The sequence below is a fragment of the Malikia spinosa genome, from assembly GCF_002980625.1.
Lineage (GTDB): Bacteria > Pseudomonadota > Gammaproteobacteria > Burkholderiales > Burkholderiaceae_C > Malikia > Malikia spinosa.
This window is the reverse complement of record NZ_PVLR01000017.1, coordinates 1-54,428: the sequence shown is the minus strand read 5'-3', so window position 1 is coordinate 54,428 and position 54,428 is coordinate 1. Positions and strand designations below refer to the sequence as shown.

General features: G+C 62.3%; 50 protein-coding genes, 3 tRNA genes and 2 pseudogenes. 15 read left to right on the top strand and 40 right to left on the bottom strand.

Translation table 11 applies throughout. The features are described from left to right. Positions 1–329: 329 nt before the first annotated feature. Positions 330–632, bottom strand: a complete 303-nt coding sequence (rpsT, locus tag C6P61_RS07320; protein WP_105729280.1) for a 30S ribosomal protein S20 — start codon at positions 630–632, stop codon at positions 330–332. 193 nt (positions 633–825) lie between these two features. Here rpsT and C6P61_RS07315 point away from each other — a divergent pair, with 193 nt between their 5' ends. Next, complete coding sequence (locus C6P61_RS07315) at positions 826–2,286, top strand: DEAD/DEAH box helicase (protein WP_105729271.1); 1,461 nt, start codon at positions 826–828, stop codon at positions 2,284–2,286. A 68-nt stretch (positions 2,287–2,354) separates the two neighbouring features. On the opposite strand, the gene C6P61_RS07310 is transcribed toward C6P61_RS07315, so the two are convergent. Continuing rightward, positions 2,355–3,200 carry a symmetrical bis(5'-nucleosyl)-tetraphosphatase gene (locus tag C6P61_RS07310; protein WP_105729270.1) on the bottom strand — a complete coding sequence of 282 codons (846 nt, stop codon included), beginning with the start codon at positions 3,198–3,200 and terminating at the stop codon, positions 2,355–2,357. Positions 3,201–3,209: 9 nt separating this feature from the next. Between C6P61_RS07310 and C6P61_RS07305 the strand changes: the two genes are divergently transcribed. Together C6P61_RS07305 and C6P61_RS07300 are read left to right on the top strand one after the other, a co-directional pair. Then, on the top strand, positions 3,210–4,514 hold the full coding sequence (locus C6P61_RS07305) for a hemolysin family protein (protein ID WP_105729269.1): 1,305 nt from the start codon (positions 3,210–3,212) through the stop codon (positions 4,512–4,514). A 42-nt stretch (positions 4,515–4,556) separates the two neighbouring features. After that, complete coding sequence (locus C6P61_RS07300) at positions 4,557–5,918, top strand: DUF3422 family protein (RefSeq protein ID WP_244908820.1); 1,362 nt, start codon at positions 4,557–4,559, stop codon at positions 5,916–5,918. Between the two features lie 76 nt (positions 5,919–5,994). Here C6P61_RS07300 and ftsY read toward each other — a convergent pair whose 3' ends face one another. Next, positions 5,995–7,077, bottom strand: coding sequence for a signal recognition particle-docking protein FtsY (gene ftsY, locus C6P61_RS07295; protein WP_105729267.1), 1,083 nt, complete (start codon positions 7,075–7,077; stop codon positions 5,995–5,997). 29 nt (positions 7,078–7,106) lie between these two features. Here ftsY and rsmD point away from each other — a divergent pair, with 29 nt between their 5' ends. The 3 genes from rsmD to C6P61_RS07280 all read left to right on the top strand — a co-directional run bounded on the left by rsmD (position 7,107) and on the right by C6P61_RS07280 (position 8,640). Then, a complete protein-coding gene (gene rsmD, locus C6P61_RS07290; protein ID WP_244908818.1) occupies positions 7,107–7,718 on the top strand; it encodes a 16S rRNA (guanine(966)-N(2))-methyltransferase RsmD in 612 nt (203 codons plus the stop codon). A 129-nt stretch (positions 7,719–7,847) separates the two neighbouring features. Continuing rightward, complete coding sequence (gene coaD, locus C6P61_RS07285; RefSeq protein WP_105729265.1) at positions 7,848–8,363, top strand: pantetheine-phosphate adenylyltransferase; 516 nt, start codon at positions 7,848–7,850, stop codon at positions 8,361–8,363. A 13-nt stretch (positions 8,364–8,376) separates the two neighbouring features. Then, positions 8,377–8,640, top strand: coding sequence for a YfhL family 4Fe-4S dicluster ferredoxin (locus C6P61_RS07280; protein WP_105729264.1), 264 nt, complete (start codon positions 8,377–8,379; stop codon positions 8,638–8,640). Between the two features lie 556 nt (positions 8,641–9,196). On the opposite strand, the gene pth is transcribed toward C6P61_RS07280, so the two are convergent. From pth to C6P61_RS07245, 7 genes are all read right to left on the bottom strand, one after another. Beyond that, positions 9,197–9,829 (bottom strand): aminoacyl-tRNA hydrolase, encoded by a 633-nt coding sequence (gene pth / locus C6P61_RS07275; RefSeq protein WP_105729263.1) that lies wholly within the window; start codon positions 9,827–9,829, stop codon positions 9,197–9,199. A 99-nt stretch (positions 9,830–9,928) separates the two neighbouring features. Then, on the bottom strand, positions 9,929–10,549 hold the full coding sequence (locus C6P61_RS07270; RefSeq protein ID WP_105729262.1) for a 50S ribosomal protein L25/general stress protein Ctc: 621 nt from the start codon (positions 10,547–10,549) through the stop codon (positions 9,929–9,931). Between the two features lie 90 nt (positions 10,550–10,639). Continuing rightward, positions 10,640–11,617 (bottom strand): ribose-phosphate pyrophosphokinase, encoded by a 978-nt coding sequence (locus C6P61_RS07265; protein ID WP_105729261.1) that lies wholly within the window; start codon positions 11,615–11,617, stop codon positions 10,640–10,642. An 81-nt stretch (positions 11,618–11,698) separates the two neighbouring features. Beyond that, positions 11,699–11,775: transfer RNA gene (locus tag C6P61_RS07260), tRNA-Gln, on the bottom strand. Positions 11,776–11,858: 83 nt separating this feature from the next. After that, positions 11,859–12,716: a 4-(cytidine 5'-diphospho)-2-C-methyl-D-erythritol kinase gene (ispE, locus tag C6P61_RS07255; protein ID WP_105729279.1), complete on the bottom strand. Its 858-nt coding sequence runs from the start codon at positions 12,714–12,716 to the stop codon at positions 11,859–11,861. A gap of 24 nt (positions 12,717–12,740) precedes the next feature. Continuing rightward, positions 12,741–13,271, bottom strand: coding sequence for an outer membrane lipoprotein LolB (locus C6P61_RS07250; RefSeq protein ID WP_244908816.1), 531 nt, complete (start codon positions 13,269–13,271; stop codon positions 12,741–12,743). Then, on the bottom strand, positions 13,268–15,034 hold the full coding sequence (locus tag C6P61_RS07245; protein ID WP_170067337.1) for a tetratricopeptide repeat protein: 1,767 nt from the start codon (positions 15,032–15,034) through the stop codon (positions 13,268–13,270). Before C6P61_RS07245 ends, C6P61_RS07250 begins: the two co-directional genes overlap by 4 nt. 121 nt (positions 15,035–15,155) lie before the next feature. Here C6P61_RS07245 and mutM point away from each other — a divergent pair, with 121 nt between their 5' ends. After that, positions 15,156–15,971: a bifunctional DNA-formamidopyrimidine glycosylase/DNA-(apurinic or apyrimidinic site) lyase gene (mutM, locus tag C6P61_RS07240; RefSeq protein WP_105729259.1), complete on the top strand. Its 816-nt coding sequence runs from the start codon at positions 15,156–15,158 to the stop codon at positions 15,969–15,971. Between the two features lie 17 nt (positions 15,972–15,988). Continuing rightward, a complete protein-coding gene (gene mutY, locus C6P61_RS07235) occupies positions 15,989–17,083 on the top strand; it encodes an A/G-specific adenine glycosylase (RefSeq protein WP_105729258.1) in 1,095 nt (364 codons plus the stop codon). Positions 17,084–17,125: 42 nt separating this feature from the next. Here mutY and rapZ read toward each other — a convergent pair whose 3' ends face one another. From rapZ to C6P61_RS07220, 3 genes are read right to left on the bottom strand one after another with little or no spacing between them, the layout of a single operon-like run. Further along, positions 17,126–18,016 (bottom strand): RNase adapter RapZ, encoded by an 891-nt coding sequence (gene rapZ / locus C6P61_RS07230; protein WP_244908815.1) that lies wholly within the window; start codon positions 18,014–18,016, stop codon positions 17,126–17,128. Next, positions 18,013–19,662, bottom strand: a complete 1,650-nt coding sequence (recN, locus tag C6P61_RS07225; RefSeq protein WP_105729256.1) for a DNA repair protein RecN — start codon at positions 19,660–19,662, stop codon at positions 18,013–18,015. The genes rapZ and recN overlap by 4 nt, the downstream gene beginning before the upstream one ends. Then, complete coding sequence (locus C6P61_RS07220; protein WP_105729255.1) at positions 19,659–20,582, bottom strand: NAD kinase; 924 nt, start codon at positions 20,580–20,582, stop codon at positions 19,659–19,661. Before C6P61_RS07220 ends, recN begins: the two co-directional genes overlap by 4 nt. Positions 20,583–20,620: 38 nt before the next feature. On the opposite strand from C6P61_RS07220, the gene hrcA reads away from it, so the two are divergent. Both hrcA and C6P61_RS07210 read left to right on the top strand, forming a co-directional pair. Then, positions 20,621–21,637 carry a heat-inducible transcriptional repressor HrcA gene (hrcA, locus tag C6P61_RS07215; RefSeq protein ID WP_105729277.1) on the top strand — a complete coding sequence of 339 codons (1,017 nt, stop codon included), beginning with the start codon at positions 20,621–20,623 and terminating at the stop codon, positions 21,635–21,637. Positions 21,638–21,661: 24 nt separating this feature from the next. Further along, positions 21,662–21,738, top strand: a tRNA-Ile gene (locus C6P61_RS07210). A 658-nt stretch (positions 21,739–22,396) separates the two neighbouring features. Here C6P61_RS07210 and C6P61_RS17625 read toward each other — a convergent pair. From C6P61_RS17625 to C6P61_RS07110, 22 genes and pseudogenes are all read right to left on the bottom strand, one after another. After that, positions 22,397–22,819, bottom strand: a complete 423-nt coding sequence (locus tag C6P61_RS17625) for a hypothetical protein (RefSeq protein WP_146114988.1) — start codon at positions 22,817–22,819, stop codon at positions 22,397–22,399. After that, complete coding sequence (locus tag C6P61_RS07200; protein WP_146114987.1) at positions 22,816–23,232, bottom strand: hypothetical protein; 417 nt, start codon at positions 23,230–23,232, stop codon at positions 22,816–22,818. Before C6P61_RS07200 ends, C6P61_RS17625 begins: the two co-directional genes overlap by 4 nt. A 1,015-nt stretch (positions 23,233–24,247) precedes the next feature. Further along, positions 24,248–24,883: a DUF4145 domain-containing protein gene (locus tag C6P61_RS07195; RefSeq protein ID WP_105729252.1), complete on the bottom strand. Its 636-nt coding sequence runs from the start codon at positions 24,881–24,883 to the stop codon at positions 24,248–24,250. Positions 24,884–25,508: 625 nt separating this feature from the next. Next, positions 25,509–25,892: a hypothetical protein gene (locus C6P61_RS17620; RefSeq protein WP_146114986.1), complete on the bottom strand. Its 384-nt coding sequence runs from the start codon at positions 25,890–25,892 to the stop codon at positions 25,509–25,511. Between the two features lie 89 nt (positions 25,893–25,981). Beyond that, a pseudogene (locus C6P61_RS18340) lies at positions 25,982–26,989 on the bottom strand (DUF3387 domain-containing protein); the annotation flags it as partial. 66 nt (positions 26,990–27,055) lie between these two features. Beyond that, positions 27,056–29,203: pseudogene (locus C6P61_RS07190) on the bottom strand (type I restriction endonuclease subunit R); the annotation flags it as partial. Further along, positions 29,200–29,895: a hypothetical protein gene (locus C6P61_RS17615; protein ID WP_146114985.1), complete on the bottom strand. Its 696-nt coding sequence runs from the start codon at positions 29,893–29,895 to the stop codon at positions 29,200–29,202. The gene C6P61_RS17615 and the pseudogene C6P61_RS07190, both read right to left, overlap by 4 nt. Continuing rightward, positions 29,892–30,935 carry a restriction endonuclease gene (locus C6P61_RS07180; RefSeq protein ID WP_105729249.1) on the bottom strand — a complete coding sequence of 348 codons (1,044 nt, stop codon included), beginning with the start codon at positions 30,933–30,935 and terminating at the stop codon, positions 29,892–29,894. The genes C6P61_RS17615 and C6P61_RS07180 overlap by 4 nt, the downstream gene beginning before the upstream one ends. A gap of 22 nt (positions 30,936–30,957) precedes the next feature. Next, positions 30,958–31,158, bottom strand: a complete 201-nt coding sequence (locus tag C6P61_RS17610; RefSeq protein WP_146114984.1) for a hypothetical protein — start codon at positions 31,156–31,158, stop codon at positions 30,958–30,960. A 145-nt stretch (positions 31,159–31,303) separates the two neighbouring features. After that, positions 31,304–32,380, bottom strand: coding sequence for a Fic family protein (locus C6P61_RS07175; protein ID WP_105729248.1), 1,077 nt, complete (start codon positions 32,378–32,380; stop codon positions 31,304–31,306). Next, positions 32,370–33,713 carry a restriction endonuclease subunit S gene (locus C6P61_RS07170; protein WP_105729247.1) on the bottom strand — a complete coding sequence of 448 codons (1,344 nt, stop codon included), beginning with the start codon at positions 33,711–33,713 and terminating at the stop codon, positions 32,370–32,372. Before C6P61_RS07170 ends, C6P61_RS07175 begins: the two co-directional genes overlap by 11 nt. After that, the gene (locus C6P61_RS07165) at positions 33,710–34,153 is read right to left on the bottom strand and encodes a nucleotidyltransferase family protein (protein ID WP_105729246.1); all 444 of its coding nucleotides are present in this window, start codon (positions 34,151–34,153) and stop codon (positions 33,710–33,712) included. Before C6P61_RS07165 ends, C6P61_RS07170 begins: the two co-directional genes overlap by 4 nt. Continuing rightward, complete coding sequence (locus C6P61_RS07160) at positions 34,140–34,571, bottom strand: nucleotidyltransferase substrate binding protein (RefSeq protein ID WP_105729245.1); 432 nt, start codon at positions 34,569–34,571, stop codon at positions 34,140–34,142. Before C6P61_RS07160 ends, C6P61_RS07165 begins: the two co-directional genes overlap by 14 nt. A gap of 15 nt (positions 34,572–34,586) precedes the next feature. After that, positions 34,587–36,149 (bottom strand): class I SAM-dependent DNA methyltransferase, encoded by a 1,563-nt coding sequence (locus tag C6P61_RS07155; RefSeq protein WP_105729244.1) that lies wholly within the window; start codon positions 36,147–36,149, stop codon positions 34,587–34,589. A 236-nt stretch (positions 36,150–36,385) separates the two neighbouring features. Then, the gene (locus C6P61_RS07150) at positions 36,386–38,134 is read right to left on the bottom strand and encodes an SNIPE associated domain-containing protein (protein ID WP_105729243.1); all 1,749 of its coding nucleotides are present in this window, start codon (positions 38,132–38,134) and stop codon (positions 36,386–36,388) included. 432 nt (positions 38,135–38,566) lie between these two features. After that, a complete protein-coding gene (locus C6P61_RS17915; RefSeq protein ID WP_170067336.1) occupies positions 38,567–38,938 on the bottom strand; it encodes a BrnA antitoxin family protein in 372 nt (123 codons plus the stop codon). Between the two features lie 515 nt (positions 38,939–39,453). Beyond that, entirely contained in the window at positions 39,454–41,136 is a 1,683-nt protein-coding gene (locus C6P61_RS17605) for a hypothetical protein (protein ID WP_146114983.1), read from the bottom strand. Positions 41,137–41,191: 55 nt separating this feature from the next. After that, a complete protein-coding gene (locus C6P61_RS07130) occupies positions 41,192–41,434 on the bottom strand; it encodes a hypothetical protein (protein ID WP_105729275.1) in 243 nt (80 codons plus the stop codon). Between the two features lie 147 nt (positions 41,435–41,581). Continuing rightward, the gene (locus tag C6P61_RS07125) at positions 41,582–42,478 is read right to left on the bottom strand and encodes a hypothetical protein (RefSeq protein WP_105729240.1); all 897 of its coding nucleotides are present in this window, start codon (positions 42,476–42,478) and stop codon (positions 41,582–41,584) included. Between the two features lie 74 nt (positions 42,479–42,552). After that, a complete protein-coding gene (locus C6P61_RS07120) occupies positions 42,553–43,092 on the bottom strand; it encodes a helix-turn-helix domain-containing protein (RefSeq protein WP_105729239.1) in 540 nt (179 codons plus the stop codon). 418 nt (positions 43,093–43,510) lie between these two features. Continuing rightward, complete coding sequence (locus C6P61_RS07115; protein ID WP_105729238.1) at positions 43,511–43,795, bottom strand: helix-turn-helix domain-containing protein; 285 nt, start codon at positions 43,793–43,795, stop codon at positions 43,511–43,513. Positions 43,796–43,839: 44 nt separating this feature from the next. Next, the gene (locus C6P61_RS07110) at positions 43,840–45,222 is read right to left on the bottom strand and encodes a tyrosine-type recombinase/integrase (protein WP_105729237.1); all 1,383 of its coding nucleotides are present in this window, start codon (positions 45,220–45,222) and stop codon (positions 43,840–43,842) included. Between the two features lie 105 nt (positions 45,223–45,327). Here C6P61_RS07110 and C6P61_RS17910 point away from each other — a divergent pair. Together C6P61_RS17910 and C6P61_RS07105 are read left to right on the top strand one after the other, a co-directional pair. After that, positions 45,328–45,437 (top strand) — tRNA-Met (locus tag C6P61_RS17910). A gap of 323 nt (positions 45,438–45,760) precedes the next feature. Next, a complete protein-coding gene (locus tag C6P61_RS07105; protein WP_105729274.1) occupies positions 45,761–46,222 on the top strand; it encodes a pilin in 462 nt (153 codons plus the stop codon). A gap of 333 nt (positions 46,223–46,555) precedes the next feature. On the opposite strand, the gene miaB is transcribed toward C6P61_RS07105, so the two are convergent. The 3 genes from miaB to C6P61_RS07090 form a co-directional block, all read right to left on the bottom strand. Further along, on the bottom strand, positions 46,556–47,905 hold the full coding sequence (gene miaB / locus C6P61_RS07100) for a tRNA (N6-isopentenyl adenosine(37)-C2)-methylthiotransferase MiaB (RefSeq protein ID WP_105729236.1): 1,350 nt from the start codon (positions 47,903–47,905) through the stop codon (positions 46,556–46,558). 115 nt (positions 47,906–48,020) lie between these two features. Further along, on the bottom strand, positions 48,021–48,425 hold the full coding sequence (locus C6P61_RS07095; RefSeq protein WP_105729235.1) for a hypothetical protein: 405 nt from the start codon (positions 48,423–48,425) through the stop codon (positions 48,021–48,023). A gap of 73 nt (positions 48,426–48,498) precedes the next feature. Then, positions 48,499–50,016 carry a CYTH and CHAD domain-containing protein gene (locus C6P61_RS07090; protein WP_170067335.1) on the bottom strand — a complete coding sequence of 506 codons (1,518 nt, stop codon included), beginning with the start codon at positions 50,014–50,016 and terminating at the stop codon, positions 48,499–48,501. 134 nt (positions 50,017–50,150) lie between these two features. Between C6P61_RS07090 and argB the strand changes: the two genes are divergently transcribed. Further along, positions 50,151–51,053 carry an acetylglutamate kinase gene (argB, locus tag C6P61_RS07085; RefSeq protein ID WP_105729233.1) on the top strand — a complete coding sequence of 301 codons (903 nt, stop codon included), beginning with the start codon at positions 50,151–50,153 and terminating at the stop codon, positions 51,051–51,053. Between the two features lie 122 nt (positions 51,054–51,175). On the opposite strand, the gene C6P61_RS07080 is transcribed toward argB, so the two are convergent. Both C6P61_RS07080 and C6P61_RS07075 read right to left on the bottom strand, forming a co-directional pair. Next, positions 51,176–51,379 (bottom strand): zinc-finger domain-containing protein, encoded by a 204-nt coding sequence (locus C6P61_RS07080; protein WP_105729232.1) that lies wholly within the window; start codon positions 51,377–51,379, stop codon positions 51,176–51,178. 14 nt (positions 51,380–51,393) lie between these two features. Beyond that, positions 51,394–52,329 (bottom strand): branched-chain amino acid transaminase, encoded by a 936-nt coding sequence (locus C6P61_RS07075; RefSeq protein ID WP_105729273.1) that lies wholly within the window; start codon positions 52,327–52,329, stop codon positions 51,394–51,396. 121 nt (positions 52,330–52,450) lie between these two features. Between C6P61_RS07075 and C6P61_RS07070 the strand changes: the two genes are divergently transcribed. Continuing rightward, the gene (locus C6P61_RS07070) at positions 52,451–53,182 is read left to right on the top strand and encodes an endonuclease/exonuclease/phosphatase family protein (RefSeq protein ID WP_342352610.1); all 732 of its coding nucleotides are present in this window, start codon (positions 52,451–52,453) and stop codon (positions 53,180–53,182) included. Between the two features lie 22 nt (positions 53,183–53,204). Then, entirely contained in the window at positions 53,205–54,410 is a 1,206-nt protein-coding gene (gene clsB, locus C6P61_RS07065) for a cardiolipin synthase ClsB (RefSeq protein WP_244908814.1), read from the top strand. Positions 54,411–54,428 lie beyond the last annotated feature (18 nt).

Below are 54,428 nucleotides of genomic sequence, written 5' to 3'. Positions count from 1 at the left end.
CAGCCCCTGCTCGTAGGGATTCAATCGGGTCACGGTGTCTCCTGATGGCCTGCATCACCTCGGGCGGGTGACTTGCTGAAATGAATCTATTTTCATGATTGAAAACATTCCTTGCGGCAGGCTGACAACGGTACTGCATGAAAACCCTAGCTTGACGGGCGGCAGCGGGAGCGTTCCGGCGCGATCCCGTCGTCAGAGCGGGCGCGACAACGAAAAAAGCCGCTCCCGTTTCCGGTAGCGGCTTTTCGCTGGGTTGACTGTTCTACTGGCAGCGCACCCGGGGCAAACGCGGTTCTATCCTGGGATGGAACCGGGCGATTGTTGCCTGATTAGGCGGCGGCCAGGGCCAGTGCCTTGACCTTGGCGGACAGGCGGCTCTTGTCGCGAGCAGCCTTGTTCTTGTGGAAGATGCCCTTGTCGGCGATGGTGTCGACCACGGCTTGCATCTTGGCAAACAGCTCGGTGGCCTTGCTCTTGTCGCCGGTCAGGACAGCCTTCTCGACGTTCTTGACAGCGGTACGGTACTTGGAACGCAGCGAGGTGTTGGCAGCGTTCAGTTTGATGTCCTGGCGGACGCGCTTGCGACCGGATGCCAGGCGGGGGTTCTTTTTCTTCGGCTTGGTTGCCATGATTGTGTTCCTTTGAGTTTGTGGATGTTGCCAGCAGAACCCAAGATTGTAGCGCGCGCACTGCGAACCTGCAAAGGACAACCGTCGTCGTTTCGGTCCCAAATGTGGTTTCGATGCTGCGTCGCGGCGCTGTGAGCAGCGAAGAATCGCTTTTTTGTCCCTCGTTTCTTCCCGAGGTGAGACAATAGAGGTTCAGATGACACAAGCTTTCTCAGAACTTTCGCTGGCAGAACCGCTGGCACGCGCCATCGCCGAGATGGGTTTCTCGGCCATGACTCCCATTCAGGCGCAAGCCATTCCGGTCGTGCTGCAAGGCCGCGACGTGATGGGAGCAGCGCAGACCGGCACCGGCAAGACGGCCGCCTTCTCGCTGCCACTGTTGCAACGCATGCTCAAGCATGAGAACGCCTCGACCTCGCCTGCCCGGCACCCGGTGCGTGCGCTGGTGCTGCTGCCCACGCGTGAGCTGGCCGACCAGGTCGCGCAGCAGATCGCGCTCTATGCCAAGCACACCCAGCTGCGCAGCACGGTGGTGTTCGGCGGCATGGACATGAAGCCGCAGACCGCCGAGCTCAAGAAGGGCGTCGAGATCCTGGTCGCGACGCCGGGCCGTCTGCTCGACCATATCGAGGCCAAGAACTGCGTGCTGAACCAGGTCGAGTACGTGGTGCTCGACGAGGCCGACCGCATGCTCGACATCGGCTTCCTGCCCGACCTGCAGCGCATCCTGAGCTACCTGCCCAAGCAGCGCACCACGCTGCTGTTCAGCGCCACTTTCTCGTCCGAGATCAAGCGGCTGGCCGGCAGCTATCTGCAGGACCCGGTCACGATCGAGGTCGCGCGCTCCAACGCCACCGCCTCGACCATCGAGCAGCGCTTCTACCGCGTTGATGAGGATGACAAGCGCCAGGCCTTGAAGCAGCTGCTGCTCGAGAAGGGGGTCAAGCAGGCCTTCGTCTTCCTCAACAGCAAGCTCGGCTGTGCCCGCATGGCGCGCGCGCTCGAGCGCGACGGCCTCAATGCCGTGGCGCTGCATGGCGACAAGAGCCAGGACGAGCGCCTGAAAGCGCTCGACGCCTTCAAGAAGGGCGAAGTCGACCTGCTGATCTGCACCGACGTGGCCGCGCGCGGTCTCGACATCAAGGATGTGCCGGCGGTGTTCAACCTCGACATCCCGTTCAATGCCGAGGACTATGTCCACCGCATCGGCCGTACCGGCCGCGCTGGCGCCTCGGGCATCGCGATCTCCTTTGTCACCGGTCGCGACGTCAAGCAGCTGGCCGAGATCGAGAAGCTGATCGGCAAGAAGACCGAGGTCGAGTCGCTGCTGCTCGGGTCCGATCAAAGCCGCTTCGGCGGTGCTCCGTCGGGGCGCCAGAACGACGGCCAGCGCCTCTGGAGCGATCCGCAGGCGCGCGCCGAAGTGCGCAGCGAGCGCCCGACCCGGATTCGTGCGCCGCGCGCCTCGTCCGATCCCTTCTTCGACCAGCCCTACCAGCCGCCAGCGACCGATGCCCGTCCGGCCTGGGAAGGCAATGCCCAGCCGGCTTCGGCGCGCGGACTGTCGCCCTACATCAAGTCGCGCAAGAAGGTCGCCGCGCTGTTCCGCCCGATGGCGCCAGCCGCGGTCGAATCCAGCACCGAGGCCGCCAGCTGATCCTGGCGCAATGACCCCCGGCCTTCCGGGGCTGTCACTCCTGTTGGCACAGGACCTTCACTGACCTTTCAGACGCCGGGTTTGCGCGCCTGCGGGCAGTTCACCTGCACGATTTCAGCCACCCGCGCCGGGCCTTCGGGCTGCGGCAGCAGTCGCGCAGCACTCAGGCAGCCGCCCCACAGGCAGCCGGTATCGAGCGCGAGCAGCTTGTCACGCTGCACCAGTCCCAGCGTCGACCAGTGGCCGAAGGCGACCGGCGTCTCCGCGCTGCGCCGCCCCGGCACGTCGAACCAGGGCAGGTAGCCCGCCGGCGCCGATCCGGCGCCGTCCTTGCTTTCGAAATCCATCCGGCCCTCGGCATCGCAAAAGCGCAGCCGCGTCATCGCGTTGACCACCACGCGCCATCGCTCGTCGCCGGCCAGGTCGTCGCTCCAGCGGTCGGGCTGGTTGCCGTACATGCGCTGCAGCCAGTCCTGGCCTTCGCTGCCCGACAGCATGGCCGAGAACTCGCCCGCCAGCGTCAAGGCCTGCGTTGCGGTCCATTGCGGCAGCAGGCCGGCATGCACCAGCAGCCAGCCCTCGACCTGCAGCGCCAGCGGCCGCGAGCGCACCCAGTGCAGCAGCTGCGCCCGGTCGGGGGCGGCCAGGATGCCCTCGAGCGTGTCGCTGCGGTGTGCCCGGCGCACGCCTTCGGCAACCGCCAGCAGATGCAGGTCATGGTTGCCGAGCAGGCATTGTGCCGAGGTGCCATAGCCCATCAGCCGCCGCAGCACCGCCAGCGACTGCGGCCCCCGGTTGACCAGGTCGCCGAGCAGGTAGAGCGTATCGCGGCTCGGGGAGAAATCCAGCGTCTGCAGCAGGCGCTGCAGCGGCTCGTCGCAGCCTTGCAGGTCGCCGATCAGGTAAAGTGACATCCACAAATTATGAATGTCCTGCTGATTATTTTTCTGACGCTGCTCAACGGCGCCTTCGCGATGTCCGAGATGTCGCTGGCCGCCAGCCGCAAGGCCCGCCTGGCCGCGATGGCCGAGAGCGGCGACAAGGGGGCCAAGACCGCGCTCCAGCTGCTCGACAACCCGACCGAGTTCCTGTCTTCGGTCCAGGTCGGCATCACTTCGATCGGCATGCTCAACGGCATCGTCGGCGAGGCTGCCTTCAGCAGCGCGCTGGCCGCCAAGCTGGCGCTGCTCGGCCTGCCGCAGTCGAGCGCCGAGATCAGCGCGACCGCGATCGTGGTGGTCGTGATCACCTTCGTCACCATCGTCTTCGGCGAGCTGGTGCCCAAGCGCATCGGCCAGATGCATCCGGAGGCGGTCGCGCGCTTCATCTCGCGCCCGATGGCTGGCGTCGCCAAGGTGGCCAAGCCCTTCGTGATGCTGCTGTCGGCCACCACCCGTGGCGTGCTCAAGCTGTTGCGCTTCGAGAACACGGCAGTCCAGCATGTGACCGAGGAAGAGATCAACGCCAGTCTGGAGGAGGGCGTGGGCGCCGGCATCATCGAGGAGCATGAGCACCAGATGGTGCGCAACGTGTTCCTGCTCGACGATCGCCAGCTCGGCAGCATCATGGTGCCCCGGTCCGACATCGTCTGGCTCGACCATGCCGACACGCTCGAGCAGGCGCTGGCCAAGGCCTGGCGCGGCGGGCATTCCTGGTATCCGGTCTGCCGCGGCAGCCTCGACGACGTGATCGGCGTGATCCATCTGCCGCACCTGATGGCACTGGCCGACGATGGCAACGCCGAGGGCTGGCAGCGCAATGCCAGCTCGCCGGTCTTCGTGCCCGAGACGCTCAGCGGCATGGAGCTGCTCGAGCAGTTCCGCTCGCGCGCCACCCGGCTCGTGTTCGTGGTCGACGAGTACGGCGTGGTCCAGGGCCTGCTGACGCCGCTCGACATGCTCGAGGCCATCACCGGCGAACTCTCGCCCGAGGTGCCGCACGAGGCCTGGGCGACCCAGCGCGAGGACGGCAGCTGGCTGGTCGACGGCGCGATGCCCGCGCATGAACTCAAGGCCCGGCTCGACATCGCCGAACTGCCCGACGAGGACCGCGAGCGCTACAACACCGTCGCCGGCCTGATGCAGGCGGTCTCGGGCGAGCTGCTGGGCGTCGGCGAGTCGGTCGAGGTCGCCGGCTGGCGCTTCGAGGTGCTGCAGGTCGAGGGCCGGCGCATCGAGCAGGTCCTGTTACAGCGCCTGCCCGCAGCGTCAGACCGGCATTCGGCATGAGTCTTGCTGCCTGAGGCAGTCACCCGCTGCCCCCGCCACTCCATGAACGACACTCAAGCCCCCTCCATGGTCGAAGATCAGCCAGTCCCGGTGTGCAGCGCCAGCCTGCTGCCGCCCGACGACCCGCAGCGCATTGCACTGCACAACGAGGTCCATGCGCGGCCGGCGGCCCGCATCCGCCTGCCGGCGCTGGTCACGCTGGTCGCAGTCCTCAACGACGGTGTGTCACGCGAGGACGAACGGGCTCACCTGTGTCACCTGCCGGGACAGCAGGCCCTGTCCCTGGCCGAGCTGCAGGACAATTTTCTGCGCCTGCGGCTCGATGGCTATACCGTCAAATGGGAGCGGCATACCGAGTTCACGCGCTATTCGATCGTCCAGCCGCTGCCGGCCGGGGCCGGCCTGGGCAACAGCATGCCGGCGCTGCTCGACCATCTGGTCACGCCGCCTGGCTGGCTGGGGCAGATTCCGGGTCGCACGGTGGCGGCGATCCAACTGGTCATGCTGAGCGCCGACCTGGCGGCGGGTCCGGTCCTGATGGAGCAGGCCAAGCAATGGCTGCGCCGGCGCACCGTGGTCGGCTCGCAGCTGGGCAGTTCGCAGGCCTGGGCCATCACCGACCTGCAGCTCAATGCGGACGGTTTCGAGCGCATGCTGGTGCTCGCGCCCCCGGGCACCAGCGAGGCGGCTGCCGGGCGCATCGCCATGCGGCTGCTCGAAGTCGAAACCTATCGGCTGATGGCCTTGCGCGGATTGCCGGTGGCCAAGAGCCTGGCGCCGGTCCTGTTCGCGGCCGAGGCTGAGCTGGCCGACCTGACCGCACAGCTCGAGACCAGTTCCGTCTCCGAGCAGGATTTGCTGGACCGGCTGATCGGTCTGGCGGCACGGGTCGAGCGTGCGACCGCCGCCCATTCCTTCCGCTTCTCGGCCACCCAGGCCTATGCCGATCTGGTCAGCCAGCGCATCGAGGAGCTGCGCGAGCTGTCCTTGCCGAGCACCCAGACCCTGGGCGCCTTCATGCGCCGACGTCTGGCGCCGGCGATGGCCACGGTGGCCTCGACCGCGCAGCGGCTGACTTCGCTGTCGGAGCGGATCGCGCGCACCAGCGCGCTGCTGCGGACCCGGGTCGACATCGCGACCGAAGGCCAGAACCAGCAATTACTGGCCAAGCTGACCCATGGCCAGGAGCTGCAACTGCGCTTGCAAAGCACGGTCGAAGGCCTGTCGATCGCGGCGATTTCCTACTATGTCGTCAGCCTGCTGCTGTACGGCGCCAAGGCGCTCAAGGGCCTGGGCCTGCCGGTGCAGCCCGAGCTGGCGGCTGGCGCGCTGGTCCCGGTCGTGCTGTGGGGCGTCTGGCGCACGACGCGCCGCATCCACGAGAAGCTGCACGCCGGCCACTGAGGCCGGTTACCGCAGTTGGCCGGCCTGGCAGGCCCGATACCAACAGCCCCGGGCAGGCCGGAGGCCAGCGCGGCAATCAGCTCAGCAGTGCCTGGGCGAATTCCTGCGCGCTGAAAGTCTGCAGGTCCTCGAGCTTTTCGCCGACGCCGATGAAATAGACCGGGATCTCGCGCCCAGCTTCCTTGGCCCACATCGCGATGGCCGCCAGCACGCCGCCCTTGGCCGTGCCGTCGAGCTTGGTCACGATCAGGCCGGTCAGCTGCAGCGCGGCATCGAAGGCCTTGACCTGGGTCAGCGCGTTCTGGCCGGTGTTGCCGTCGATCACCAGCAGCACCTCGTGCGGTGCGCTGGCATCGGCCTTCTGCACCACGCGCTTGATCTTTTTGAGCTCCTCCATCAGGTGCAGCTGGGTCGGCAGCCGGCCGGCGGTGTCGACGATCACGACATCGCGCCCGCGCGCCCGTCCCGCCTGCACCGCGTCGAAGCTGACCGCGGCCGGGTCGCCACCTTCCTGGCTCACGATCTCGACCAGGTTCCGGTCGGCCCAGACGCCCAGCTGCTCGCGTGCGGCGGCGCGGAAGGTGTCGGCAGCGGCCAGCAGCACGCTGGCGCCCTCGTTGGCCAGATGCTTGGTCAGCTTGCCGATGGTGGTGGTCTTGCCGGCGCCGTTGACGCCAGCGACCATCATGACGGTCGGCCCTTCCTGGCTACCGATCGCCAGCGGCTTTTCCAGCGGCTGCAGCAGATCCGTGATCGCCTGGGCCAGCAGGCCCTTGACCTGGGCCGGGTCGGTGACCTTGGCTACCTTGACGCGGCGCTTGAGGTCGTCGAGCAGGTATTGCGTGCCCTGGGTGCCGGTGTCGGCCATCAGCAGCGCAGTCTCGAGCTCCTCGTAGAGCTCGTCGTCGATCCTGGTGCCGGTGAAGACGGTCGACAGGCTCGATCCGGTCTTGCGCAGGCCCTGCTTGAGGCGTTCGAGCCAGCCCTGACGGCCAGATTCGGCGGTCGGCTTGTCCACCGGCACCAGTGTGGCAGGGGCAGGCGTAGCAGGCAGCTTGGCGCCGGCTGGCGCCTTGGCGGCTGGGGTTGCGGGCGCGGCCGGCGCTGGCGCCGCCTCGGGCTTGGCGGAAGAGAATTTTTTCTTGAGGAAGCTGAACATGGCGCGTGTTTCTAGAATCCATGCATTCTATGAAACCTGCATCACACCGTCCTGTTATTGTCCCGGCCGCGCCGGGTTTCGTTCGCATCATCGGCGGGCTGTGGAAACGCAGCAAGCTCGCGGTGCCGGCCCGGCCCGGTCTGCGCCCGACGCCCGACCGCGTGCGCGAGACGCTCTTCAACTGGTTGGGTCAGGACCTGACCGGGCTGCGATGCCTCGACGCCTTCGCCGGCAGCGGCGCGCTGGGCTTCGAGGCCGCCTCGCGTGGTGCCGTCCAGGTGCTGCTGTGCGAGCAGGACCCTGGCCTGGCAGCCGGCCTGCGCGCCAATGCCGAACGCCTGAAGGCGACCCAGATCAAGGTCCAGCGCGGCGACGCGATCGCGACCCTGAAGGGCGCGTCGCGCAGCAGTTGGGACCTCGTCTTCCTCGATCCGCCGTTTGGCGACAATGGCAACGAGGCCCTGTTCGCCCAGGCGCTGCAGGCCGCCGTGCCGCTGCTGTCGCCGCCGGGCTGCGTCTACCTCGAGGCGCCGCGCGCCTGGGGCGAAGAAGAACTGCTGGCGCTGGGTCTGCGTTGCAGCCGCCACGGCAAGGCCGGCCAGGTCCACTACCATCTGCTGGAGCTGGCGCCCTCGGTTTGAGCTGACGTTGCCGGCATAAGCCGGATCTGAAGGCGGTGGCGGCATTGCCGCGCTGGTGCCATGGCGCTGGCGCAGGGCTTTTCTGCGCCTGCCAGTCCGGCTCGGGCCTGAAGGCGGATAATTCCATCCATGACGACATCCCTTCCCTGTGACGCCCAGATCCGCCGCGTCGCGGTCTACAGCGGCACTTTCGATCCGGTCACGCTCGGTCACGAGGACGTGATCCGGCGCGCCGCCGGCCTGTTCGACGAGCTTGTCGTCGCGGTCGCGGTCGCGCATCACAAGAAGACCCTGTTCACGCTCGAGCAGCGCATCGCGCAAGTGACCGAGGTCTTTGCCGACCTGCCTGCCTTGCGCGTGCTGCCGTTCGATGGCCTGATGGTGGATTTCTGCCGCCAGCAGGGTGCTTGCGCGGTGGTGCGCGGCATCCGTAACGTGGCCGATTTCGACTACGAAGCGCAGATGGCGGCGATGAACCAGAAGATGGCGCCCGAGGTCGAGACGGTGTTCCTGTTGCCGCAGCCGCAGTTGCAGTGTATCTCGAGCACGCTGGTGCGCGAGATCGCCAAGCTTGGCGGCGATGTGTCGCAGATGGTCAGCCCGGCGGTGGGCGAGCATCTGCGCGTGGCCACTCTGGCTATCTGAAGGGGAGAGCGCCATGGCACTGATGATCACTGACGAATGCATCAACTGCGACGTCTGCGAGCCCGAATGCCCGAACCAGGCCATTTCGATGGGCCCGGACTTCTATGTCATCGATCCGGCCAAGTGCACCGAATGCGTCGGCCATTTCGACGAGCCGCAATGCGTCCAGGTCTGCCCGGTCGAGTGCATTCCGGTCCACCCGCAGCATGTCGAGACCCGCGAGCAGCTGCAGGCCAAGTACGAGCAGCTGCAAAAGCCGGGTTCCGCGGCGGCCTGATTGCCATTGGGCTGGCTCAGCGGGGCAGCTCTTGGTTGGGCAGTCTTTGTTGGAGCCGGACTTGCTGTGGCGGGTCTTGGGCGGGGGTAAGGCCGCCGACCTCATCTGTCCGCTGCGCGTCCAGCAAATCGGTCGTCAGCCTCACCCCCGCCCCAGACCATGGGTCGGTCGTGAGCTTTGCTCCCGCCCGAAACCTTAAACCGGTCGTGAGTTTCACCTGCACATCAGACCATGAGTCGGTCGGAAGCTTGGCCCTTGCTTAGGGCCAGGAATCGTCAGCAAGATTCCATCGCTGCCGTGAATTGGTCTGCGGCGCATGGAGCTGACTTTTGCTGTCTTTGACTTTCCTGTAGCCGACTCAGCCACGCTCGAGCCCGGTGGGTGGGCGTGCGCATGGCCGATTTTTGGCCGCGCAGCGGACGGTATGAGGCCAGGCGCATGCCCGCCCGCCGGGCCGGCCAATCAGCTCCATGAGCCTGATCAGCTCAACCAGCCGAATCAAGCTTCACCAGAAAGCCTCCGCCCGATACGAGCCGAGACTCCGCTGACGGTCCGCTTATTCGGCAACAGCCGGTGGCGTATCCGCCTTGGGTGGCCTGGGCGGCTTCGGACGCGGCGGCTTGCTGGTGTGGATGGCTGCCGTCGCCTTGTCCATGCGGCCGGCCAGCAGGTCGGGCAGGGCGCGCACCGCGCGCTGGATCGACTGCTCGAGTGCATCGCGCTGGTCCGGTGCCGGCTTCTTGAGCACCCAGTTCGCGACTTCGGACTTCACGCCCGGGTGACCGACGCCGATGCGCAGCCGCCAGTAGTCGCTGCTGCCGAGCTGGGCGTGGATGTCGCGCAGGCCGTTGTGGCCAGCATGACCGCCGCCCTTCTTGAGCTTGAGCTCGCCGGGTTCCAGGTCGAGCTCGTCATGCGCGACCAGGATTTCCTCCGGTGCGATCTTGAAGAAGCGCGCCAGTGCCGCGACCGACTGGCCCGAGCGGTTCATGAAAGTCATGGGCTCGAGCAACCAGATTGGCTGGCCTTCGAAACTGCCACGCCCGGCAACGCCGAAATAGCTGCGTTCCGGGTTCAGCTTGACCTTGAGTTCGCGTGCGACCGCCTCCAGCCACCAGAAACCGGCGTTGTGACGGGTATCCTCGTATTCCGGGCCCGGGTTGCCCAGGCCGACCAGCAGTTTGAACATGGCAGCAGCTTAGCGCCCGCAGGGCGCGATCAGTGAACAATGGATGTGAAAAAGGCCCGCCGAAGCGGGCCTTTGCCTGACAAGCAGGGCAGAGAAGAATTACTTCTTCTTCTTCTTCTTGTCGGTCGAGGCAGCGGCCACCGGAGCAGCGATGATCTCTTCCTTCGGCTCGACCAGGCTTGCGACGCCCGGGTTCGGCTTGCCGTGGATGACCAGCTTGGCGCCAGCCGGCAGGACCAGGTCGTTCGTGTGGATGGACTGGCCCTTGACGGCGTTGCCCAGATCGACAGTGATGAACTCGGGGATCTGCATGGCCAGGCAGTCGATCACGACTTCGGTCAGCGCGTGGTTGACCAGGCACTTGTCCTGCTTGACAGCCGGCGAATGCTCGGCGTTGATGAAGTGCAGCGGCACCTTCTTGCGCACGCGGGTGGTCTCGTCGACACGTTGGAAGTCAACGTGCAGGACCAGCGGCTTGAAGGGGTGGTACTGCACATTGCGCAGCACGACCTTTTCGGTGTTGCCGTTCAGTTCCATGTCCAGCAGTGCCGAGTGGAAGGATTCCTTCTTCAGGGCGAACCACAGGCTGTTGTGATCGAGTTCAACGACGGCCGGGGCAGTAGTGCCACCGAAGACGATGGCGGGGGTGCGGCCGGTGTTACGCAGGCGGCGGCTCGCACCCGTGCCCTGCTTGGCGCGCTCAAAAGCGGTGAATTGCATGATATCTACCTTAAAGAGGGACCATCCGCGACCAGCGGTCCCCAACAGAAAAAGCGCCCACTTGCGTGGACGCTGCTTTTTGTCGTCGAATCAGTTCGATTCGGCGAACAAATCCATCACCGAGTCGCCGTTGGCAATGCGCTGGATGACTTCAGCCATCAGCGGTGCCACGGAAACCTGGCGGATCTTGGTACAGGCTTGTGCCGCCTGGCTCAAGGGAATGGTGTTGGTCACGACCACCTCGTCAAGGGCGCTGCCCTTGGCGATGCGCTCGATGGCCGGGCCCGAGAAGACCGGGTGGGTGCAGTAGGCGTAGACGCTCTTGGCGCCGCGCTCCTTGAGCACCTCGGCGGCCTTGACCAGCGTGCCGGCGGTGTCGATCATGTCATCCATGATCACGCAGTTGCGGCCTTCGATGTCACCGATCACGTGCATGACTTCCGACACGTTGGCCTTCGGGCGACGCTTGTCGATGATGGCCATGTCGCAGCCGAGCTGCTTGGCCAGTGCACGGGCGCGCACCACGCCGCCGACGTCGGGCGACACGACCAGCAGGTCCTCGTACTTCTTGGAGCGCAGGTCACCCAGCAGCACCGGCGAAGCGTAGACGTTGTCGACCGGAATGTCGAAGAAGCCCTGGATCTGGTCAGCGTGCAGGTCCATCGTCATCACGCGGTGCACACCGACGGCCTGCAGCATGTTGGCCACGACCTTGGCCGTGATCGGCACCCGGCTCGAGCGCGGGCGACGGTCCTGGCGTGCGTAGCCGAAGTAGGGGATGACAACCGAGATGCGCTCGGCCGAGGCGCGCTTGAGCGCGTCGACCATGATGATGAGCTCCATCAGGTTGTCGTTGGTCGGGGCGCAGGTGGACTGCACCACGAACACCTCGCGGGCACGCACGTTCTGGTTGATTTCGACCGTGACTTCGCCGTCGGAGAAACGACCCACGGCAGCCTGGCCCAGGCTGGTACCGAGCTGCTGAGCGATCTCAGCGGCCAGTGCCGGGTTGGCATTACCCGTGAAAATCATGAAATCCGGCGATTGCACTGGCGTGGTGATTTGCATGGAGAACCCGGCAAAATGTTGGTCTTCAGAAACACAATGCGGCCCTTTAAGGCCGCGTTGTGTGTTTGCTAACAATAAATTTGGCAGGGGAGGAAGGACTCGAACCCTCGCATGTCGGAATCAAAATCCGATGCCTTGACCAACTTGGCGACTCCCCTACACGGGTTTGCAGTTTGCACTACATACCGAATGCAGTTGTGTTTGTCATCTGCTCTTCACAAACAACGAAAGAGATTGTACTCTACTTTCGCCACTGTTTGAGAGGATGTTCAAACAAATTCTTGCAGCTTCTTGCTATCCAGTTTGCTGGCAATGTCGTAATATCTACAACACTTGCTTGACTTGCTGGTGCAAACAGCGCGCTGCCTGAGCCCGTCATTCTACCAGATAAATTCTGGTTTTTTAACCAATCCAGTCCGATTTTGATGTCGGGGCAGAGATCGGTTGCGACCGGCTGCAGGTCGTTGTGTCCATGACTGAAAACACAAGCGCTTGCAACGAAGTCTTCGATTGTAGAACAGGAACTGTCGCGTTTCAACGCCGGACTCTGAAAAATTTTTGGCGTCGAGGCGCCGGTCGGCGGCTTGAGCACCAGGAACTCGGCGGCTGGCAGCGCTATCGGGGTCAACTGCTCACCCACACCCTCGACCCAGGCGTTGTCCCCGCCCAGGAAGAAGGGCACGTCGGCGCCCAACTGCAGCCCGATCTGCATCAGTTGCTCGAGCGGCAGCTTCAGGCCCCAGAGCCGATTGAGCGCCAGCAGGCAGCTGGCCGCGTCGCTCGAGCCGCCGCCCATGCCGGCTTCCTGCGGAATCTGCTTGTCGAGCGCAATATGCGCGCCCCATTCGCAGCCGGTGGCCTGTTGCAGCGCCTGTGCGGCGCGCACGACCAGATCCTGCTCCGGCAGGGCTGGGCCGCTGTCGCCAATGTCCTCGCGGCTGATGACGCCGCCCGCACGCCGCTCGAAATGCAGGGTGTCGCACCAGTCGATCAGCATGAAGACCGATTGCAGCAGGTGGTAGCCGTCGGCGCGGCGGCCGGTGATGTGCAGGAAGAGGTTGAGCTTGGCCGGTGCAGGCACGTCCAGCAATTGACGCAGCGACATATATAGAGGGAACGGATTTCAGGGTTGCGGGCGGTCGAGTATCAGGCGCAGCGTCGCGGTCGGAGCCGGCTCCAGCCGGCGCGCGCGTACCCGGCCGTCGGTCTGGCCGAGCTCCACGCTCCAGCCTGGCAGCTCGACCGCGCGGCCTTGCAGCCACTCGAACAGCGTCGCGACCGGCAGCGCCGCGCCAGTCAGCGCGGCGGTCAGCGATTCGATATCGGGGTAGGAGCGCCGCTCGTCGCCGCGCAGCAGCAAGGCCGAGCCGGCATCCCATTGCGCGCTCGCGAGCGCCGAGCCCAGCGGCGAAAACAGCCTGAGCTCGCCGGTTTGTGCGTTGCCAAGCAGCTCGAAGCCGGCATGGAAGCCCTGTGGCGGTTCGCTGTCGACCTGCAGCGACAGCCGCCCGCTCCAGGGGCCGCTGCTGGTCTGGTCAGTGGCGCTGGCCGACAGCGGAGGGGTGCTCGGCGGGCTCGCGCAGCCTGCGGCCAGCAGCAGGCTTGCCGCACAGAGCCAGCCCGCGAGCCAGGCCTTGCCGATCCGGCGGGTCACGGCTTGACCTGCAGGCGCTGCAGCGTGCGCAGCAGGGTGTCGTTGTCTGCCTGCAGTTGCAGGCCCTGGCGCCAGACGGTCAGCGCCGCCTCGTGCTGGCCGGCGCTCCACAGTACCTCGCCCAGGTGGGCGGCGATCTCGGGGTCGGCCCGCCGCTCGAAGGCCGCTTGCAGGATGCGCCGGGCTTGCGCCAGGTTGCCGAGCCGGAACTCGACCCAGCCCAGGCTGTCCTGGATGAAGGGATCATCGGGAATCAGCGCCACCGCGCGCCTGATCAATTCGCGCGCCTGGTCCAGGTCCTGGTTGCGGTCGGCCAGCGAATAGCCAAGCGCGTTGTAGGCGTGTCCGTAGTCGGGCGCGCGAGCGATCAGTTCGCGCAGCAGGCGCTCCATTTCATCGCGGTGGCCGGCCTTTTCTGCCACCATGGCACGCTCGTAGGCCAGGTCGTTGTCCTCAGCAAAGCGCTGCGTCGCTTCCTCGTAGACCTTCAGTGCTTCGGCGTAATGCCCGAGCTCGCGCAGCAGCTGGGCTTCGGTCACGAGCTTGCGGCGTTCGTCGGCCGGGCCTTCGGCGGGCAGTCCGCGCAACTGTGCGCGCGCCTCGTCCAGCCGACCGGCGCGCGCCAGCAGCAGCGCGCGACGCGACTGCACGGTGGCCTGGGCTTCCTGGCCCTCGACTCGGTCCAGCCAGTCCAGCGCGGCATCCAGCTTGCCCTGTTTCTCGGCGATCTGCGACAGCAGCAGCTGAGCCTGGGTCCGGCCGTTGTGTCCCGCTTCGCTCGACTGCAGGGCCAGGTAGCGCTGCAGCGATGCGGTCGCTTGATCCGGCTGCTCGAGCTGCAGGTAGAGCAGGCCGTCGAGCAGCCAGACTTGCGCCATCGAGGCCTGCTCGCGCGTCAGCAGATCGAGCTGCGCCCTGGCTTCTGGCTGGCGGCGTTGTTCGATCAGCAGGCGGGTGTATTCAAGCCGGATCTGGTTCGCGTCTTCGCCGTTGCCGCGCTCGAGCCAGCGCAGCAGCAGGGCGTCGGCGCCCGGTTGGCGTTGTTCGAGTAGCGCCAGCGCCAGCCAGGCTGGCGGCGCCGACCGGCGGTCTCTGGCCATGGCCTGCTGCGCCGATTCGAATGCCTGGGTCTTCTGTCCCGCTGCGAGCTGGAGTCGACCTAGGCCGGCCCAGGCCGCCATGGCCTGGGTCGGCTGCTGGCCGGCTTCCTTCAGCAGTGGGGTCACGGCCTGGAGGGCCGCTGTCTTGTCGCTCAGGCGCGCGAGCATCTGCGGCAGCGCCAGGATCAGTGGCTGGCGCTCGGCGGCCGCGGTCAGGCGCAGCAGCGAGCGCAAGGGCGGGGCGATGTCGGCCGGGCGGTCCAGCGCCAGCGCCAGTTGCAGCACCACGCGCTGCGCTTCGGCCGAGCGCGGCAGCGTTTCGGTCCAGGCGCGCGCGGCTTGCAGCGCGGATTCGCCCGAGCGTGCCTGCAGGGCGATCTGGATCGCACGCTGGAACAGTTCGGGCCGCCGCATCTTGCGCGCGGCATCGAGCGTCAGGCTGAAACCCGCGCCAGGCTGGCCCTGGGTGATCTGCAACTCGCTGATCAACAGCTGGTAGAGCAGCTCGCCGCCCATGCCCGAATCCGCCGGGGCTTTCAGCGCTGGCAGGGCTTGGGGCTGGGTGCCGGGTGGCTTGGGATTGGCTGCCTGCGCCGAGCCGCCCCAGGCCAGCATGGCCAGTGCCAACGCGGCGCTGATGGAGGCCAGCTTCCCACCCGTCATGGGAGGAACAGTGCAAGGAGGCGAGGAGGGTGCGCGACGGCGCGTCAGAGCGGGGCTGTCCATCGGCCCATGATAATGGAAGCCCTGTTCCCCTGTCCGACCCTGCGCCCTACCATTTTCCATGCCCGAATTGCCCGAAGTCGAAGTCACCCGGCTGAGCTTTGCCGACCGCATCGCTGGCGCCCGCATCGAGTCCGCCGCGATCGGCAAGCCCTTGCGCTGGCCCCTGGGTCTAGCGCCGGCAGCGCTGCAGGGCCGCCAGGTGTTGCGGGTGCGCCGGCGCGGCAAATACCTGCTGCTCGACCTCGATCATGGCCTGCTGCTGATCCATCTGGGCATGTCGGGCAGCCTGGCTTTTGCCGACCAGCTGCCAGCGGCTGGTCCGCATGATCATTTCGAGCTCGTGACCAGCCAGGGCCGGCTGCGGCTGCATGACCCGCGCCGCTTCGGTGCCGTGGTCTGGGCTGAATCCGAGGCTGATCCGGTCGCGCGCAAGCTGCTGGGGCATCTGGGTGTCGAGCCGCTCGGGCCTGGTTTCGAGCCGCTCGCGTTCTGGCAGGCGCTGCAGGCGCGTCGCTCCGCGATCAAGCAGGTGTTGCTGGCCGGTGACATCGTGGTCGGGGTCGGCAATATCTATGCTTCCGAGGCGCTGTTTGCCGCTGGCATCGCGCCGACCTTGAGCGCATCCGGCCTGAGCCAGGTCCGGGCCGAACGCCTGCACGGCGCGATCCGGTCGGTGCTGGCGCGCGCGCTCGAGCAGGGCGGCAGCACGCTGAAGGACTTCTCGAGTGCCGAGGGCAAGTCCGGCTATTTCCAGCTCGAAGCCATGGTCTACGACCGCGCGGGCCTGCCCTGCCGGGCCTGTGGCGCTACCATCCAGACCCTGCGCCAGGGGCAGCGTTCAACCTTCTTCTGCCCGGATTGCCAGACTTCCTGATTGCCTCATCTTTTTTCATGCCGCTCGCCGCTTCCGCCCCCTCGCTGACCGCTTCGCCCCTTCTTTTCTTCCCGCGCCTGGTCGAGTGGCAGCGCCGCCATGGCCGCAGTGGCCTGCCCTGGCAGGGCACGCGCGATCCCTACCGGGTCTGGCTGTCCGAGATCATGCTGCAGCAGACCCAGGTCACGACCGTGCTGGGCTATTACTCGCGCTTCCTTGAGCGTTTTCCCGATGTCCGCACCCTGGCCGCCGCGCCGCAGGAGGCAGTGCTGGCGCTCTGGAGCGGGCTGGGCTATTACAGCCGCGCGCGCAACCTGCATCGCTGCGCCCAGGCCGTGGTCGAGCAATGGGGCGGTGCCTTCCCGGCCAGCGCCGAGCAGCTGCAGACCCTGCCCGGCATCGGCCGCTCGACCGCAGCGGCGATCGCGGCTTTCTGTTTCGGCGAGCGGATCTCCATCCTCGACGGCAATGTCAAGCGCGTGCTGTCACGGCTGCTGGCCTTCGACGGCGACCTGGCCACGCTGGCGCAGGAGCGCCGGCTCTGGGCGCTGGCGCAGGACCTGCTGCCTGCCGCGCCGAGTCATGACGAGATGGTGGCCTGGACCCAGGGCCTGATGGACCTGGGCTCAAGCCTGTGCTCGCGCAGCAAGCCCGACTGTGCTGCCTGTCCCGGCACCGGTCTGTGTCTGGCCAGCGCGCAGGCCAGGACCGGCGAATTCCCGGTCCGCACGCGCAAGCTCAAGCGCAGCACGGTCGAATGGTGGTGGCTGCTGCTGCGCCGGCCCGATGGCGCGGTCTGGCTGGAACGCCGGCCGGCCGAGGGCATCTGGGCCGGTCTCTACAGTCTGCCGACCTATGGCTCGCGCGCTGAAGGCCTGGCGGCGTTCGGCGGCGAGCCGGCCTTGCGCCAGGAGCATGAAACCCTGCGTCACACGCTCACGCACCGCGATCTGGTGCTGCGTCCGCTGGAACTCGACTGGTCGGCGGCGCTGCAGGAGGCGCCAGGTTCGGCTTGTGCTGCGCCTGGGCTCTGGGTGCAGCATCAGTCCGATCTCGACCTCGGCCTGCCAGCGCCGCTGCGCAGCCTGCTCGAGCGCCTGTTGCCGGCTTGATCCGGCGCTGCCTTCTGGCGCAGGATCAGGCCAGCCTCGGTTTCAAGGCCCGGCGTGCTTGATCGCGTCGAGCTCGCGGTGGCGACGGCGCACCGTCCAGCGCGGCGAGAAATGCATCGCCAGTTCTTCCACCAGATAGGTCGAGCGATGCTGGCCGCCGGTGCAACCGATCGCGACCGTGACATAGCTGCGATGATCGCGCACCATCGACGGCAGCCAGCGTTCGACGAAATCGATGATCTGGGCCTGCATCGCCTGCACTTCGGGCTCCACGCTCAGGAAATTGGCCACCGGAGCGTCCAGCCCGGTCAGCGGCCTGAGCTCGGGTTCATAGTGCGGATTGGGCAGCATGCGCACATCGAACACGAAGTCGGCATCCATCGGTACGCCGCGCTTGAAGCCGAAGGACTCGAACACCAGCGTCAGCGAATTCGGTTCATGGTCGAGCAGCTTGCGAACTTCCGTGCGCAGATGTGAAGCCTTGAGCTGGCTGGTGTCGATCACGAGCGAATATTCGCGCAGCTCGGACAGCAGCTCCCGCTCATGCTCGATCGCCTCGATCAGGGCCCGGCGCTGGTCCTGACTGTCGCGCATCGACAGCGGATGCAGTCGCCTGGTTTCGGAAAAGCGCCGCACCAGGGTGTCGGTGGTCGCGTCCAGGAACAGCACGGTCAGCGGCTGGCCGCCCTTGCGCAGCTTCTGGATCTGCGCCGGCATGCCCGGCAGCGATTTGGCGCTGCGCACGTCGATCGCGATCGCGACCCGGTCGGCCCGGTGTTCGCGCTCGATCGCGATGAAGTCCGCCAGCAGTTCGGGCGGCAGGTTGTCGACGCAGTAGAAGCCCGCGTCCTCGAGCGCGTGCAGCGCGACCGATTTGCCCGAGCCCGACATGCCGGTGATCAGCACCAGCTGCATCTTGGATTTTTGTTTCATGGCAACAGCATCTCACGGGCGTGCGCCAGCGACGCGTCCGACAGCTTGTCGCCGCCCAGCATGCGCGCGAGTTCCTGCACGCGGGTCTCGTCCGCAATCGCGCGCACCTCGCTCGCCGTGCCTTGATCATCCTGCCGCTTGGAGACGAACAGATGGTGGTCGGCGCTCGCCGCCACCTGGGGCAGGTGGGTCACAGCCAGCACCTGGCGGTCCTGTCCCAGCTGGCGCATGAGTCGGCCCACGGTCTGTGCCACGGCGCCACCGATGCCGCTGTCGACCTCGTCGAAGATCAAGGTTGGCGCCTGGCCGAGCTGGCTGGTCGTGACCGAGATCGCCAGCGCGATGCGCGAGAGCTCGCCGCCCGAGGCCACCTTGCCGACCGGTCGCGGCGTGCTGCCTGGGTGGCCGGCGACCAGGAACTCGACGTTCTCCATTCCATGCGCCTGCGGCTCGGGCAGCGGCACGAGCCGGGCTTCGAAGCGCCCGCCCGCCATGCCCAGACCCTGCATCGCGGCCGTGATGGCCTGCGACAGCTGGACGGCGGCTTGCTCACGCGCGGTGCTGACCTTGCTGGCGGCCTTGAGCAGGGCCTGCTGCGCGCGCCGTTCGGCCAGCTGCAGCGCATCAAGGTCGCTGCTGCGGTCGAGCTCGGCGAGCTGGCGCTGCCACTGCGCCAGCCGCTCGGGCAGTTCCTCGGGCTGGCAGCGAAAGCGCCTGGCCAGCGACAGCCACTGCGCCAGCCGCTGGTCGAGCAGCTCGAGCGCGCCCGGGTCGAGCTCGGTCGGGTCGGCATGGTGTTGCAGGTCGTGGCAGGCATCCTCGACCTGGGCCAGCGCGCTCTGCAGCACGGCCGCGATCTCGCCGTAGCGCGGCTCGATATGCTGCTGTTCCTGCAGCGCCTGCAGCGCGCGGTGCAGCAGCTGGGTTGCGCCGCCTTCCTCCTCGTCGAGTGCCTGCAGCGCGCTGCGCGCGGCATCCATCAGACCCTGCGCATGGGCCAGCCGGCCATGCTGCAGATTGAGCTCGTCCCATTCGCCCGCGGCCGGAGCCAGCTTGGCCAGCTCCCCGAGCTGCCATTGCAGCCGCTCGCGTTCCTGCTGCAGCGTGGCTTGCTGCTGCCGTGCCTGCTCGAGCGCGTGCAGCGCCTGACGCCAGTCAGCCCAGAGTCCGCGCAGTTCGCTGCTTGAGATGCGACCGTAGTCGTCGAGCAACTGGCGCACCGCGTCGGGCCGGGTCAGGCTCTGCCAGGCATGCTGACCGTGGATGTCGACCAGTTCCTCGGCCAGGGCCTTGAGCTGGGCCACCGTCGCCACGCTGCCGTTGATCCAGGCCCGGCTGCGGCCCTGGCTGTCCAGGCTGCGCTTGAGCAGCAGCGCTTCGCCGGGTTCGATCGCAAAGCCGTTCTCGTCCAGCCATTGCTGCGCCAGCTCCGACAGGTCGAACTCGGCCGCGATCTCGCAGCGCGGCGCACCCTCGCGCACCACGCCGGCATCGGCGCGTGCGCCGAGGGCGAACTGCAGCGCATCGATCAGGATCGACTTGCCGGCGCCGGTTTCGCCGGTCAGCACGGTAAAGCCGGTTTCGAGCTCCAGGTCCAGGGCCCGCACGATCACGAAATCGCGCAGGGACATGCGGCGCAGGCTCATGTGGTCATTCCTTCATTCCAGTGCAGTTTCTTGCGCAAGGTGTCGAAATAGCTCCAGCCCTTGGGATGCAGCAGGCAGAGCTTGTAGGGTGCGCGCCGCACCGTTATACGATCGCCGTGCAACAGGCTGGTGAAAGTCTGCATGTCGAAATTGGCGCTGGCGTCGCGTCCGTTGACCAGCACCAGCGCGATCTCGCCGCTGGCCGGCAGCACGATCGGGCGGTTCGACAGCGTGTGCGGCGCGATCGGCGCCATGATCCAGCCGTCGATCGCCGGATGCAACAGCGAGCCGCCCACCGACAGGGTATAGGCAGTCGAGCCGGTTGGCGAGGCAATGATCAGGCCGTCGGCGCGCTGATTGGCGACGAAGCGGCCATCGACCTCGACCCGCAGCTCGATCATGCTCGGTGCGCCGCCGCGGTTGACCACCACGTCGTTGATCGCGACGGTATCGAACACGCAGTCGCCGTCGCGCCAGACGCTGGCATGGATCAGGCTGCGATGATCCTCCTCGTATTCGCCGCGCAGGATCGGGCGCAGATGGGTCTCGAAGTCGGCGAACGGGATGTCGGTGATGAAGCCGAGCCGGCCCTGGTTGATGCCGACCACTGGCACGCCAAAGCGCGCCAGCTTGCGTCCGATGCCGAGCATGGTACCGTCACCCCCCATCACGAGCGCCAGGTCGCATGAGGTGCCGATGCCACTGGCGGACAGGCTGTTGTACTGCGTCAGACCGGTGTTCTGCGCGGTCTCGCGCTCGATCGACACCTCGCAACCCATGCCGTGCAGGAAATGCGCCATGCGCTCGAGTGCATCACGCGAGCCGACCGCGTGATACTTGCCTACCAGCGCCACATGGCGGAAGCGGGATTTGCCAGCCCGGCTTGTCGTGGGCGTCGGGCTTGATGTGGGCAGGTTCATCCTCAAATTAAATCACAAGCTTTTCTACAATGGCCCGCATGTTAGACGACCGCTCCAAACTGCTGCTCAAGACCCTGGTCGAGCGCTACATCGCCGACGGCGAGCCGGTCGGTTCGCGCACGCTCTCGCGCGCAGCCGGGCTGGAACTGTCGCCAGCGACAGTGCGCAACGTCATGAGCGACCTCGAGGACCTCGGCCTGATCGTCAGTCCGCACACCTCGGCCGGGCGCATTCCGACCGCGCGCGGCTATCGCCTGTTCGTCGATACCATGCTGACCGTACGGCGCGAGCGCCTGGCCGTGGTCGATGGCCTGGCCGGGTCGGGTCTGGCGGCCGAACAGCCACGCCAGGTCCTGAGCCAGGCCGCGCTGCTGCTGTCGAACCTGTCGCAGTTCGTTGGTGTCGTCATGACGCCGCGCCGGCCCTCGGTGTTTCGCCATATCGAATTCCTGAGCCTGTCCGAGCGGCGCGTGCTCGTGATCCTGGTCTCGCCCGACGGCGATGTGCAAAACCGCATCATCCACACCCAGACCGACTACAGCCAGCAGCAGCTGCAGGAGGCGGCCAACTTCCTCAACGCGCATTACGCCGGGCTCGCGATGGACGAGGTACGCCTGCGCCTGAAGACCGAGGTCGACGCGTTGCGCGGCGAAATCACCTCGCTGATGGTCAAGGCGGTCGACGCCGGCAGCGAGGCGATGGAGCAGGACGATGTGGTGGTTTCGGGCGAGAGCAACCTGCTGTCGGTCAGCGAGTTCTCGCACGACATGGGCCATTTGCGCAGGATGTTCGACCTGTTCGAGCAAAAGACCCAGCTGATGCGGCTGCTCGAGGTTTCGAACCAGGCCGATGGGGTGCGCATCTTCATCGGCGGCGAGAGCCAGATCGTGCCGTTCGAGGAGCTGTCGGTCGTCAGCGCTCCCTATGCCGTCAACGGCGAGGTGGTCGGCACCCTGGGCGTGATCGGCCCGCAGCGCATGGCCTACGACCGCATGATCCAGATCGTCGACATCACGGCCAAACTGGTCAGCAATGCGCTGAGTCACGGCAAGTAGACGCTACAATTTAAGGCTTGGTTCGGGGCGTTAGCTCAGTTGGTTAGAGCAGAGGACTCATAATCCTTTGGTCCACGGTTCAAGTCCGTGACGCCCTACCATTAAAAACAACGACTTAGCCCGGCCTTCAAGCTGGGCTTTTTCGTTTCTGGGTGGTCTTACAGACTATTTACAGACTGCGGTACAGGGTTTACAGCTTATGTGGCCTCAGGCGTGCGGCCACAGTCAGTCGTTCCCGGGCTGCTTGCCAACTAAAGAAGGAAGCTAGGGGAGGGCGCTTGGGCTCATGGCGGCGTGGGCTTGAACGGCATGGTCAGCGCTCTGCACGAGCCGGTTCGCTTCGAGGTAGCGTGGGGTGCAGACTTGTGCTGGATGTTCGAGGGCTTCGAGCACAGCAGGCCGTAGACGTGCTGGCAGCAACAGCTGCGGCATCCGTGATGCATGTCTCGGGCAATCCTGGTGCTCGAGCCTCACACGCTCTCATCGGCGTAGGGCAGGAGCTATGGCGGTTGCGGGGCGTTCAACCCGACGGTTCAGTCAGCGCTCGGAGAGAAGGGGACTCGTCGAGCAGCTGCTGGACCGGCTCACGCGTGACATGTCAGACCGGCCTGACTTGTGCACAAGCCACCTATAAGGAAGCTCTCCCGGCAAGCAGGAAAAACGGCGCCAAGGGCCAAGGACGAGCCCACTTCCGCATAAGGGGTAGAAGGTCCACCACATACATGGCGGACCCTATTCACTTCACGTCAATTTATGATTTCACTTCCCGCTATACACGATTACTTCAATGCCGTTGGACGAAAGTTTGATAAATGACTTTTTGCCACTTTTGACTTCATCGCAGGCATCAAGTACCTCTTGATAGTTTTTGATTTGGAATGGGTGTATGGCTTTCAGCATATTTAGGTTGAAATCAAAGTCTCTATCGGAGCTCAGGGCCATAAGTCCAGCTGTTATGTTCCAATCCATTTCTAAGCATACATTTGCGAGTATGCTCATGGAAGGGATAACAAGCCCACTTCTGAGAAGTTCCAAGTTTCTTGCTTCCTTTAGACCTAGCTTTTCGGCAATCTGTTGATCGGATAAGCCTTTCGCCTTTTTATGTGAGTCGATGTAGTCGATAAGGCGTTTTGGTTGCTCAGTACCCGAAGTCGTGTCGGAATTGTTGTTCGTGCTGGTCATTGCGCTTCTCCTGTCACCAAGGCAGCCACTAGCGAATCTGCCTTGTGCAGGATAGGTGCAATGCCTTTCCCCTTCGACTCCTTGCGAAGTGTCGTTATCAACTGTGCCTCACCCGGGGTCAAATGCAGCGGCCCCAAGCATGTTTCTATCGCCGCTAGAGTAGTGGGGTCCAGTTCCTTGAGCACCATCCGCATCAGGTGCCCCGGGGCCAGTTCAAGTGCCTGCGCCAGTTCTGGTACCCGGCCAGCAGGGAGTCGCATCAATCCCTTCTTGATGCACGCCACCAGGTTGCCAGATTCGTAGCCCAAGGCTGCTGCCAGCTGATCGTCGCTTAACCCCAGACGTCCTTGACTGATAGCGATCTGCTCTCTCACGGTCGCTGCGGGACTGCCCGCCATATCTTGCAATGTCATCATTCGTTCCCTTTCGTTGGTTGCAGGTCAAAAATTTCTGACCTGAGACCTATTATTGAGAGTCAACCTCGGACTGCAGCAGGCAATAATAAGATCTTGATGTGGATTGAATCGACTGATGGAATTCAGGGGTGGGGTGACAGATTGCTTGTGCTTCCAGCCTTGCTTGGACTGGATGTAGGTGAATCGGATGAGTCGGAGTCGTGCGGACCTGCGCTGGACGTGCTGATGCAAATCGTGAGCCGAAGGTCGTAGAATGCGCCAGAAGCCCTGATCACACCAGAGTACCAACCTTTCATGCCCTTCACAAAGAAAACGCGCTATGGGTCGATTTGAGCCCTTCTCTGGGGTACGCAGCGCCCAGGTACTAGCACGTATACCTTGTCGGTAGCTAAAACGATCAGCTGGTGCGTGACCGGGCCACGGCAGAGCTTGCTTTGTGCCGGCAGATCAGTTCAGGGCCGGTTGGTGACCTCCCTGGCAGGCCCGATGCGTGACCTGATCGTCGCAACTGGCACCGAGATCTCTGGCAACGAGTCGTACTTTGACCAGGTCTCGCGTGCGCGCGAAAGGTTTTTACTTGTTCTTCTTTGTCTTTGAGAGGGTTGTATATAGGGAAAGAACCAAAATCGCTAACTCCTCATTTTTCTAAATTGAATCACAGACTTGCAGAGAAAAATTGTAGTTTTTTAGATCGTTAACGCTGAGAATTCCGGGACGGTGGAAATCGTCAGATTTCATGATGTGAAATCACCAGCCTTATCAGAAGAAAAATCGCTAATGCTCTCGGGACTGCTGTCCCAGACCTTCATGCCCATCCTGTGGGGCGGGGGCAGTCCGTCTTTTCATCCACTAGGCTGGGCTATGCACTGCAGACTGGAGGTAAACGTCTTATTGCGGCCCTGTGCGGTCAGTTGTCAACAGAAAAGTAAATATTTAAACGTCTGAATTCTCTGCTCTGCGCGATACTTTGCGCAGGTCCGGTGGAATTGGTGGTTAGAACTCAGGCCAGAATTCACTTTTTCCCATCTCTTTTAGCAATAGCATCAATTGCCCCTTGGGGGAGTTGAGCGTAGAGAGCTTGAATTTCTTTTGGTTTAGCGATGCGATCGTCAACGATAAAATTTATCATTTTAAAAAGTTGATGCGCAATCTCTGGGGTGTCGTCGATGTTCAGTTCGCCAGGGTGAACCGCATTATTTCCAACTACCCGACAAACATCGAGCGCCTGCTGTACAAGCGAGGGAAGCCCTTTCGTTACTAGAGATTTAATGTCATCGTTAATGTTCTTGCCCTCTTCATTAATATGAGGCATGAGCTTTTGGAGGCAAAGGCGAAGCAATGCAACCGCACCTCTAGGCGAACGGCTGGCGATGTCTCTGGCCTCTTCATAATCAGAACGGCATGAATCTGGCAGATCATGATGAGGTGGTTCAACAGGACTTTCAGTCGGAACTACCATTCGACCATCAAACCAATAGCTTCTTTGCTTGCAATGAGCGCACAGGGAAGATCTGAATGGGGTTTCCATCCAGTGACTGTGCGGGATCATTGCTTGCAACTCATGCCAATTCTGTGATGCATAGACGCCACATAGAGGGCAATTGAAATGATCTTTATTGAATTCAGGAGGATAATAGCGATTTTTCATTTGAGTTATAAATTTGTTTTAGCGCAACTGCCCTGCTATGTGGCATCGGATCTGTGACCTGCTCCGTAACATCGAACACCGACGTGGGTCGTGCCTGAAAGCAATCGATGCCGCATCCAGTAGCCGTTTTTGGAAGATACTTCCTGTGTCTGCTCTTGGCCGTAAACGGCCCTTCGCAGCAAGTTTGGCGAATGGTGGCAATCGATTTATTACATTCATCCAACCGCCGATAACTCCGACTTATGGAGGCTAAAAAATGATCGTTAAGCCGTTTTTAAATTTGACGCCACCAGATGGATTAACTTCTAGTCCAGCTCTTTGAAGACTGTCTTACAATAATTGATGCTCATGTATGAGGCATCAATAACTGCATCACCCGATGCAGCGATAGCTGTCTCACAGTTTTCAATATGAGAATAATCAATCATCAGATTGCCACCTTCAATGTGAATGGCAGTTCTGCAGTTAACGACTGAGCAGTTGCTGATTGTGATTCCGCTTCTGCTTAGACTTCTGATCCTGTTTGTCTCGGGCATGTGAGATGGCTTGGAAATAGTTTTTATCCAGCCGCGGCACATTGCTAGCCGAATCGCGTTCTGTAGCTCTGTATTCATAAGAATTTAGGCTAAATACTTATTAAGTCTATGCCAAGGGCTACAGCTGAAGACAATATGCCCAGCATAGGCTCAGCTTTTCCCAGGAGTCTAAAAATTGCCGACTCTTTAACTTTCTCTTTGAGCGCCTCTTTGCTTTGTGTTGGTGTCTCTTTTAGAGAGGAAACAAGGTCTTGGAAGGCTTTTAACTTTTCCTGATCGTCTTGAATTCCCAGCTCTCCAAGTAGCGTTGCGAGAATTTTTCCTGGATTTTCGTCTCTTTCTTCAAGACCTTTTTCCATGCCTCGGATTTTTACGTCGATCATATTGATTTCTGCACTGGAGCCGTGCGGAACACTTGCCATAATGCCGATATTTTCAAGATCAGACGACTCTAAATTGAATTTAACTGCCATGATTAAATTTTCTCTATCCCATTAAAAACATTTGTTATTTAGAAATTTTACTATTGAATTAATGTTTGGCACTTGCGGAAATGTGTCCGTCAAACCCAAGCCTCCCCCAGCGTCTCGACCTGCTGCAGTACCAGCTCCACCGCCTCCTCGGCCTGATCCGGCGGGTACTTGTACTTGCGCAGCACCCGCTTGACCATCAGACGCAGCGTGGCACGTACGCTCTCGCGCTGGGCCCAGTCCACGCTGATGTTCTTCTTCAGGTTCTCGGTCAGCTCGTGTGCGATTTTCTTGAGCGTCTCGTCGGTCAGCTCGCGCACCGCTGACTCGTTGATCACCAGCGCGTCGTAGAACTTGACCTCGTCGTCGCTCAGGCCCAGCTGCTCGCCTCGGCTGGCGGCGGCCTTGAACTTCCTGGCCATCTCGACCAGCTCTTCCATCACCTGCGCGGTCTCGATGCTGCGGTTCTGGTAACGGGTGATGACGTTAGCCAGCAGGTCGCTGAACTTCTTCTGCTGCACGACGTTGGTGGCGAACTTGGCCTTGATCTCGCCTTCAAGCAGGCGCTCCAGCAGCTCGACCGCCAGGTTCTTCTCGGGCAGGTTCTTCACCTGGGCCAGGAAGTCCTCGTCGAGCAGGCCGATGTTCGGCTTGTCCAGCCCGACAGCGTCGAAGATGTCCACTACCGACTCGCTCACCACCGCCTGGTTGATGATCTGGCGGATCGCCAGGTCGCGCTGCTCGTCGGTCTTCTTCTGCAGGCTGATATCGCGTTTGGTCAGGATCACCTTGACCGCTTGCAAGAAGGCGACCTCGTCACGCACTGCCTTGGCTTCGTCCAGGGTGCAGCACAGGCTGAATGCCTTGCTCATGGCCAGCGCCGCGTCGGCGAAGCGCTTCTTGCCGTCCCGGACCGAGTTGCCGTTCTTGTCCTTGGTTTCTGACTTCAGGCCCAGCACATGGTTGGCCGCGCCCGCCAGCGTCTTGTGGCCTCCGGTGTGGAAGCCGCTGTAGTCGAAGCCGTGCAGCATGGCCTGCAGCACGTCGAGCTTCTCCAGCAGGACGGACAGCGCCTCGTGGGCATCGACCGTGGGCTTGCCGCGGCCCTTGCTGGCGGTGTACTCCTTCATCGCGGCTTTCAGCTCGTTGCCGATGCCGATGTAGTCCACCACCAGGCCGCCCTGCTTGTCCTTGAAAACCCGGTTGACGCGGGCGATGGCCTGCATCAGGTTGTGGCCCTTCATCGGCTTGTCCACGTACATGGTGTGGACGCACGGCGCGTCGAAGCCGGTTAGCCACATGTCACGCACGATGACCAGGCGCAACGGGTCGGCCGGGTCCTTGAAGCGCTTCTCGAGCCGCTTCTTGATTTGGCTGCCATAGATATGCGGGCGCAGCAGCGCCTTGTCGCTCGCGCTGCCGGTCATGATGATCTTGATCGCGCCGAGCTCCGGGTCGTCGCTGTGCCAGTCGGGGCGCAGCTTGACGATCTCGTTGTAAAGGTGGACGCAGATGTCGCGGCTCATGGTCACGACCATGGCCTTGCCGTCCTGGGCCTTGTTGCGCTCCTCGAAGTGGGCGACCAGATCGGCCGCGACGCTGGCTACGCGCGGCTCGGCGCCGACCACCTTCTCCAGCGCGGCCCAGCGGCTCTTGAGCTGGGCCTGGGTGCTTTCCTCCTCGTCCTCGGCCAGCTCATCGACCTCGTCGTCGATCAGCGACAGGTCTTCCTGTTTCAGCTTCAACTTGGCAAGCCGGCTCTCGTAGTAGATCGCGACCGTGGCGCCGTCTTCCCGGGCCTGCTGCATGTCGTAGACATGGATGTAGTCGCCGAACACGGCGCGGGTGTCGCGGTCGGTGCTGGACACGGGCGTGCCGGTGAAGGCGACGAAGGTGGCATTCGGCAGCGCATCGCGAAGGTGCTGGGCGTAGCCCGCCTGGTAGGTGGTCTTGTACTCGGGCGGGGTGAATTCGGCAGTCGCCGCGTGAGCCGTGTCCGTGCCGTCGCTGCTGGTCAGAGCGCCAAAGCTGGCGCCCGACACCTTGCGCGTCCTGAGCTTGGCCTCGAAGCCGTACTGCGTGCGGTGTGCCTCGTCGGCCACCACGACGATGTTATGCCGCTCGGACAGCACGGGGAACAGGTCCTCGTCCTCGCCGGGCATGAACTTCTGGATGGTGGCAAAGACGATGCCGCCCGAGGGCCGATGGCTGAGCAGTCGGCGCAGCTCCTGGCGGGTGGTGGCCTGCACCGGGGTCTCGCGCAGCAGGTCATTGGCGAGGCTGAAGACGCCGAAGAGCTGGCCGTCGAGGTCGTTGCGGTCGGTGATGACGACGATGGTCGGGTTGGCCATCACGGGCTCCTGCATCACGCGCGCGGCAAAGCAGGTCATGGTGATGCTCTTGCCGCTGCCCTGGGTGTGCCAGACCACGCCACCCTTGCCGCGGATATTCGCCGCGCTGTCGGCCCGGGATGCCGCCACTACATGCTCGATGGCGGCGCGCACCGCGTGGAACTGGTGATAGCCGGCGATCTTCTTGACCAGATGAGCATCGTCCTCGAACAGCACGAAGTAGCGCAGGTAGTCGAGCAGATAGCGGGGGGCCAGGGCACCGCGCACCAGGGTTTCGAGCTCGTTGAACTCGCCCAGCGGGTCGAGGTTGACGCCGTCTATGGTGCGCCACTGCTGGAAGCGTTCGGCATTCGCAGACAGCGAGCCCAGCCGTGCGTCCGTGCCGTCCGAGATCACCAGCACCTCGTTGTACTGGAACACATCGGGGATCTGCGCCTTGTAGGTCTGGAGCTGGTCGTAAGCCTTCCAGATATCGGCTGCCTCGTCGGCCGGGTTCTTGAGCTCGATCAGCACCAGCGGCAGGCCGTTGACGAACAGGATGATGTCGGGCCGGCGCGTGTGGTGCGCGCCCTTGATGCTGAACTGGTTGACCGCCCAATATTCGTTGCGGGTCGCGTCCGACCAGTCTAGCAGGCGCACGAAGTCGCCGACCGTCTCGCCATCACGCTGGTACTGCACCGGCACGCCGGCCACCAGCAGCTTGTGGAAGGCGCGGTTGGCTGACAGCAGCGACGGGATGCCGAGGTTGAGCACCCGGTGCAGCGCGTCCTCGCGGGCGGCGGTGGGCACCTGGGGGTTCAGGCGCGCGATGGCTTCGCGCAGGCGGCCAGCCAGCACCAGCTCGCGGTAACTGGCGCGCTGCGGGTTGGGGCCGTCGTGGGCGATGTCGTAGCCGCTGTGGACCGCATAGCCCAGCTCGGACAGCCAGCCCAGGGTTTCCTGTTCGAGTTGATCTTCGGTCATGGCTTGGTGTGCTCGCTGATTTTTGTCAGTGACGTGTTAATTTTCGCCAAGGCATCCGGAATCATGCTCACAGCGTACTGCGCCCTAAGCAATTCAGTTTCATCTACGAGTGACCACTGAAAGAAAGAAGTCTCAATATAGAAAGGCTGTCTGTGAAGGTTACCTTTGATGTCGCGGAAAACAACTTGGCCTCGCAGCTCCTTCTCAAGCATTTTGATTTTCTTTGCTACCCAGTGACTCGCTCCCAGCATGGTTGCTTGCTCTTCCCCGGGCATCAAAACCGCGATGGCATGTGCGTCATCACCTGCGAAATGAATAGGTTCAGCCTCCTCAGGACCGCTCGACTGTCTAAGTTTTGGTACTGAGCCTTCCCATTCAATGTAAACGTGGTGTGCAGCACTACCCCCAGCATTTTTTATCTTAATCAACGCCAGGCCATGGCGACTCTGCGTGTCTATATACGGATATGGATACGGCTTCTGAGCTTCCTCAGCTATTGAAATAGTACGAAAGGAAACCAATGCTGAAATTGATGCCGCCAGTACCGCGCCAGCGCCAGTGAAAGCATTGGCGAAATCTGGATTTTGCGTAGACCAAAACTGCTGTGCGAAGTACACCAGTACAGCAAGTGAAAAAATCGCCAGCACCAAAGAAAAGTAGTTCCCGATGTTTCCGAGCGTGATACGGGTCATGATTCTGGAAGTGAGATAGTCCAAATGCGCTTGAGCGGCAGTTCTGCCTGGATATCCTGATCCAGCTTTTCGTAGTTTTCTAACAATTTTTCGATCAGATCCTCCTGGTTCCACACCCTGACCTTGAAGAACTGGGTGGGCACCTCCTTGAGGACGGTAGGTTTGAATCCCGACCATGACACGAACAGGCCCTGGTTCGCACTCACGCTTTGCATGGCACCGATCAACTGGGTGAACTCGGGTCGGTCAGCAGGCGTGTCGCCCGACTTCACTTGGACGCAAATACGTGGGCTGTCGAAACCGAACGCGCCACCTGCTGCCAGAATATCGATGCCTTTGTCCGGCCCCTCGGGGCTGAGGTAGGTGGTGAAGCCCTGTGCCTTGAGTACTGCCTCCACAAGACGCGCCATGCCATGGCCCTTGAACTTCTGAATGATGACCCTGGCAATCGCGTCACGAGCCAGTTGCTCCAAATCGACCTCGGCTTCGTCATCTGGTTGGTTGACGTCCTTGGCGACTTTACCCACGCTGACTGGCGCCACGGGTACCGAATGCCAGCCATTCTTGCTCATGGCACGGATACGCTTTTCCGCATCGTTTCGCTTGATCTCGCACACCGTCATGATGGCGCCCAACGAATACAACAGGTCTTGGTCGAAGGAGCTGCGAGGCACATCGGTGTTGAGCCACTGCACTGTACGGTAGTGGCGATACATGGGGGCATTTCCCGGATCGAAGGTATAGCCCGACTTCACCTCTCCCACTGCGATGCTGCCGTTACTCTTGCGAGGCACCACCACCCAGTCGCCCAGTTGCGTGGCGAGCACGAAAGCCCACACCTGACCTGACCAGTTTCCGATGCGGCGTGCTGGCTCGCCAGGGTACTGTTGCTGCATGAGGGACTTGATGCCCTCGTAGTCCTTGGCCACCGAGAGGTCGGTGCCCGTGAACTCCTCCCAGGTCAGATAGACACGATTGTCCTGAAAGAACCGGGGTTCGTGTTCGCCGTACTTGCCAGCGCGGACCAGCCAGAGTGCCATGTTGAGCTTTCTGAACGATACTTTATTGGGTCAGGTTTTCGAGCTCTTTGGCACGATTGCCCGTCATCTTCATCACGCAATCCTTGGCGCTGACTCGGGCCTCTGGGTCGTAGCAGAACCCGCCGTTGTCTTCCTCGGCCAGCCAGGGCGTGAAGTCGTTGGCTTCGTGCTTCCAGGCTTCACGCATCGGAACCCGGACGAGCTTGCTGAGCGGCTGTTTCATGCCGGACCTTTCTCCACTTGTGGTTCGAGCTGGTCTTCAGTCATGGCTCAGTTTTCTCTCATGTTCACACCATCGACATGACGGGTGAATATGTTTATTTTTTCGGACGAAATCGACATATCCCGGCAACATGTCGATCGCATCGTCACTTCACCAGCTCGGCAAACAGGGCGTCGTTGATGTAGTACATCTCGCGGCCCTGCTTGCTCGGGCGCAGGAAACCCAGGCCAGCCAGGGTCTGCAGGTAGCTCGAAGCCGTCTGGCGCTTGGCAATGTTGGCGTCCACCAGGAACTGAATCTTGGTGTACGGGTGCCGGAAGATGACCTCGATCAAGTCCTTGCTGTAGATGCCCGGTGCCTGCTGCTGTACCTGCTCGCGCACCTGTTCCATCAGCGCGCGGATGCGGGTGACCTGATCAAAGGTCTGCTGCGCCGTGCTCTCGACCGCCCGCAGCATGAACAGGACCCAGGTTTCCCAATCCTGCTGCTCGGTGACACCACGCAGTCCTTCGTAGTAGGCGGCCTTGTGGGCGATGATGTAGCGCGACAGAAACAGCACCGGGATGTCCAGCAGACCCTGCTCCACCAGGTAGAGCAGGTTCAGGATGCGTCCGGTTCGGCCATTGCCGTCCTCGAAGGGGTGGATAGCCTCGAACTGGTAGTGCATCACGGCCATCTTGACCAGCGGGTCGAGTTCGTCGCGCGCGTGGATGAACTGCTCCAGGTTGGACAGCTTGTCGCGGATGACCGCTTCGCTGACCGGAGGCGTGTAGATCACCTCGCCCTGGGCGTTCTTCAGCGCCGTGCCGGGTACCCGACGCACGCCAAAGTCCACCTCCTTGATGATGCGGACAATGTCGATGAACAGGTTGGTGCTCAGCGGGCGGGTGCGGAGTTCCCGGAAGCCATGGTTCAGCGCCTGCCGGTAGCGCAGAACCTCCTTGGTGTGCGGGTCGGTCTTGCCGTCGGCGTCGGCGTCGGCGCGGTACAGCTCGTCGTTGGTGGTGACGATGTTCTCGATCTCGGACGACAGCCGCGCTTCCTGCAGCACGATGCTGTTGATGAGTACCCCCTGGTTGGGAATCTGCGCCGCCAGCCCGCGCAGGTTGGCCAGCACGCGGTTGGCCGCGATCGCCTGCTTGAGCACAGCCTTGGTTTCCAGCTCGGCGGACGGTGGCAGCAAGGGCAGGTCGTTGTAGGGTTGCAGGCGGTCAAACGGCATCGACGGCCTCCAGTTCGGCTTGGGCCTCGGGCAAGCGGAGCTGGCCGGAGATCAGGCGGGGCAGCAGGGTGTCGCGTGCATCTGAGAAAAGATCAGCTTGCTTTTCGTTTTCTCGAATCTTTTGAAAGATGGGCCTTACTACATCCGAAAACTTTTCAAGGGTTTGTTCCGTTGGAAGACAGATCGGACTTCCTAGTACCGCTGCCGCAGGGAGCGCGAGCACTGTCGTCCCTGTCGCAAATCCAATAGCTCGCTCCCGAAATGAATTCTGCTGCAAAGCAAAAAATATGAAAGCACGCAGGGCTTCAGCTTGCCTAGTTTCACCCACTTTAACTTTTACCCTGAAAACATGATGAGATATGAAGCCAGGCGTCATGCCATCTGGAACAAACACAGGGCGTCCGAGAATTTCACGCGACTGTGTCATGTCAGTGTTGGCAATGATTAGATCCCCGGCGACTACCTCATGATGGGGCTTGTAATCTCCGGTGTAGCGCTTAACTTTCTGAGTGGCGAAAATCCGATGCGCATTAAAGCAACCCAAATTGAACATGTAGGCGCCATTAAATTCGGATAATCCATCGCCCTTGTATGAGCAACCCTTGGTCAACTCCAGAATTTCCCCAAACTCAGCGGTACGCCACCCTCTCGGCACCGCCCCCAACTCCGACTCTTCAAAGGCATCCGGGAACAGTGCCACAGTGTCCTCATCGATGCCTTCGGGGGCGCGACCCTGCATCTTGGCGCGCACGGGATCGAAATCGACGAACCACGACTTGAACAGCGCCTGGGCGATGGCTTCGAGCGTGGCGTTGGTTTCGCGCAGGAGGGTGATGCGGTCGTCGAGCGACTTCAGGATGTCAACAATCGACCTTTGAATCGAAACTGGTGGCAATGGTACCTCCAGTGCAGTGATGGCCTTTCCGGTTAGGTGCTTGATGGTTGTACCTGTGAAGTAGGGCTCCAGCGTTCCTGTTTTCGCGGCAAGGCAGAACCAGTAGAACAGGTAATAGTTGTCGAGCGTATCTTTCGGCCTGATGCGATGAAGAGCCTTCTGGATTTTCATGCCAGGCGAACCTGTCCAGATGGCACAGCGTCCAGGCTCACCGCCCTCACACACGACCAGATCACCAGGATGGAGGCTGTAGCGCTCCTCCTCGTGAAGCTCGAACTTCATTTCGGCCAAATCAACAAGATCAAACGTACCCCATCGAACATTACTGTTGCCAAGGTATTGCTGCGGCATTCCTTTGTTTTTCTTGGCATCGAGCATCTTGCCTAGACAAGAATCGACATGATCACCAAGGCGCACCAGCGGCCAATCAGAACTCATACCCCAGCTCTCCCAGCTTCTGCGGCAGCATCGCCGTCTGTCTCCAGGCCCCGTTCCCGCTCGGGTGGTTTTATATTGGGCAACAGGCTGTTGCCCAATTGATCCTCATCGTCCCGACCGGCTTGCAACACCACATAACCGGCTTCGATATTGGCATGGAACGACTGTGGCAAGCGTGACCACATGTGCAAATCCACCAGGATCGGCAAGCGGCTGTTCTGGATCGCCTCTTTCAAGTCATCCCAGCCGGGTACGTCTTGGCTCAAGTCGCCAGGGTAGCGCAGCACCACGTCCAGATCGCTGGTCTCGTGCGCCGTGCCATCCACGCGGCTACCATAGGCCCAGGCTTCGGCCTGCGGCGCATGGCGTGCCAGCAAATCGCGCAACAACGCCCAGTGCCGGGCTTGCAACTGCAGGCAAGCAAAATCACGCGGCGGCATCGAACACCTCTTGCAGCTTGGCCGCCACGGCACGCACGTCGCGCACATAGGCTGGCAGCAGCGTCAGGGTTTCATCGGCAAACGCCACGCCATAGTCGTGTGCGGTGTTGTTGCGGTTGGCGCGATAAGACAACCAACGCTCCACGGCAGGCAAATCCAGAATGCCATGCTTTCCAGATTGGCGTAGCACGTCATTGAAAACCAGCTTGTCCACCTCACGCGGGCTGCCGCCAAACGCTTTGCACGCTTTGCGCATCAGCTTGCCCGCTGTTTCCAGAGACAGCTCAAAACTCTTGATGGCCGCGTTGCGGTACAGGTCGTACAACACGCCGGTGGGGTCGGTGCAGCCTTGCAGTGCCAGCAGGGCTTGCTCCAGTGTGTCGGCGGTGCGCAAGAGGTGTTCAACGTTGAGGCTCATGGTAGTTCCTCGTTTTCAAAATTCGTAGCCGAGTCCGGCCAGCTTCTGCCTGATCAGCGCATCGAGTTCGGCACCCCGGGCCATCTGCTCGCCCAACTTCTCGGTCAGCTTGCGCATCTTCTCGTCGAAGGCTTCGTCATCGTCCTCGACCGCCTCGGCGCCCACGTAGCGGCCCGGGGTCAGCACATGGCCGTGCTGCGCGATCTCGGCCAGCGGCACGCTGCGGCAGAAGCCCGGCTGGTCCTGGTATTTGGTGATGCTCGCGCCTGCTTCCACCTCGCCGCGCCAGGCGGCCACGGTCTCGGCGATGCGCTGGATGGCTGCGTCGTCCAGCTCGGCTTGTACGCGGCTGATCATCCTGGCCTGCTTGCGGGCGTCGATGAACAGCACTTCGCCCTTGCGCTTCTTGCTCTTGGCCAGGAACCACAGGCAGGCCGGGATCTGGGTGTTGAAGAACAGTTGCCCGGGCAGCGCCACCATCACCTCGACCACGTCGGCCTCGACCATTGCGGCGCGGATCACGCCTTCGTTGTTCTGGCTGGAACTCATGCTGCCGTTGGCCAGCACGATGCCCGCGCGGCCGGTGGGCTTGAGGTGATGCAGCATGTGCTGCAGCCAGGCGTAGTTGGCGTTGCCCTGCGGCGGGTCGCCGTACTGCCAGCGCGGGTCGCCTTCCAGGCTGCCGTGCCACCAGTCGCTGATGTTGAACGGCGGGTTCGCCAGGATGAAGTCGGCGCGCAGGTCCGGGTGCTGGTTGCGCGTGAAGGTGTCGCCCGGCTCGCGCCCCAGGTTGAAGTCGATGCCCCGGATCGCCAGGTTCATCGCCGCCAGCCGCCAGGTGGTCGGGTTGGCTTCCTGGCCGTAGATCGAAACGTCGCCGATCCGGCCGCCGTGGGCTTCGATGAATTTCTCGGACTGCACGAACATGCCGCCCGAGCCGCAGCATGGGTCATACACCTTGCCCTGGTGCGGGGCCAGCACCGCGACCAGTGTCTTGACGATGGAGGCCGGCGTGTAGAACTGGCCGCCGCGTTTGCCTTCAGCGCTGGCGAACATGCCCAGAAAGTATTCGTAGACCTGGCCCAGCACGTCGCGCGCCACTGCGGCGTCGGTGCCGAAGCCGATGGTCGAGATCATGTCCACCAGCTCGCCCAGCTTGCCGTCAGGCAGTTGCGCGCGGGCGTAGCGCTTGTCGAGAATGCCCTTGAGCTTGGGATTCTCGCCCTCGATGATGGTCAGCGCGTTGTCGATGAACTTGCCGATCTCGGGGTTCTTGGCCAGCGCGCGCAGCGTCTCCCAGCGTGCGCCCTCGGGCACCCAGAACACGTTGGCGCTCTTGTAGTAGTCGCGGTCTTCCAGCTCGGTAGCCAGGTCTTCCGGCGTGGCGCCCGCGTAGTAGAACTCGTCTTCCGGGTTCTGCAGCCGGGCCTGCACCTCGGCCTGGCGCGCGGTGAAGGTGTCGCTGACGTACTTGAGGAAGATCAGGCCCAGCACCAGGTGCTTGTATTCGGCCGCGTCCATGTTGGCGCGCAGCTTGTCGGCCGTGGCCCACAGGGTTTTCTTGATGTCGTCGAGCATGGGGGCGTGTTCTTGTCTGTGCAGGATGAGCAAATGCTGGTCCTGGATCTTAGGTCCTGAGTCCACACCGGAACCACATCTGGTTCGGACGAGATCAGGGTAGCCTCCAGAGGAAAGGCAAGTTCTCAAACTGAAACTTGTTCGATCCTACCGTACTGGAAGAAGGAGCTGAAATCAGCCACATTCATGCACCCAAACCAAGAACTGCTGTTTTTGCGTGCTTGCTGGTTTGAGGTTCACGTCGTCTCGGCTTCTTCCTGCACCTCGTCGGTCTCGATCGCCTGAGCTTGGGTTTCGGTCCAGCGCTTGGCTTCGTCGCTGTTGCTCAGCAGTGCCTGCTCAATGCGCTGAGACTCCCGGAAGCTCGCCGCCTTGGCCGCCAGTGTCCAATGCGCCTGGATGCCGCTGCCATCGACGTGCTCCATGATTTCGTTGATGCCGACACGGAAGAACTCCTTGCGCGGGTTGACCTTGTTGACCTGCGCGCGCATGAAGTGGCTGTGCAAGGATTTCTCCAGCTTCGGCGCATCCTCGCTGTAGATCATGGCGTGCACGTCGAACTCGAATGGCACGCTGGCATCGCCCAGCTCGCGAACGCGGTCCAGTGGGTCCAGTCGCCGCGTCATGCCGATCTTGTAGACGTTCTCGCCGAACGAGCCGATGTTCGAGATCACGTAGACATGGCCGACCCGGGTCTGCTGCGCCATGGACAGGGCACGCTGGCCCTTTTCCTCGGCTTGCCGCAGCTTCTCAGCCAGCTCGGCCAGCTGGGCCTCGAACGCTGCCTTCTGCTCCGCGCTGGCCTTCTGCACCTGGGCCTGCACCTTCTCCATCGCCTTCTGGATCGCCGCTTCTTCCTTCTCTGCCTCCTTCATCGCGCGCTCGAACTCCTTGCGTGCGCGCTCTTCCTCGCGGATCTGCTCGCGCAGTCGTCGCTGCTCTTCACGCTCCTGCTCCTGCAGCGCCTTCGCGGTCGCCGCCCAGCGCAGCTCGTCGAGTCGAGCCTCCAGGTAGGTGCTGTTCAACCGCGCGTTGCGGAAGGCCGCGCCATCGTGGTTCACCAGCTGGAAGGCCCCCCGGATTTCCTGCTCCAGCGTGCCGACGTTGTCGCTCTTGACCCGGCTCAGGATGGAGTCGACCTTGCCGTTGAAGGCATCGATCACGAAGCGGATAGCCGTTTCGCGCCTGGCGGTTTCCACATAGTCGCAGTTCGCCGCCGTGCGGCTGAGGACCAGGTTGCGGGTGTGCTCCCGCGCCCGGCGCAGGTTGTTGCCGGCGTCGGTGTGCGAGAACTCATCAGCCAGGTCATCGAGCAGGCTGTGCGTCGGCACGATATAGGCATCGCCATAGCCCTTGACTGCACCCTCCATCGCCTGCAGCGTCTTTTGCAGCGAGTCGGCCTGCTGTAGCGCCACGTAGGCGTCGCCGGCGATCTGCTCGGCTTCCCGTTTAGCCTTCAGGATGATGGCCTGCGCTTGGTCGTGCGCGCCCGCAACCTGCTTCTGCGCCTCGGCCAGCCGCTCGTCAGCCTTGGTACGGGCCTTGTCCAGGGCTTCCTTGGCCTGGCTTTTGATCTGCACGGCCTCTTGATTGGCGCGCTGCACGATGGCATGGGCTTGCTCATGCGCAGCGGTGATCGAGTTGTTAGCGTCTGCCTGCTGCATCTTGGCAGCTGCCCGTGCCCGATCCATAACTTCCTGGGCTGTTGCCTTGATCTGGTCTGCGCTTTCGACAGCGGCGTTCACGATTCGCTTCGCCTCCTGCTCGGCATCCTTGATAGGCAGGTATGGACTCAGCTCATCGATCGTCTGCCGGGCATCATGCAGTTTTGCCTCCAGGCTTTGGATGTTGGCCGCCAGTTCGTCGCTCTTGGTGCGCTGCTGCTTGAGCTCGGCCTCGGCCTTGCGGGTGCGGGTGGTACTGTTGAGCCACTTGACGACGCTGTAGACGAGCGCCAGAAACAGCAGAAAGGCAAGAAAATCCATGACAGAAAATGTTTAGTTTTTGACAACTGAAGTATCGCATTGCGGCATGTGGCTTACGAGATGACGCCCACCTCCGGGCCTCACAGTTGTCCCTGCATACATCCAAAATGAGAATTTCTGTCTGCCTGGACCAGGCTACTGCGTCCCGGGACATGTCCAGGACAGGGCGGGTTGGTGTATATACAGCTCGTGAGAAGTTGGGCTTTTTAAAGTCAGCTAGCCCCAGAACCTTTCCCGTTTCTTATAGGGAAGATGCAGCTCCCACGCTGTCCATCGCATCGCGCCCGCACCACCAAGGTCTGGGATGGCGACTTCTCAGTGCCTGTCCTGTTCTTGAAGACGGCTAGAGCCGCACAGGAATCGCTAACTCTGTAGGAGCAGATGACCGTCTGGGCTTGTTCCTAGCCCGGCGCAGTCAGCGCGTTGAATCGGCTATGTGAACGTGTCCGCAGCGTCTTGCAGTGCGCGATTGATCAGCGTTTGGTAGGGAGTTCCGGTCTTCTCTGCCTGCTCCCGGAACGCCAAGAGAACGCGCCCATCGATTCGGATGGAAATGGGACGCTTGCCACTTACAGGTAGCGGTGCTTTGGAAACTGTAGGCGACTTCCAGTCTGGCATCGTGCTGAAAAGGGCGTCATCGATGTCAAGTTCAGGAACTTCAAAGCTGAGGTCCAGTAATTCTGGTTCGCTGAGCAACGCTTCCTCGGTGAGTCCTGCTCCCTTCATGATAGTCTGCAAAAGGGCAAGCGCCGCAGCCAAATCATCTTTCTTCTTGCGAGTAGATTTACTTATTTTCTTGGTCATTTATTTCTCTTTCTTCTTATTGTTTCCGGTGAAGACAAAGCTCTCCCAAGGCCAGCATAATTGCTAGCCTCGGACTGAGAGCCTGTCTCAACTGCGCTGTACGAGGATGACCTCGCTCGCTTCCGTCTGAGTGGGCCGCACACGACTTGCCTTCGGTACGATTGATTCCCTGGCCACGGCGCAGACTTATCAGGAAAGGCTTTCCTGCCACTCTAGGGTTCTGCAAGCCGTTAGCCCCCGCCCCCACCGCCATTGAGTTCCGTCTTGCGGTGATTTTGTTCCAGGCCCGGACCGCCGTTGGTTTACCCTCCTACCTTCCGGATCGTCAGATTTCTCTGAGCGAACACATGTATTGTAGGTAGCCCACAAGACCTAGGTATAAGGCAATGCCTTGATGAACTCAATTAAATGGGGGCGGATACCGAAAATGTTCAGTGCCTCCGACGACCGGGTCACAGTCTTCTGGACAGCGATCCGTGGCTCGCGGATGGCGCAGACCAAACCGACAAAAGCGACTAAACCGACACGACCTGCCAGCTCTCCACGTTCCGGGACTTCGGCGCTCGCATCAGTCGCTTGCCGTTAACCACCCGTCCCTCATTACGAGACAGCCATCGCCCCAGTTTGCGCTGGTTCACCGAACCCTGCCCGCCGCTGACTTCTATCAGGGAGTCGTGCAGATCATCGTCTACAGCCAGCTTGCTTATTGCCGTCTGAGTCACTTCACGCGCCAGAACTGGACCACTCCCCAACCGAACCTGCCACCCTTCCAGAATCCTGCCCAATAGCTGGCGTTCGGGATCGTCCTCCAGCGCCTTGAAAACCGACTCGACCGGATCAGGGCAACCCAACCACAGCAAGGGCTGACGACACCAATCTGACCATTGGCCAAAACTGCCCAATGGAGGACATTCAGTCATCGGTCGTCCAGCCACCACCCATGCTTTCACGATCGTAAGCGCTGCACTGATGTACCTGTTGCGATCCCGGAGCACCTCCGTCATCAAATTGGGGCGCTTGAACTTACGCGCCGCAGGGACTTCCGTCGCCGAATCGAGCAAGATGGTCAGGGTTCGGCGTGCCATGTCGGCAGACGGCCCCACGTTGTTGCCACTGCTCAACATGAGCGTTCTTGTGCTGACCCGGGCGATCGTGTTTCCGCCGAGCAGTCGCCCCTCCAGCCATTCAGATGTCAGCGCCGTGCACAAGCTGGCATACGCCGGTATGTCACTGGTCAGGTTGTCGAAGTCGATCACTGGCGGCGAACGCTTGAACTGGGACAGCAGCAAGTTCTTGCAGTCGCCTTCACTGCGCGGAAACGAGACCGGAGCCCCCGACTTATCACTGGAAAAAGCTGTGATCAACTGGCAAAGAAAACTCTTGCCCGTTCCCATCTGGTGCGCCTTGACATGAAACATCGGTGCCGTTGGCAAACCAGGACGCACTGCTGCCGTCAACATCGCGGAAATGGTAGTAGATCGGTCAACTGGCGTTGCTACAGCGCACTCTTCAATCAAGCCTTGCAGGCAAGCCAGTGCCGTCCGAGCATCTTCCATTGTCGGTGCTTCCGGTACTATGACATCATCGACGTTGAATACTCCAAAGAGTCCTGTTTTCTCGTCATAGCCGGGAACATTGCAGATTGTCGCATCTGGTCTCAAGTGAGGCTGGAACGCCAATCCGTTGAGCACCTGAAGGTACTCGAATTGACCAACCCGGGAGAGCATTTTGCACACGAGAGGATGAGGGTCAACGTACTTTAATGATCCTTTATTGTCCGGGCGCATCCATTGCGTCAGTCCAGCCAAGGCATGAAGCACTCCCAGCTCGTCAAGATCCTTGATGCACCACGAGCCATCACCCGGTAGCTGTAAAACTTCCGCGATTCGCCCATCTCGTTGGAAATAACGGCCAGACTGTGCCAACGCGAGCTCAGCCTCAGTCAATGCCTTACGAACTTGACCGGAGCCTATCAAAATCTCGGTCTTCATGACTTTTGGTTGTGCATGGTCACCACCAACAATATCCGCTTCAGAAGCGTCAGTTATATTTTTCAAAGTTGAAATAGCCTTGCCTTTGATCGTGGCTGAGCCTGACTCCAACGGAAAAGTGACTTCTTGGGGAGTGATGCAGCGGTCGGTTACGTCGGTCATGTCGGTTACGTTTTCAACAAGGATGGCAACTCTGTCTTTTTCCATGGCTACGAGCAGAATTTTTCAGGAATGACGCTGAGTTTTAAGAATTGGCGTGGACTTAGGCGCTGAACTTGTACCGGGTATCATTGTCTGCGGGAACACATCCCAGAATGCGACGGATTTCAGCTACCGGCCAGCCCATGCGACCGTTGATGTAGATCGGACGAATCGGACCATTCTCTTTGCTAGACCAGCTACGCAGCGTCTGAGGTTGCCGGTTCAGATGATATGCGGCAGTGGCAGTATCAACAGCAATGCGGATTTCTTTTTCGATGGGGGTGATGTGGTCGAAGTTCAACATATTGGACAGAGAAATCTGGTGTAAAACGAAGCTGGTTGGGTAGTGCCGGCAGCAGTCCATGGGGCATGCTCTAATTAGTAAGTCATACGTGACTTACCGGAATGCTCGGCAACCTGCATAGAACGGTGTTAAAGCGAGGTTTTTGCTTCAGGAAGATTCTTGCTCGCGCACGAATTTCTTGACAGAAAACGACCTCTCCAGACGGCCCAATGCTTGGCCGATGCGGTTGTTCAGCTCGATGTCGCGCTTCAACACCAATGCAGCTGCCTCACGTTTCCCGCCGCGCTGAAAGCTTCCCACGCCGACTTTTTCCCAGTGAGCCTGATCAATCTGGTCCTGCTTGCCCTGAAGCACTGCAAGGAGTGGCTTTGTCTTCGCTTGGCGCACCCTGCGGTGGCGTGAGCCGTGAACATGGGTGAAGTACGGCATCAACTGCTTTCGGAACTTGAAGACGGTCAAGTCCGTCAGATGGAGAACGCCATGCTGATCCAGACCCTGCTGGCCAAGTCGAACCTCGACCCGGACGCTGCGCTCCTGACGCTGGAGGTCGCGTCCGTTGTCGGTTTTCTTGTAGTAGCACTTCACCTGGGCACCGTCGTTGCGATGCCCATATAGCAGCTGCTCCTTGCCCTTCGGCACCCTACGGTTGAAGGGACATAGACGCTTGTGGTCGGGGTCGTAAGCACCGCGGAAGCCGCTATTCGTCCCTTCGCTGAACGTCGGCTTGAGACGCTTGGCTACGTACCCCGACTTGAACGCCTGTAGTGCTTGATCCTGCAAGTCTGGGGGTAGGTTCTGTGCGGTGCGAACGTCAACGCTGACTTCGAGCTCGTCGAGCAGTGCGGTCGGGAACAGCGTTGCCAGCGTGTGAACGTCCGCTGCGCTGCAGTCTTGTACGGTGAGCTTTCCCGGTGTCGATCTGGGCCACTTGGCCTTGCCATGCAGTTCAGGCAGGGGTCCCTTGGCTAGACCCTTCACCGACAGGTAGTCGATCTTGGCACTGAACCGAAACTGTTCGAGGCCATGGGGGGCGGTGTTCGTCATCTTGTCCTTTCCTTGTTAGCGGCGAGCTGCCGTGGAAAGAACTGTGAGTCACGTCTTTTGGCCAGGAGTCCAGTTCAAAAAAAGAAATTACCGCAAGCATACAGCTCCCAAGCACGAGGATGGTAACCATTGAACTTGCGCCTACCAACTCGTTCCATCAACGCGAAAACTGTGGACTTCGGGATGTTGCGACCAGTCTTCTTCTCAAGCGCTTTGCGCACAAGTAGATGAATCTGAAGATCTTCTCTTGTAAAGTCGGCGCCCTTGAACAAGGTAAAGTTCATTGTTCGGAACTCTCTACACACCTCATTCATAAAGGCATTTTCCTCCCTTCGAGTGAGTATTTGGTTCCGGCGCCCCCCGTGAGTGTTGCGGTTGGCAACCTGCTTGCCTGAGAGGTAAGCCTGCCTTGCAGCATAGACCCAACTGGGTGATCGACCAATCACCTCAGCGGCCTCTTGGACCGAGAGCTTGTGCTTCAGGGTGAGCGTGACCGTGAGGGAGCGCCGGAGTTCATCGAGTGTCTTTGCTTGGCTGGCGGCCAGGGTTGCCCGAGCTACGGGATCGCCATCATCATCTTGCGATGCCTTGTTTTCTGCGTCGAGATTTTCCATCTTGATTTTTTCGGTTCAGCTGCCAAGCCCGGATTTTCAGGGTGGAACTGCCGAAAACTCGAGCTGAGGCTGAGTTGTGACCGCTTTTTTATCGCTTCTAGAGCGGTCCAGCCGCATAAAAGCTGGGCAAGCCGGCCAAGCTCGTGTTGACTGCCAGCACGGTGTGAGGATCACGCAGTGATGTCGGTGAATGCTGCTCGTGAGGTGCGACAGCAACTGTTAGATCCGGTTGATCGACAGCCGGCCCGGAGCAGTCTTGAGGTGGGCGTAGCGGCCGGCCGTGCACCGCGCCTGCACGCTCACCTGCGGTGCAGCTCAGCGCAGATGTCAGCAACTTCTTGGCGCGTGTACTCGAGGGTGTCCCACGCGCCAGGGAACCAGTTTTCGGTCATGACTGCGACCGTGAAACCTCAAGCGGTCAAGCCAGCGCAGCTATGACGGCTTCGGGGTTGCGCTCGATCACGTTGAGCAGCACCAGCGCAGAGCCGTTGGGCGAACGGTCACCCCGTTCCCAGTGGCGAAGCGTCGCCGTTGAAAAGCCGAACCGTGCAGCGAACTGCTCTTGCGTCATGCCCACACTGGCGCGCAGCGCCTTCACGTCAACCGGCCTGGGACGGTGAACGCGGGTCTCGGGCGAGCGCCCCTCGGCGTGCCCGATCGCTTCCATCAACCCCTGCTTGATGCTTGCAAATGCCGTGCTCATTTCCGCTTCCTTTTCCAGATGAGGTTCTAATCTAACGGGGCGGTCTACGCCACCTTTGCCAGCACCAGCTTGCCCGGCTCGGTCTTGCGGTCGAACGTCACGCCGGCCTGCTCCAGTACCCATGCTTCGATCTTTTCATGGTGAATGCGCAGTAGGTCAGGCGGGCGTACGCGGTAATGCTTTTCGGCGGTTGCGCTGGGCTTGTGGCCTTGAATCTGTGCCACTACCCCTGCGGGCACATCCAGCCACTCCGAAAGGGTGCCGAAGCTACGGCGAAGGCCATGCAGCGTTAGGTAACCAATTCTGGCCACCTGGCACGCCTTGTCATGTGCATGGTTGGGCTCAGTCAGTGGCTGGTTTTCCTTGCGGTTGCTGGCAAACACGAACTCATTGCGGCGGGGCAGTGCGGCCAGCAGGTGGTGGACGTATGCGGTCAGCGGAATGACTCGCTCGCCTTCTACCTTGTCACGGATGGTCAGGCCGCGCCATTGGATGTTCAAGTCCTCCCAGCGCATCGCCAGGACTTCACCGGGGCGGGCGCCTGTCAGCAGCAGCGTTTGCAGGTAGGCGGCCACAGTCTGGTTGCCGATATTGCGCACGGCGGCAAACCATGCCGGCAGTTGCTCTTTCAGCAACGAGTCATCCTTGGCTTTCGCCTTGCCCAATGCTTCGCGGGCCTTCTTGGTCTTGGCGGGGTTGGTGCCCGACATTACAGGTGCATATTCCGGCTGTTCTGCGCACCAGCCTAGGAACGCTTTCAGCAGTCGCCATGCCAGCCGAGCGGCAGTGGGGCGGGTCTGTGCTTCGCGTACGGCCCATGCCTCGATCACTGGCGGCGTAAGGTCACGCAGCGCCAGTCCCAGCAGTGGATGCAGTGGCCCGGCAATGGTCACGCCACGGCCTCGGGTGCCACGTTTAGCGACCTCGCCACCGGCACGGGCTAGGCGCTCATGGTCCTTGATGTGCAAAGCCCCCCAGTACGGCTTGCGCTCTGCAACATATGCTGCCCATGCTTCACCTGTAGTCAAGGCTTGGGCGACGGCTTCGCGCTCGGCCTGGGCTTTAGCTGCGGCGGCGGCTGCCTTGGCAGCTTCGCGCTCAGCCTGTTGCTGTCGTTCTATCTCGCGGGGGTCCGTGCCTGTCTCCGTCAGCCCGCGCAGGCGGTGGGCCTCTGCCTTGGCCTCGGCAATCGAGACGGCGGGCCACTCCCCCAGGGCGCGCGTGATCAGCTGGCGCTTCAGGCGGGTCTCGAACTGCCAGTGTTTGCCACCTGCCTTTGTCACCCGCAGGCGCAGTCCCTTCTTGTCTGCATCCTTTAGCAGCACAAACTGCTTCTCGGGCGGACAGCTTGCGCGCTCAAGCAGTCCATGCGTCAAGTCGTGAGTGGTGGTGTAGTCGATCGCTGCGGTTTTGCCCGGCCTAGCCATGTTGGAGTCCTCGATAGATTTACAGACTGTTTACAGACTGAAGTACCCCATTATCCGGCATATAAATCAACACTGAAGCGCAGAAGTTCAGACCGAAAAACCTGTATGTTGTTGATTTTGTTTGGTTCTATCAACATGCATCAACACTGTGATATGCCTAATTGATGGGACTCATAATCCTTTGGTCCACGGTTCAAGTCCGTGACGCCCTACCATTCAAATCAAGCACTTGGCCCGGTTCTCAGACCGGGCTTTGTCGTTTCTGGGCTGCTCTACGGCTCATCGGCAGACGATTTGGCCGATTTCTTGTCACTCGTACTTGGGCTGGCGGCGCCAAGTCTGCATCCTCACTCCGACCATGCACCAGGCCATCGAGCCATAAGCTCATGGCTGCATGCAGGCTGGCGGTAGAAAAAATTGTGGCAGAAATGGTGATTTTTTTAGGAGGGGGGCTTCACTCTTCATTCTGGTGGTGCAAGAATGTCCTTGCTTGGCAATCGTCTCGAGCAATTTGGTTCACTCAATCCAGGAGGTCATCATGAAGAATTTGAAGAGCCTAAAGCAGCAGGCCCAGCGCGGCTTTACCCTGATCGAACTGATGATCGTGGTTGCGATCATCGGCATCTTGGCGGCGGTCGCCTTGCCCGCCTACTCGGACTACACGATCAGGGCCCGGGTCACGGAAGGCTTGGCTTTCGCCGACAGCGCCAAGGCCACGGTAGCCGAGAACATTTCTTCCAACGGTGGGGTGATTGCCGCAGGTGCCTGCCAGGGGGTCAACTTGGTAGGGGGGGCGGGAAATGCAGCAGCGACAGCCAACATCACTAGCTTGGCGTGTGCTAACGCCACGGGCGTCATCACAGTGACCATGACGGCCAAGGCCGCCAGCGTTGCGTTTACTTTGACCCCGACAGCGAGTGCAGGCAATCCTATAACATGGGTCTGTGCGCCGACTGCTGCCGCAAACAACAAGTACATGCCCAGTTCTTGCCGTGCCTGATCTAGTGTTGGCTTCTGCGCCTCATGTGTGAGAACGGCCGCCTTCTTGAGGGGGCGGCTGTTTTCCCTTGGTCCTCTCAGTCAATCTCAACCGCCGTTCTCGAAGCTCGGGTCCGTTATGGAAACCGTCCATTCTCGCGTGGTCAGCATAGTTTGCTACAGCTCGACCGCAAAGATCACCGGTGACCATGCGCGCCAGGGCAGCTAACGTGGTGTTCTATCTGGAGCCCACCGTGTCGGCGGGCAGCCCGACCACCTGGACCTGCAAGGTCGCTGCCGCCGCCAACAACAGGTATGTACCTGCCAACTGCCGGATCTGAAGCGGGCGGCGCTCTCAGGCCGCAGCCGCTTCCCTGACCAGCACCTCGCCGCGCAGCGAGTGCGGGTAGGCCAGCGTGATCTTCACGTCCAGCATCTGGCCGATCAGGCGTGCGCCGTTCGGGCCGCCGTCGAAGTTGACGATCCGGTTGCACTCGGTGCGGCCCATCAGTTCGGCCGGGTTGCGGCGCGACGGGCCTTCGACCAAGATGCGTTGCACCGTGCCGACCCGACTCTGGCTGATCTTCTGCACATTCTCTTCGAGCAGGGCCTGCAGCGCCTGCAGCCGCTGGAGCTTGACTTCATGCGGCGTGTCGTCGGGCAGGTTGGCCGCCGGCGTGCCGGGGCGCGGGCTGAAGATGAAGCTGAAGCTGTTGTCGTAGCCGATGTCGGCGATCAGCTTCATCATCTTCTGGAAATCCTCCTCGGTCTCGCCGGGGAAGCCGACGATGAAGTCGCTGCTCATCGACAGGTCGGGGCGGATCGCGCGCAGCTTGCGGATCGTGCTCTTGTATTCCATCGCGGTGTAGCCGCGCTTCATCGCCATCAGGATGCGGTCGCTGCCGTGCTGGACCGGCAGGTGCAGATGGCTGACCAGCTTGGGGATCTTGGCGTAGGCCTCGATCAGGCGCGGCGTGAACTCGTTCGGATGGCTGGTGGTGTAGCGGATGCGTTCGATGCCGGGGATCTCGGCCACATACTCTAGCAGCAGCGCGAAGTCGGCGATCTCGTCGCTGTCGCCCATCTTGCCGCGGTAGGCGTTGACGTTCTGGCCCAGCAGCGTGACTTCCTTCACGCCCTGGTCGGCCAGGCCGGCGACCTCGACCAGCACCTCCTCGAACGGGCGGCTGAATTCCTCGCCGCGCGTGTAGGGCACGACGCAGTAGCTGCAATACTTGCTGCAACCTTCCATGATCGAGACGAAGGCGCTGGCACCCTCGACCTTGGCTGGCGGCAGGTGGTCGAACTTCTCGATCTCGGGGAAGCTGATGTCGACCTGGGGCTTGGCCTTTTGCGCGCGCGCGTTGAGCAGCTCGGGCAGGCGGTGCAGGGTCTGCGGGCCGAACACGATGTCGACATAGGGCGCGCGCTTGATGATCTCGTCACCTTCCTGGCTCGCGACGCAGCCGCCGACACCGATCAGCACGCCCTTTTCCTTCAGGTGCTTGACCCGGCCCAGGTCGCTGAAGACCTTTTCCTGCGCCTTTTCGCGCACCGAGCAGGTGTTGAACAGGATCAGGTCGGCCTGCTCGATGTCCTGGGTCGGCTCGTAGCCCTGTGCGGCGCCCAGCACGTCGGCCATCTTGTCCGAGTCGTACTCGTTCATCTGGCAGCCGAAGGTTTTGATGAAGACTTTTTTGCTCATGGCGGGTATTGGAGGAAAAACGCAACAGGCAGGCCGGCACCCAGGTGCCGGTCTGCGACAAGAAAAAGAGGGCAGAGTAGAGGAGAAGGGCAGGCACCAAAGCGCCCGCCGAGGATCAGTTGGCCGGCAGATCCGCCTCGGAGGCGAAGCGGTAGTTGCGTTGCACCGGGTCGCCCTTGCCGGCGCGGTGCTGCGCCTGCTCGGCCGGGGTCAGCAGCCAGACCTCGTGCACCAGGCCCATGCCTTCACGCAGGTAGTTGACCGGCAGTTCCTGTCCAGCCAGTTGCTGAGGCAGAACGATGCGCCGGTCGGTGCTGCGGATGCGCGCGCCCGGCGAGAGCCTATCCGGCTTGCCGTCGAGCTCGATGTCGGGTGGCGCCGTCACGCGCAACACGCCACGGCGTGCCTGATCGGGAAACTGGCGCTGCAGCTGGTCGGTCGCGTTCTGTGCCAGAGCCAGCGCGGGCAGCAGGATCAGCGCGGCGGCGCAAGCCGCTTTCAGCGGGTGGCGCTTGTGCATGAGAATAGGCAGCGGTTCATGGTGTAGATCCAGAGGCTGACGGGTCAGTGAAAGAGGCCTGATTTTACCCGGCTCAGCTTCGGCTGTGTCGGCTGGCGGCGGCGACGCCGCGCAGGAAGTCGAGCAGGCCGCTGTCAGCTGCCGACTGTTGCAGCAGCTCGATCGCACGCAGCAGGTCGCGTTCGGCCCCGATGCGGTTTTGCACCCGGCTCGACTCGCGCAGCCAGCGGCCTGCCTTCTTCTCGGGCAACAGGTCGAGCAGGGTCTCCACGCTGTAGCGCACGCGTTTGGCCAGCAGCCGGGTCTGGTGCTGCTCGGGCATGGTGGCGTCATCGCGGCTGGAGTGCTCGATCGAGCGGTGCAGCCGGCTCAGCAGGCGCACGCTGCGCTCCCTGGCCCAGGCGCGTTCGGCCTTGCGCTGGGCGGCTTCCTGTTCCGCGGCGGCGCCCGACAGTTCGTGCAGCCAATGGGCCAGCCCGAGCAGGCCCAGGCCCGTGCCGGGCTGGGTCAGCAAGGCGCGTGTCACGTCACGCTGGGCCTGGCTGGCCGCAGCCATCTGGTCCAGGGTCTGGCGCGCGAGCTCGAGTCGCGCCGGGTCACTTTCGGCATAAGCCGCGATCCAGCCGGGCAGGGTTTCGCTGCAGGCCACGTCGAGATCGCGCAGCTGGCCCATGGCATCGAGCAAGGGTCGCAGCGGCTCGCGCGGCGCCAGTTCGGTCAGCCAAGGGCGGAACAGCCGTTCTGCGCTGCGCCAGCGCCGCCAGGCGACGCGTGCCTGGTGCACCAGTTCGGGGTCGTCACCCTGCAGCAGCCCGGCCAGGTTGCGCGTGAATTGCTCGAGCATTTCGCCCATGGCCTGTTGTGCGGCAGCCAGCGGCGTCACGCCAGCTGGCAGATGGGTGGCGCGCGCGCGCGCCGGGGCATGGCTCACGCCTTGTGCCAGCGCATAGCCGCGCTCTGCCTTGCTGGCGTCGCAGGGCAGTACCGCGATCTCGCGGGCGATCTGTTGCGCCAGCTCGAACAGGGCTTGCGGCATGCCGGCCTGCAGTTCGAGCTCGAGTTCGAGCAGTGGCAGCACCTGGCCAGCGGCGGCGATCTCGCCGATGTCGAGCGCGACCTCGATCCGGCTGCCATCGGCCTGCTGCAGCAGCCAGGTGGTGCGGCGGCAGCGGGTGTCGAAACAGGGCTGGAGCTGGTTGAAGAGCAGGCCTTGAGGGTCGAGCGCAGACCAGGGCGTGGCGGCCAGTGCCGCGCGGTCGAGTTCGCCGCTGGCGACCTTCGACTCCCATTCGCCGCGCTGGCTCAGGCCACCGCGCGAGAGGCCGGCGGTCTTGAAGGTCTGGATCCACTCACCCGTTGGCGCTTGACCCGCTGCGTCCTCGGGCCAGTGCTGGTCGCTCACGCAGCGCAGGCGCAGCGCGCTGCGTTGCTGGCGCAGCGCCTGTTCGGTGGTGTCGTAGTAGCGGTTCCACAGCCATTGCCGGCGTGGCGTGCAAGCTGCCAGCGCTGGTATGAGGGAGAGGGTCTGCTCCACTGTCAGCGCATCGGCGCCAGGCAGCAGCAGCTTGAGTTCGACTTCGGTCGGGTTCATGTCGGGTCGTTCGCTTGTGTGGCGTCTAGTGTCGCATGGGGCCGCGGCTTTGGCCTGTGAATATTTCGTGAAGAATGCGACCGATTCTTTCCGGCACAATTTGATCCGTATTCCATCCAACCCAAGCATCAGCCATGACCCACATTCCCCACGACCTGTCCCATGTCCAGTCCCGCGACAAGGCCGAGATCCTCGCCCAGGCGCTGCCCTATATCCGTCAGTTCCATGGCAAGACCATGGTGATCAAGTACGGCGGCAACGCCATGACCGACCCCGCGCTGCAACAGGCTTTCGCCGAGGATGTGGTGATGCTCAAGCTGGTCGGCATCAATCCGGTGGTGGTGCATGGCGGCGGTCCGCAGATCGAGGGCCTGCTCAAGCGCCTGGGCAAGCAGGGTCAGTTCATCCAGGGCATGCGCGTGACCGATGCCGAAACCATGGAAGTGGTCGAGTGGGTGCTGGCCGGCGAGGTGCAGCAGGACATCGTCGGCATGATCAACCGCGCCGGCGGCAAGGCGGTCGGTTTGACCGGGCGTGACGGTGGCCTGATCAAGGCGCAGAAGCTCAAGCTGATCGACCAGCAGGACCCTACGCTTGAGCATGACATCGGCCAGGTCGGCGACATCGTCAGCATCGATCCGAGCGTGGTCAAGTCGCTTGAGGAAGCCGGCTTCATCCCGGTGGTGAGCCCGATCGGCTTTGGCGAGCAGGGCGAGAGCTACAACATCAATGCCGACGTGGTCGCGGCGCGACTGGCCACCGTGCTGCGCGCCGAGAAGCTGCTGCTGCTGACCAATATCCGTGGCGTGCTCGACAAGGCCGGCGAGCTGCTGACCAATCTGAGCGCAGTCGAGGTCGATGCGCTGATCGCCGACGGCACGATCTCGGGCGGCATGATCCCGAAAATCGCCGGCGCGCTGGAAGCCGCGCACAGCGGCTGCAACTCGGTGCACATCATCGACGGCCGCGTGCCGCACGCGATGCTGCTCGAGATCCTGAGCGACGAGGCCTACGGCACCATGATCCGCTCGCACTGACACCGACTCCTGTCAGCTCTTGCCCGGCACTCTCTGTACCGGGTAGCAGTGAAATGCAAAAAGGCGTAACCTGGATTGCGCCTTTTCACTTGCCTGGCGCCCGCCAGGGCGCTGCAGCAGATTCAGTGGCCGTGGCCGACGACTTCACCTTCCTTGAGCTGGTAGACCGTGCCGCAATAGGGGCACTTGCCCTTGCCGGTCTTGGCGATGTCGAGGAAAACGCGCGGGTGGCTGTTCCACAGCTTCATGTCGGCCTTCGGGCTGGGGCAGAAGACGCCACCGTTGCCGTTGAGGTCGTGTGCGGAGAGTTCGATCGGCTTGCTCATCGTGGGGCTCCGGTTCAGACCTTGGTCAGCCAGTGGGCGTACTTGGGGTTGCGTCCGTTGACGATGTCGAAGAAGGCCGACTGGATCTTCTCGGTGATCGGGCCGCGGCTGCCGCTGCCGATCTCGATGCGGTCGAGTTCGCGGATCGGGGTCACTTCGGCGGCGGTGCCGGTGAAGAAGGCCTCGTCGGCGATGTAGACCTCGTCGCGGGTGATGCGCTTTTGCACGATTTCCAGGCCCAGGTCCTGGGCGATGTGGAACACGGTGTTGCGCGTGATGCCGTTGAGCGCGCCGGCCGACAGGTCGGGGGTGTAGATCACGCCGTTCTTGACGATGAAGATGTTCTCGCCCGCGCCTTCGGAGACGAAGCCCGACGCGTCGAGCAGCAGCGCTTCGTCGTAGCCGTCGTCGGTGGCTTCGGTGTTGGCCAGGATCGAGTTGGTGTAGTTGCTGACCGCCTTGGCCTGCGTCATCGTGATGTTGACGTGGTGGCGGGTGTAGCTGGAAGTCTTGACGCGGATGCCGCGCTGCATGCCTTCCTCACCGAGGTAGGCGCCCCAGGTCCAGGCGGCGACCATGGCGTGGATGGTGTTGCCCTTGGGGCTGACGCCGAGCTTCTTGTCACCGATCCAGAGCAGCGGGCGGATGTAGCCGCTTTCGAGCTTGTTCTCGCGGATGACGTCGAGCTGGGCCTGGTTCAGCTCTTCCTTGCTGAACGGCACCTTCATGCGCAGGATCTTGGCGCTGTTGAGCAGGCGCTCGGTGTGCTCGTCAAGGCGGAAGATGGCCGGACCGTTGACGGTGTTGTAGGCGCGAACGCCCTCGAAGGCGCCGCAGCCGTAGTGCATGGTGTGGGTCAGGACATGGACCTTGGCATCGCGCCAATCGACCATCTGGCCGTCCATCCAGATTTTGCCGTCGCGGTCGGACATCGAGGGAACTGCGCTCATCTTCTTCAACCTTTGTCGTGGGGGAATGGTTTGGGGCTTGCCAGTGACATTTGCCCGCAATCTTGCATTTTACGGCGTCCGCCCGCCCCATGACCAGAGCTGTCGTGGCATGATTTCCGCCATGACCAGCTTGCGTGTCGTCACCTACAACATCCACAAGGGGGTGCAGGGCCTGGGCCCGGCCAGCCGCCTCGAGATCCACAACCTGATGCAGGCGGTGCAGGGCTTCGAGGCCGATGTCGTCTGCCTGCAGGAGGTGCGCGGCTTCAATCGCCAGATGCAAAAGCGCTTCGCGCACTGGCCCGGCGTCGGCCAGGCGACCCATCTGGCACCGCCGGGCTACGAGGCGGTCTACCGCACCAATGCCGTCACCCGTCACGGCGAGCATGGCAACGCCCTGCTCACGCGCTGGCCGGTGCTGGGCCATGGCCACCACGATGTGTCGGATCACCGCTTCGAGCAGCGTGGCCTGCTGCATGTGCGACTCGAGGTCAAGGGCGCTCCGCTGCATGTGGTGGTGGCGCACCTGGGCCTGATCCATGCCAGCCGCGAGCGTCAGGTCCGGCAGATCGGCGCCATGCTGGAGCGCGAGGTGCCCGCTGGCGAACCGCTGGTGGTGGCGGGAGACTTCAACGACTGGGGCGAGCGGCTGCACGAGGCGATGGCGGCGCTCGGGCTGCTGACTTTCGAGAACATCCGCCACGCGACCTATCCTTCCCGGCTGCCGCTGTTGCACCTGGACCGGATCTACACCCGTGGCCTGCGCCCGTTATCGGCCCATGTGCCGCATGGCGGCAACTGGGCCAGGCTGTCCGACCACCTGCCGCTGATCGCGGAGCTGGCCTTCGAATGAGGAGCCTGGCCGGGGAATCGAGTTGAAGTCGCCACTGCGCGGTGGGCATCAGCTGCACCTGCTCGAAGGCGGGGGCGAGCTGTTCCCGGCCATGGTTCGGGCCATCGAGCAGGCCCGCCATCTGGTGCATGTCGAGACCTATATCTTCGAGTTCGCCGGTACGGCGCTGCAGGTGGCCGAGGCGCTCGAGCGCTGCGCCTTGCGCGGCGTCACGGTTCGGCTGGTGGTCGACGGTATCGGCACCGCCAGGCTGCCGCAGGCCTGGCGCGAACGGCTCGAGCACGCGGGTGTGCAATGCCGGGTCTACCTGCCGCTGGGTCATCTGGGGCTGCTGATTCCGAGCCGCTGGCGCCGGCTGCATCGCAAGCTGTGCGTGGTCGATGGCGCGCTGGGTTTCTGTGGCGGCATCAACCTGATCGATGACCTCGACGATGTCGCACTGGGCCGGCTCGAGCGGCCGCGGCTGGATTTCGCGCTGCAGGTCAGCGGACCGCTGGTGGCCGACATGCTCGAGAGCATGGAGCAGCTCTGGTGGCGCATGCAGGCCGTCAGCCGCGCGCGCCAGCATGAATTCCGCGCCGCTTGGGAGGCCTTGCGCGCCGGCTGGCCGGTCTTGCCGGCCGATCATCCGCCGCGCGGGCGCAAGACGCCACCGGCGGCGGCCGCCTTGCTGCTGCGCGACAACCTGCGCCATCGCCACGACATCGAGCGCGCCTATCTGAAGTCGATCGCCCAGGCGCGGCGCGAGATTCTGATCGCCAATGCCTATTTCATTCCGGGGCGCAAGCTGCACCGCGCCTTGGCGCTGGCGGCTGCCCGCGGCGTGCGCGTGCGCCTGCTGCTGCATGGCAAGTACGAGCATTTCCTGCAGTACCACGCGGCCAGGACGGTCTACCAGCGCCTGCTCGAGGCCGGCATCGAGATCCACGAATACGCCCCGAGCGCCTTGCATGCCAAGGTGGCGGTGGTCGATGGCAGCTGGGCCACGGTCGGTTCGACCAATCTCGATCCGCTGAGCCTGCTGATGGCGCGCGAGGCCAATGTCGTGACCCGTGATCCGGGTTTTGCGCGCGGGCTGCAGCAGCGGCTCGACCACCTGTTGCAGACAGCCGGCGTGCGCATCGAGCGCGAGCAGCTGGGCCTGCGCCCCTGGCGCCAGCGCCTGCTCGACCGGGTGGCCTACGTCATCATGCGCACCCTGCTGATGCTGCTCGGTCAGCGTTATTAGGGCGTGTCATCAATCAAC

What these genes read in the sequence shown, in the direction of transcription:
- C6P61_RS07315 (WP_105729271.1), top strand. Translation starts at nt 826, where the DNA reads ATGACACAAGCTTTCTCAGAACTTTCGCTGGCAGAACCGCTGGCACGC.
- C6P61_RS07310 (WP_105729270.1), bottom strand. Translation starts at nt 3,200, where the DNA reads ATGTCACTTTACCTGATCGGCGACCTGCAAGGCTGCGACGAGCCGCTG.
- C6P61_RS07305 (WP_105729269.1), top strand. Translation starts at nt 3,210, where the DNA reads ATGAATGTCCTGCTGATTATTTTTCTGACGCTGCTCAACGGCGCCTTC.
- C6P61_RS07300 (WP_244908820.1), top strand. Translation starts at nt 4,557, where the DNA reads ATGAACGACACTCAAGCCCCCTCCATGGTCGAAGATCAGCCAGTCCCG.
- ftsY (WP_105729267.1), bottom strand. Translation starts at nt 7,077, where the DNA reads ATGTTCAGCTTCCTCAAGAAAAAATTCTCTTCCGCCAAGCCCGAGGCG.
- rsmD (WP_244908818.1), top strand. Translation starts at nt 7,107, where the DNA reads ATGAAACCTGCATCACACCGTCCTGTTATTGTCCCGGCCGCGCCGGGT.
- coaD (WP_105729265.1), top strand. Translation starts at nt 7,848, where the DNA reads ATGACGACATCCCTTCCCTGTGACGCCCAGATCCGCCGCGTCGCGGTC.
- C6P61_RS07280 (WP_105729264.1), top strand. Translation starts at nt 8,377, where the DNA reads ATGGCACTGATGATCACTGACGAATGCATCAACTGCGACGTCTGCGAG.
- pth (WP_105729263.1), bottom strand. Translation starts at nt 9,829, where the DNA reads ATGTTCAAACTGCTGGTCGGCCTGGGCAACCCGGGCCCGGAATACGAG.
- C6P61_RS07270 (WP_105729262.1), bottom strand. Translation starts at nt 10,549, where the DNA reads ATGCAATTCACCGCTTTTGAGCGCGCCAAGCAGGGCACGGGTGCGAGC.
- C6P61_RS07265 (WP_105729261.1), bottom strand. Translation starts at nt 11,617, where the DNA reads ATGCAAATCACCACGCCAGTGCAATCGCCGGATTTCATGATTTTCACG.
- C6P61_RS07245 (WP_170067337.1), bottom strand. Translation starts at nt 15,034, where the DNA reads ATGACGGGTGGGAAGCTGGCCTCCATCAGCGCCGCGTTGGCACTGGCC.
- mutM (WP_105729259.1), top strand. Translation starts at nt 15,156, where the DNA reads ATGCCCGAATTGCCCGAAGTCGAAGTCACCCGGCTGAGCTTTGCCGAC.
- mutY (WP_105729258.1), top strand. Translation starts at nt 15,989, where the DNA reads ATGCCGCTCGCCGCTTCCGCCCCCTCGCTGACCGCTTCGCCCCTTCTT.
- rapZ (WP_244908815.1), bottom strand. Translation starts at nt 18,016, where the DNA reads ATGAAACAAAAATCCAAGATGCAGCTGGTGCTGATCACCGGCATGTCG.
- recN (WP_105729256.1), bottom strand. Translation starts at nt 19,662, where the DNA reads ATGAGCCTGCGCCGCATGTCCCTGCGCGATTTCGTGATCGTGCGGGCC.
- C6P61_RS07220 (WP_105729255.1), bottom strand. Translation starts at nt 20,582, where the DNA reads ATGAACCTGCCCACATCAAGCCCGACGCCCACGACAAGCCGGGCTGGC.
- hrcA (WP_105729277.1), top strand. Translation starts at nt 20,621, where the DNA reads ATGTTAGACGACCGCTCCAAACTGCTGCTCAAGACCCTGGTCGAGCGC.
- C6P61_RS17625 (WP_146114988.1), bottom strand. Translation starts at nt 22,819, where the DNA reads ATGACCAGCACGAACAACAATTCCGACACGACTTCGGGTACTGAGCAA.
- C6P61_RS07200 (WP_146114987.1), bottom strand. Translation starts at nt 23,232, where the DNA reads ATGACATTGCAAGATATGGCGGGCAGTCCCGCAGCGACCGTGAGAGAG.
- C6P61_RS07195 (WP_105729252.1), bottom strand. Translation starts at nt 24,883, where the DNA reads ATGAAAAATCGCTATTATCCTCCTGAATTCAATAAAGATCATTTCAAT.
- C6P61_RS17620 (WP_146114986.1), bottom strand. Translation starts at nt 25,892, where the DNA reads ATGGCAGTTAAATTCAATTTAGAGTCGTCTGATCTTGAAAATATCGGC.
- C6P61_RS17615 (WP_146114985.1), bottom strand. Translation starts at nt 29,895, where the DNA reads ATGACCCGTATCACGCTCGGAAACATCGGGAACTACTTTTCTTTGGTG.
- C6P61_RS07180 (WP_105729249.1), bottom strand. Translation starts at nt 30,935, where the DNA reads ATGGCACTCTGGCTGGTCCGCGCTGGCAAGTACGGCGAACACGAACCC.
- C6P61_RS17610 (WP_146114984.1), bottom strand. Translation starts at nt 31,158, where the DNA reads ATGAAACAGCCGCTCAGCAAGCTCGTCCGGGTTCCGATGCGTGAAGCC.
- C6P61_RS07175 (WP_105729248.1), bottom strand. Translation starts at nt 32,380, where the DNA reads ATGCCGTTTGACCGCCTGCAACCCTACAACGACCTGCCCTTGCTGCCA.
- C6P61_RS07170 (WP_105729247.1), bottom strand. Translation starts at nt 33,713, where the DNA reads ATGAGTTCTGATTGGCCGCTGGTGCGCCTTGGTGATCATGTCGATTCT.
- C6P61_RS07165 (WP_105729246.1), bottom strand. Translation starts at nt 34,153, where the DNA reads ATGCCGCCGCGTGATTTTGCTTGCCTGCAGTTGCAAGCCCGGCACTGG.
- C6P61_RS07160 (WP_105729245.1), bottom strand. Translation starts at nt 34,571, where the DNA reads ATGAGCCTCAACGTTGAACACCTCTTGCGCACCGCCGACACACTGGAG.
- C6P61_RS07155 (WP_105729244.1), bottom strand. Translation starts at nt 36,149, where the DNA reads ATGCTCGACGACATCAAGAAAACCCTGTGGGCCACGGCCGACAAGCTG.
- C6P61_RS07150 (WP_105729243.1), bottom strand. Translation starts at nt 38,134, where the DNA reads ATGGATTTTCTTGCCTTTCTGCTGTTTCTGGCGCTCGTCTACAGCGTC.
- C6P61_RS17915 (WP_170067336.1), bottom strand. Translation starts at nt 38,938, where the DNA reads ATGACCAAGAAAATAAGTAAATCTACTCGCAAGAAGAAAGATGATTTG.
- C6P61_RS17605 (WP_146114983.1), bottom strand. Translation starts at nt 41,136, where the DNA reads ATGGAAAAAGACAGAGTTGCCATCCTTGTTGAAAACGTAACCGACATG.
- C6P61_RS07130 (WP_105729275.1), bottom strand. Translation starts at nt 41,434, where the DNA reads ATGTTGAACTTCGACCACATCACCCCCATCGAAAAAGAAATCCGCATT.
- C6P61_RS07125 (WP_105729240.1), bottom strand. Translation starts at nt 42,478, where the DNA reads ATGACGAACACCGCCCCCCATGGCCTCGAACAGTTTCGGTTCAGTGCC.
- C6P61_RS07120 (WP_105729239.1), bottom strand. Translation starts at nt 43,092, where the DNA reads ATGGAAAATCTCGACGCAGAAAACAAGGCATCGCAAGATGATGATGGC.
- C6P61_RS07115 (WP_105729238.1), bottom strand. Translation starts at nt 43,795, where the DNA reads ATGAGCACGGCATTTGCAAGCATCAAGCAGGGGTTGATGGAAGCGATC.
- C6P61_RS07110 (WP_105729237.1), bottom strand. Translation starts at nt 45,222, where the DNA reads ATGGCTAGGCCGGGCAAAACCGCAGCGATCGACTACACCACCACTCAC.
- C6P61_RS07105 (WP_105729274.1), top strand. Translation starts at nt 45,761, where the DNA reads ATGAAGAATTTGAAGAGCCTAAAGCAGCAGGCCCAGCGCGGCTTTACC.
- miaB (WP_105729236.1), bottom strand. Translation starts at nt 47,905, where the DNA reads ATGAGCAAAAAAGTCTTCATCAAAACCTTCGGCTGCCAGATGAACGAG.
- C6P61_RS07095 (WP_105729235.1), bottom strand. Translation starts at nt 48,425, where the DNA reads ATGCACAAGCGCCACCCGCTGAAAGCGGCTTGCGCCGCCGCGCTGATC.
- C6P61_RS07090 (WP_170067335.1), bottom strand. Translation starts at nt 50,016, where the DNA reads ATGAACCCGACCGAAGTCGAACTCAAGCTGCTGCTGCCTGGCGCCGAT.
- argB (WP_105729233.1), top strand. Translation starts at nt 50,151, where the DNA reads ATGACCCACATTCCCCACGACCTGTCCCATGTCCAGTCCCGCGACAAG.
- C6P61_RS07080 (WP_105729232.1), bottom strand. Translation starts at nt 51,379, where the DNA reads ATGAGCAAGCCGATCGAACTCTCCGCACACGACCTCAACGGCAACGGT.
- C6P61_RS07075 (WP_105729273.1), bottom strand. Translation starts at nt 52,329, where the DNA reads ATGAGCGCAGTTCCCTCGATGTCCGACCGCGACGGCAAAATCTGGATG.
- C6P61_RS07070 (WP_342352610.1), top strand. Translation starts at nt 52,451, where the DNA reads ATGACCAGCTTGCGTGTCGTCACCTACAACATCCACAAGGGGGTGCAG.